This is a genomic window from Rhodocytophaga aerolata, from assembly GCF_030503435.1.
GTDB classification, from domain to species: Bacteria; Bacteroidota; Bacteroidia; order Cytophagales; family 172606-1; genus Rhodocytophaga; species Rhodocytophaga aerolata.
In genome coordinates, this window is sequence record NZ_JAUKPO010000005.1 from 1 (window position 1) to 57,671 (window position 57,671).

Consider the following 57,671-nt stretch of genomic DNA (forward strand, 5'->3'; position numbering starts at 1 on the left):
CTATTATGGCAGATGGAGAAGACAAGTAAAAGGCTGCAACTAATCAGAGCAGATAACGCTTATAGGGGAGATTTTACAGAAGCATCAGCTATTTAACGTGACTTATGGATTTAAGCAAGCAGTAATATCTGATTGTGTTCAATGAACACAGCTGGTTTATCTTCATAAAAGCAGTAGGCAATCAAAGCGGAGAGCATATGGGCCAGCGCATTGACAGGACTACGATGCCGCGTATGCTCCAAATCAAAAACAGAGGTTAGGATATCATTGACAGATTCAATTAAAGCTCTTTTACGCAGTTTCATATAGTCGCTCAGTTTGATAAGCTTGTTTTTCATTTTGGCTCGCACTTTGGTGACTAGTTGTAAGCCCTGCAGGTAAAACTCTTCAAAGAGTGTGCTCAAGTAGCCTTTATCGGCAAAGCATTGTCCCTGCAGGCCAGCTAACAGGTACTTTAATACATCTTTATTGTTGTCAGCTACATTACCTTGTGTAAAGAGAAAATTGATGATCTGTCCATAGTTGTTGATCACTAAATGCAACTTAAATCCATAAAACCAACCAGTGGAAGTCTTGCCACGTTTAGCAGAGTCTTGAAAGACTCTGTGAGAATGGATGCGTCTGTTGTCACAGACTACTATCTTTTTAGAGTCAATGAAATACTGATTGCTACGGCGGCTCAACATGGTTTGCATTTTGAGAAATACATACAAGCCCGGCAGCAGACGAGGAAGTAAGGCTACAAACCGCTCATAGCTAATGAGCTGAGGAAAATAGCTTCTCATATCGTTGGCCACTAAGTTCTGGTAGTAGTATTGGAAACATTTATAACCTGAACACTGATAGAAGACAAGGATTGTGAGCAGTTCACTATCATTAACAGTGGGGGTGTTAGTTACTTTGCTCTTAAATTGAGGCTGTGTTTGTTTCCAGGTTTGAAGGGCAATACAAAAATCATCGATGGCGATGAATAAGCTCATAAGCTTGTTTTCTTTATCTTGCAGTAGCATAAGGTGAAAAAATAAGAGTTAGATGTTTGGCCACACTAAGTTCTTATTTTCTCTCACTTTATGCTACTTAATCTTCTCTTTTATAGTTTATTAAATCCATAAGTCACGTTATTTACGGATGGGTAGTAGAAATTGCACAGAAACCTGAAAGCGCAAAAGGTTTTGTCCCACAAAAAGGTAGGTGGCAGGTAGAAAGAAGTTTTGCCTGGTTGAATTTCTTTAGAAGATTAAGCAAAGACTACGAGAGAACCACGGCTTCTGCTGTAGCTTTCATCCAATTGGCTTTTATTAGTATCATTTTGGCAAGAATGCCATACATAATTTTTAAACATGCTCTTAATGGGACAAATGGAGCAATACCAAGTGGTGTATTTATAGAAAAGGAAATAGCAGAACAATGGATTGCTGAAAATCAATTTACGGGGCTATTAACTAAGTATCCTGTGAATGAAGGTTTGTATGATTGGGCTGTTGCAAATGGATACTTCACACCCAAACGGGAAGATCATAAATCTTCTTATTTCAAACAGACTTTTACCTGTGCTAGTCTGGAGCATTATCATTATGAAAACGGCAAGCAAGATTAGGTCCTATTTCAAAAGTAATTTGCACATTAATAGCTTAGGTATACAAACTAACTCTTTTCACTTTTCAACTGATGCTACGCTTACTATTTGTTATACATCTTTGCTGCTTATATAATCAATCTTCCGCTGTCACTACCCCGGCAGACAGTGTATGGCGGGTAAAGAAAACACAGGATTTCCAGTTCAAAGGCGATGGCAGTGCCAGTAACTGGAACCAGGCCAGTTGGGTAAAGTTAACGCAGCGGAAAGGGAACGGTGTCGCCTATCAGACTCAGGTTAAGCTTCTGTATTCAGAGACCGGTATTTACTGCCTGTTTCAATGCGAAGACACGAAGATTACGGCTACCTTAAAGGAAGATTTTGCCGATTTGTATAAGGAAGATGTAATAGAAGTTTTTTTCTGGACAGACGAGAAAACCCCGCTTTACTTTGAATACGAACTCTCTCCGCTTAATTATGAACTACCCATTCTGGTACCCAACGCCGATGGAACCTTTTTCGGATGGCGGCCCTGGCACTACGAAGGCGACCGCAAAACCCGCCATGCCACCCACATCAGCCGGAAAACCTCAGGCGGAGAGGCTGTAACTGGCTGGACAGCGGAATTTTTTATTCCCTATGCTTTGCTGAAACCCCTACAGAATGTTCCTCCCAAACCTGGTAGTTACTGGCGGGCTAACTTTTACCGCATTGATTACGACAAGGAATATGCTACCTGGACATGGCAGCCAGTAAAGCAAAGTTTTCATGATTACAAACGCTACGGTACCCTGGTTTTTGAGTAGAGCTTGCTAAGCCAAGATTGCTAAAAATCAATCCAATTACAGCTAACTAACATCATTCCTGCTTCAGAGGAAGTGGCACATCTGTATTTTTAGGTAGTTTTCTTTTTCGTTTCAAAGACTTGTAATCAATCAGATAGAGTAATGAGGCACTGATAACCTGGTTTTTTGAAGCACTATAGGGAATACTATTCCTAGAATTCAAAATATTGCTTAAGCCATGCGAAATTCTGCCTTCCAGTTGCAGAATACCAAATTTAAATTGTCGATGAATCCCTATTCCGGCCAGAAAACCTAGATCAAACCGGTTGTCTGCATTTGTAAAGGTATAGCTTTTTGACTCTACTTTACTATCAACGGTTATAACCTCTTTGGCAGAAATACCATAGCCAAGATACGGTCCCAAATTTAAAAATATATTTGATTTCTCAGTACCCGCATAGAAATGACTCATAAATGGCAGCTCTATGTATTGAATTGTCCGGTTATAGGAATTCACACTGTCTTTTACCTCTTTAAACCCTTTCTGTGTGAAAGTTAATTCAAGTTGAACTCCTGCATGCTTCTCTTCAAAATGTTGAAAAACTACGCCTGCATTATAAAAAATCATTACCTGTTGCTGAAAAGAAGGGGTAAAAGCAACTTGCGTAAAATTCGGGCCTGCTTTAACGCCAATATAGGTTTGAGCTGTAGAAGAAAAGAAAGGATAGAGTAATAGACTGGCAAGAAATAGTAGCCTCATGAATATACTTTTAGAAAAGTAAAGATAAATATTTTTTTCTTTACCATTTGTCTGATGATTGCCTTAGTAGCCCATACGTTCATTTATTCAAGAACTATACTGATATATTTTACACCTTCAAAAGAACATAATGGACAGCAAAAATGTATTAGAAGATAGTTAACTAACCATATCAACTAATGCCTACACTTTTTAGTCCACTAACCATCAGAAGTATTCAGCTGAAAAACCGGATTGTTGTATCGCCTATGTGCCAGTATTCCAGCCAGGATGGCTTTTCTACTGACTGGCATCTGGTACACCTGGGAAGCCGCGCCGTAGGAGGTGCCGGTTTAATTATATTTGAAGCAACCGGGGTTTCCTCCGAAGGAAGAATATCGCCCGACGATCTGGGAATCTGGAAAGATGAACACATCGAAGGGCTAAAACGGATTACCAGCTTTATTGCGTCACAAGGTTCTATCGCCGGTATCCAGCTGGCGCATGCCGGCCGTAAAGCCTCTACGTATAGTCCCTGGAAAGGGCACACAGGAATTTCATTAGAGCAAGGGGGCTGGCAAACGGTAGCACCTAGCGCCATTCCTTTTTCTGAAAATTATCCGCAACCCATCGCTTTAACCGATGAAGGTATTCAAAAAGTGATTACCGATTTTAAAGCGGCCGCCGTTCGGGCACTGGAAGCAGGTTTTCAGGTGGTGGAAATACACGCTGCGCATGGCTATCTGTTGCATGAGTTTTACTCGCCGTTAAGCAACCAGCGGACCGATGCCTATGGCGGTTCTTTTGAAAACCGGATTCGCTTACTCCTCGAAGTAATTGTTGGTGTACAGGAAGTATGGCCGGAAACTTATCCCTTATTCGTACGCATTTCCGCCACCGACTGGACGGAAGGCGGCTGGACTAGCGATGATTCGGTTGCCCTGGCAGCTATATTGAAAACCAAAGGTGTTGACCTGATAGATTGCTCCACTGGAGGGAATGTGCCCCGTGCCAAAATTCCGGTAGGTCCTGGCTATCAGGTGGAGTTTGCTGAACAGATAAAAAGAGAAACCGGCATCTTAACCGGGGCTGTGGGGATGATTACTACGCCAGAGCAGGCACAAGGCATTATCGAAACCGAGCAGGCAGATGTTGTATTACTAGCCAGAGAATTTTTAAGAGATGCCTATTTTCCGCTAACTGCTGCCCAGGAACTAGGCTATGACGTTCCCTGGCCAATCCAATACCAGAGAGCCAAACCTGCCCTCAAAATACCTGTGTCTAAAGCAGACTAGGTATAAAGTATAGTTTCCCAAAATGGAGAACAAACAGAAGAACAAGGAATAGTGAATACAGAAACAAGAGATACCTTTTTCCTTCCATATTCACTATTCCTTGTTCTTTGTAAGTATTCAACAGATGCTTATACAACTTCTTTCCGGAGTGCCTTACGTACAGCGGGCGCTACCTGAGTGCCAAACAATTCGATGGATCGCAGCACCTGGGCATGCGGTATAGGGCCAACCGTCATCTGCGCCAGGAACCTGGTATGCCCAAACAACTCGTATTCATACAGAATTTTATCAATCACCTGCTGCGGACTACCTACCAGCAGCGAACCTGTTTGAGAACGCATGTACTCATATTGCTCCCGGTTCATGGCTGGCCAGCCACGCTCCTTCCCTATCCGCGACATAGTTTGTGCATACGAAGGATAAAACTGATCGGCAGCCTGTTGAGAAGTATCCGCAACAAATGTGTGTGAATTAATTCCAATGCCCAGTTTATCAGGTGCATGCCCGGCTTCTCTGGCTACCTGGCGGTAAAAGCCAACATGTGGGGCAAACCTGTCTGGAGTGCCGCCAATAATAGCCAGAGCCATTGGTAAACCCAGGTTTGCCGCTCTGGCAATAGACTGCGGTGTTCCGCCAATAGCAATCCAGATGGGTAACTTCTTTTGGTGTGGCCGTGGGTATACCCCTAAATTGGCAATAGATGGCCGGTGCTTGCCTTCCCAGGTTATTTTTTCTTCCTGGTTTAGCTTGATAAGCAGGTCCAGTTTCTCAGCAAACAGTTCGTCATACAGAGTAAGGTCGTAGCCAAACAAGGGGAAAGATTCAATAAAAGAACCCCGGCCTGCCATAATTTCGGCCCGTCCGGAAGAAAGCAGATCGACGGTGGCAAACGATTGAAATACGCGTACCGGATCATCCGAACTGAGCACCGTAACAGCACTGGATAACTTAATATTTTTTGTGCGCTGAGAGGCAGCCGCCAGTATAACTGCCGGAGCAGACACTGCATAATCCGGGCGGTGATGTTCCCCAACCGCAAATACATCGAGCCCTAACTGGTCGGCAAGCTCAATCTCTTCGATCAGGTTTATAATGCGTTCCTGAAAACTTAACACTTTCCCGGTATGCGGATCGGTGCCTACCTCGGCAAATGAATATATACCTAATTCCATGAGTCTATAATTTTGGTCATAACATGGAAAAAGACAATTTCATTCCACCACTTGCAGAAGGATCAGCTGGCAGCCGAATAAGCGTTTGCCAGAAAGACAGTTGCTTTTATAAACAAGCAGGAGCAGCAGGAGTAATGGGGCAAAGTCCTTTCACCAGTTACTGCTGACAGCAACCGGTTAGTAACGAATTCTTACGCTACAACTTATTCGCCTGCCGGAGCTACATCAAACTCATAGTTCCAGATAATGATGTAAGCATCTCCGGAAGTATCTTTCTGATGGGCTGGAGCGTAGTTTTTTGCGATGAATTTGCGTAGGCCAGTCAATGGTTTGCCTATCTGCATGTAATATGCAATTTCTTCAAGCTCTTGGGCTGAAGTAAAAAAATGCACATAGGTTTCATCCTGCACCGAGAACTCCACATGCCCTCCGACCAAACGTTGCCGGGTATTTGTCAGCAAGTTTGACTGTTTAATAGTAACCTTCTTATCCAATGTTTCGGGATAATTAATTGTTGGTTGATATTTCATAAACATGAAAACGTTAAACTATTCTGAATGTTACTATACGGAAAAAGTTGAATTAGGTAGACAGCCTATATAAATTTTTTTAATGGGCTGATCTATACTAAACAGAGGCTGATTGCTAGGGAGTTTTTAGCGGCTCATCTCTCAAATAAGCAATAAACGTAGTGCCTTTTCCCAGGTAACTTTCCAGCTCAGTTTTACCACCATTGGTCTCCATTATCCGCTTTGCCATACATAGGCTGATGTCTTGTATGATACTTTGTAGAAGGAGTAACTATTCTTCATACATTTTCCTATGCTCGGTCAGCGATTATTCCACGTTGCTTCCAGGTGTAGTGATTGCTGTTTGCGTTAAGCCAGTATACACATTCCTGCCGGGGGCAGATCCAGCCGGATAACGGAGCGGCCATCTTTCATATTAATAGGTACTGTTTGGCCAGACGGAGGATTCTTCAACTGCTCATCTGTCCAGTCGCTGCGGTAGAGATAGGTTAAAAAGGATACTCCGGCATGTAAGGAGGCATCAATGGTTACCTCAGCACCCCGGCTTTCAGTGCCGTTGGTGTTCAGTGCCACTATTACTTCCTGCTGGGCCAGAATCCGTGACCAGGCTGTTAATTCGCCTGCACCCGGAATGGCAAAAGGCCTATCCAGAAAAGAAGTTTCGCGCAGGTATTGCCGCCCCTTCCGCAAAGCCAGGCCTATTAGATTGTTCTGCCCCCGTACCCTGGCAACAGCCGCAATGCGCAAATACGTTGGATGCTCTGTGTCGAAAAAATGACAGCCAGCTGTAAAAAATGCACCAAAACTACCGCCAAACATAGATTCCCGGATAAAGCGGTCTTCAAAGCCTTCATCGATGCTTGTATCCAGGTTATCTTTTGTTCCATCAAAGGCTTGCTCTGTGCCATAATACAGGCAAGGCACTCCTAAGGTAGTAAGCTGAATGGCTACTGCATGAGCTGATTGCTCATAGCGGCTGGCAATGGTATTGTGCGCTGCAAACCGGTGTTTGTCCCGGCCAACCATATCATGGTCGTCGAGCACCGAAATATGGTAACGGCCGGTTTCGCGGTGTGTACCCAGAATATCGTGCCCCTGAAACTGAGTAAAAAATTCACTGGCTGGTGTTAATCCTTTGGCCATCCCAGTGAGCCTGGCGGCGGGAACGCCAATATCAAGTACAGCATCCAGGTTTCTGCCAAATATTTCCAGGTAATCTCTGGCCATGGTTTCTCCACCCGTTACTTCACCCAGCAGTAAGAAATTATTTTTCCCGATAGATTCACAATACTCATGAATGGCCCCGCAAAAGTTACGGGACGCTTCAAATGACACATGCTTGACTGTATCAATCCGGAACCCATCACAGTCACTGAGGGCAATCCAGTACTGGTATACCTTAATCAATGCCGACAAGGCCTCTCCTTTTTGCAAGTCTAGGTCTTTCAGATCAAAAAAATCTCCCCTTCTAAACTCAGTATCCGGGTGCAATGGATTTTCCCAGGGTTCGGGGTCCCACTTCCCGATTTGTCCTGCCCGGCTATACCAGGTGAGATTTTGAAACTCTTGTGGCCATACCCCATCCGATTCGCCACTAATTGTAGCTGTACTCTGCCCGTCGGCCGCCCGCCAGCTGTGAAAGGGATAGGGAGGTTGGTAGCGGTATGGCATGGTGGTATGGGCAGTACCCTGGTTATCATAAAACCAGTTATTTCCACTATGGTTATAAATTACATCTAACAATACATACATGCCCCGCTCGTGTGCAGCATCTACCAGATCACGCAAATCCTGGCGGGTGCCAAAACGGGGATCTACTTCCATAAAATGCTGTATGCCATAGCCATGGTAAGTGTCCAGATCTGGCCGTTGCCTGAAAACAGGGCCTATCCATAAGGCGGTAATCCCAAGGTTTTGCAGATATGCCAGCTTACTCTGGATACCTTTCAGTGTTCCTCCCTGAAAATCTTTGCCTGCCCGTTGCCAGGCGGCACGGTCGGTGGCGGTATGTAAGCCTGGTTGTGAGCGGTCAAAAAGAGATCTGCTTGTTTCTCTTGCATCACTGAAGCGGTCTGGTAAGAGGAAATACAAGAACTGGTCGCGCCAGTCGGCAGGGCTTGGTTCTACCTTTCCTCTAGGAGTTAAATTGGCTGCAGCTAAGGTGCTGGGGGCGGTAGGTTCTATGATGGTAGGCATCGGAAAAGTGGTTTAGCAGGTATTGAATTTAATTGATAGAAGGGCAAGCCAGGCAACAAAGTATCTATTCCAAAATACCAATTCTCTCTAAGGAAATAAATACCTGTGCCTAAGTATTTTTCTGTTTAACAAGCATTCCCGGTCATTAGAAAACACCCTAAATTTCAGGCATAATTTTCTGGCTTACCCCGGTTGGCCTGCTTATTTACAGGAAGTTACCCGATCATAGCAGCAACGAAATTTCTACGCAGCAAGCATTAATTCTTGCTTAGGTACATACCCTAGCCGCTTCTTGCCATGCAAAGTAAACCTGATAAAAATCATCCCATGCCATGACAAATCCCAGTGTTTTCCTGACTGGTTTACAGGAAATTAGTACCATAGGTTGAAGGCTTTCCTAAACTTCCAGGTCATGAAAACTATTGTATGTCCGACCGATTTTTCTACTTGTGCCACCAATGCATTAGCCTATGCCCATCAGGTGGCGATTCAGGCACAGGCAGAATTAATTTTGCTGCATACGCTTTTTTCACCCGATGCCATGCCTTATGCAGGCATAACACTTGAGTCAACATACGGGATGGCAGAAGTGGATTCTAACCAGAATCAGTTAGAGCAGCTGTGCCAACAACTTCGGGCAAGCAACCATACATCTGGCGTTCGTTACCAGACTATCTTAGGTACAAGGCCTGCACCAGATGAGATTGCCCATACAGCCGCCACCCATCATGCCGATTTAATTGTAATGGGTACAGAAGGGGCCTACGGGGTAAAAGAACTATTGCTGGGTTCAACGGCTGCTTCTGTTATTGACACAACAACGGTTCCTGTACTGATTGTACCCGACCAGGCAATCTTTCAGCCCATTAAAACAATTGTGTTTGCCGCAGACCTGACTGAAAAGCATCCCTGTGATGTAGCAGCCCTTACAGCTATTGCCCGGTTGTTTGATGCACATATTCTGTTTCTGCATGTGCTGAAAGAAAATAGCTCTGTAAAAAGTAATCTGGCCCACCTTCACTATGCAGATTTGTATTCGGGCATTGGATATAAACAAGTGTCTTTTCATATCCGGGAAGAGTCAGACATTGAAAGAGGTATTCTACAGTTCAGTCAGGAAAAACAAGCCGGTCTGATTGTGATGATCAATCATAAACGATCTTTACTTGAATCTATTTTTACTGGTAGCCAGACCAAAAAAATGGCCTATCATACCCCTATCCCCTTATTGGCTATTCATACGAACTAGCCATTTTATCTATCATGTAACCCTTAAACATTTACAGCCATGTCAGTCATTAAACGTAACCAACAGTATCCCAGCATCCGGTCTCTGGTGAATGATTTTCTGAGTGCAGACCGTTTTTTTGAAAAGAATCCTTTTTTCAACGAATCCTGGCAAGTACCTGCCGTAAACATTAAGGAGTCGGACACTGCTTTTGAACTCGAAGTTGCCGCCCCGGGTCTGGAAAAGAAAGACTTTAAGATAGAGCTAGACAATAATCTGCTTCGTATCTCGGCAGAAAGGAACGAAGAAAAAAATGAAACAAAAGCAGATTATACCCGCCGTGAGTTCAGCTACAGTTCCTTTGTGCGGTCGTTTGAACTGCCAATGTATGTAAATGCCGAAGGTATTGATGCCCAGTACAAAGAAGGCATTTTAAAACTGGTTTTACCCAAGAAGGAAGAATCTACCGCCAAAAAACGGAAAGAAATTCCTATTGCCTAGGTGGCTTCCCATTACACTCAACAGCCACCCTATGCGGCTGTTGAGTGTAATGAAGACTGAAGTAAAACCAGTGGAGAGAAATACCTATTGAAACGATCCTTCTTTTATCCCAGGTACTATATGGCAACGCTGCTATTTTTTCTGATTCTTTTGCTGCTGCTGGTAGCCTTGCTTCCCATCCGGGTAGAGATCAATACTGAAAAGCAGATGTACGGCCAGGTGGTGATCTGGGGCATATGCCGGATTTCAGGCGAAGCAACCGGAACTAGCTGGTATCTGCATATACAGCTGCCTTTTTTCCAAAGAAAGATCAACCTGCTGAAGGGAAATGTACTTTCTGCGAAAAAAAGCAGCCAGCCACACGTTCCAAAAAAATCTGTGTTATCCATGCCTTCACCCTTGCAGCTAGTAAAAGCTTTTCGCTTGCAAACCCTGGTGTGGAGCCTGGATACCGGCGATTACTTGCATAATGCCAGGCTATATCCCGTATTTGGATTACTCAGCCGGGGGCCGCTGCAGCTATCCATTAACTTCAGCGGACAAAATATACTTATTCTCAAAGCCTACACCAGCCTATACAAGCTGGCAGCGGCTTTTCTGAAGGCACATGCATTCCTTACGATTTATAAAAAAGAACATTAAACCATAATCACAATGAACTATAACTTTGACGAGTTACTGGAGAAAGTAACCCAATTCGTGAAAAACGAAACAAAAACCGAAACAGTGGTAGGCACTCAATTTACTTTAGGCGAATATACCTGTGTGCCGGTTATGCGTATAGGCGTTGGCCTGGGTGCCGGAGGCGGTACAGGCGAACAACCTAAAGCCGGAAAAGGGGAAGGCGGCGGAGCGGGGGTAGGCATGGGGATAGAGCCGATGGGTTTTCTGGTGAGCCGGGGCGACCAGATAAATTTTGTTTCCACCCAACATAGCAAAGGACTTGGAGCAGCTTTCGAAAAACTACCTGAGCTGGTTCAGGCATATATCCAGAAGCAGCATACAGCCAAAGCACAAGCTGTTGTATAAAACGGGTACCCCCGGAAACCCTGCCTCACCAGCGTTTCCGGGGTATGCCTCACTTCCGGTACCTGGCTTTTAAGATCAGTCCGGCAAACTTCTAGCAGTCCAACCCATGAAACGTCCGCCAGAACTTTATTTTTTATTCCTGCTGCATCTGCTGTTGAGCCTGAATGCCTTAGTTGGCGGCGGTTTGCTCATAGCAGAGCCTTCCGGTTCTTTGTTAGGGATGAGCCCTGACTGGCTCAGGCATACACCATTTACTACCTATCTGTTGCCTGGCCTTATTCTTTTTGTTATGGTGGGCTTGTTTCCCCTGCTTACGCTCTTTGGGTTATTGCTGAGAGCTAACTGGCCGTGGGTACAGGTAGCCAACATTTACTCGGACAAACACTGGGCATGGGCCTATTCACTTTTTAGTGGCATCATTCTCCTCACCTGGATTACCGTACAGCAACTGATTACCCAGTATTTCTGGCTACAACCTATACTCCTGATAATGGGCTTGCTTATTCTGGTTTTCACCCTGCTACCCAGAGTGCAACAATACTATTCCTTAAAAAACGAAGGCCATGTTTTCTGATCCGCTTAAACCTGCTTACTGGCTTACCATTTTCATTGCCGGAATAGCCACCGTGGCTTGTGCCGGGGGTATTTTCAGTAAAGATCTGTATCGGGATAGTGAGTTTATTAAAACAGCCTGGTTTGGAAATGATATTGTTACGCTGAGTATAGCTATACCTTTATTACTGGTAGCCCTGGCATTTGCCAGAAAAGGCTCCCAGCGGGCGCAACTGGTCTGGATGGGTTTGCTGGGATACATGGTGTATAACTATGCTTTTTATCTTTTCGGAGCTGCATTCAATGCCTTTTTCCTGTTGTATATTCTTTTATTTTCTATGTCGGTATATGCCCTGGCCATAGGCTTATTCAACCTGGATGTAGCTGGCATCAGCCAGCGTTTCAGTTCGAAAACACCGGTAAAAGCCCTGGGAATATACCTGCTGTTGGTTTCTTTGCCTTTAGGCATTTTTGAATTAAGTCAGTGCATGCGTTCCATTATTTCCGGAGAAACGCCACAGATACCCAGTTTAATCTTTGCCCTGGATTTATCGGTCGTAGTGCCAACCACCGCCTTGGCTGCTATTCTGCTCTGGCGGCATCAGGCCTGGGGCTATATTCTGGGAGCCATGATGCTTATTAAAGCGTTTACCTACGGTATGGTGCTTAGCTTTTCCACGGCCTTGCTGGCAGGTTTTCGTCTGTCTGGTACCTGGGACCCTTTAATGCCTTTTTATGTATTTGTTGCCCTGGGCGGCCTGGCAGGCAGCTATGTCTTGCTAAGTCATTTAAAACCGGTTTCCCACACATAAAATTATGATACGTGTTATTTTTGCATTTCTCCTTTCTGTTCATGGACTCATCCATGTATTGGGCTTCGTGAAAGAATTTGGCCTGGCCAGAGTAGATGGCCTTAGCGGACAAACAACCCTTGCCTTGTCGGATAACTGGCATAAACCTGTTGGTTTGCTGTGGCTAGCGGCTTGTGTATTGTTTATTGGAGCAGCTGTGGGGTATTTAGCTAAAAAGGAATGGTGGATGATGGTTGCTTTTGCAGCCGTTATACTTTCGCAGGCGCTGCTGATCCTGTACTGGCAGGATGCAAAATTCGGTACCCTTGCCAACGTGCTTATTCTGGCCGGAATACTTTTGTCGTATGCCCACTGGAATTTTCAGGCAAAGGTGAAGCAGGAGCTTGAGCTGTTTTTACCCAAACAAAGCCAGGAAACCACACTCGTCACAGCTGATATGTTAAGCGAACTTCCGCCGGTTGTACAAAAGTGGCTGATCCGCTCGAAGGTAGTTGGCAAAGAACTGACTCAACAGGTATACCTCAAACAGCTTGGGCAGATGCGTACCAAACCTGACGGGGCCTGGATGCCGGTACGTGCCGAGGAATTTTTCACAGTTCACAACCCGGGTTTTTTCTGGGTAGCCGATGTAACAGCCGCGCCTTACCTGCATCTCTATGGACGCGATAAATATGAAAATGGCCGGGGACATATGCTTATTAAACTACTCTCTTTTTTTCCGGTGGCCAACGCTACAGGCAACCAGATAGACCAGGGCACCTTGCTCCGCTACCTGGGTGAGATCGTCTGGTTTCCCTCTGCAGCCCTGAGTAAATATATTACCTGGCAGCAACTGGATGCCACCAGCGCCAAAGCTACCATGCAGTACGGCGGAGTCTCGGCCAGTGGTATTTTTACTTTCACCCCCGAAGGCGATATCTTACGGGTTGAAGCCGACCGCTACTACGACCGCAAAGAAGGGGCAACGCTTGAAAAATGGGTAGTAACCACAGAGGATGGTACGTATAAGGACTTTGAAGGAATACGTATCCCGGCAAAATCACAGGTAACCTGGAAGCTGAAAGAAGGAGATTTTACCTGGTTCAAGCTGGAAATTGAAGAAGTAGATTACAACCCAGATACCCGCCCCGAAGAGCTTGTGCTCACACACTAAAATCCTGATATAGATCATTCCAGGCTTTGATGATTGTCAGTGACTGTCGCAGGAAATAGAGCTAATTTGAATCATCGTTCATTCTTCCAGTAGTTGCTGAAGAATGCGTGACTACCATTTATCTATCACAACTTGCTAAACTTACCGCGCCATGAAAACGATTCTTGTTCCCACCGATTTTTCCAAACACGCAGCGAATGCCCTGGCGTATGCCGCTTCGTTAGCCGAGGGTTTGGAGGCAAAAATTTGGCTGCTCCACACCTACCATGTGCCTGCTGCCTACACGGAAATACCTGCTGCCGTGCAGATTGAACACGACATTGAAGTGGATGCAGAGAAGGAGCTTAAACAGCTGATTGCAAACCTGAAACGTACCAGAGGCAGTTTGTTCAACATAGAGTATATAAACAAAGAAGGCTTTTTAATTGATACGCTTCCGGAGCTGGTGAAAGAGAAAGCCGTAGACCTGATTGTGATGGGTACCCAGGGAGCCAGCGGCCTGGAGCAGGTGTTGTTAGGAAGCTATACTGCCGATGTAGTAGAGAAAGTAGACTGCCCAGTGCTGGTGATTCCTGCTTATGCTCCCTTCCACAAACCGGAAAAGATTATGTATGCCACCGACTTCCAGTTCAACGATTTTACTTGTATTAATCAGGTAGCCGATCTGGCAAAAGCTTTCGATGCAGAAATAGAAATTACGCATATCTCTATCCATGAGAAAAACAAAGAACAGGAAGAAGACCTCATGGACTGGTTTATGGAAATAGCCGAATCCAATATCGCCTATTCCAAACTTTCTTACCGGACCTTTACCGGAGAAAATGTACTGGAAAAACTGAATGCTACCGTTACTGAATCAGGTATCGAGTTGTTGTGTATGTCTACCGTACGGAGAACGTTCTTCGAAAAGATTTTTAACAGCAGCCTGACCAAGAAAATGGTCTACCAAACTCAAATTCCCTTGCTTGTTTTTCATATTCAGGAGCCTAACCGCTTATGAATGTACTCTCCCATCTACCTGCAAAAAAGGCTTACATGTTGTAAGCCTTTTTTGTATGCCTTATCTTTTCCATTTATATACCAGAGTTCAGTGCTGCATCTTCTTCGTACATTTGCCAGCTATCGTCTGCTACCATTTTCTGGCTGAGTTTTTCTTCTGCCGCCACCATGTTTTCAATGCCTCTGAATAAAGCATCCGGGTTATAGGAAATACTGTCTATCCCTTGCTCTATCAGGAAGGAAGCAAAAGCCGGAAAATCACTGGGCGCCTGGCCGCAAAGCCCGATTTTTGTCCCAGTCTCTTTAGCTGCCCGGATCACCCGGCGGATCATTTCTTTGCTTGCCTGGTCATTCTCATTAAAGAGCTCGCTGACAATAGAAGAATCGCGGTCGATGCCCAGGGTAAGCTGGGTAAGGTCGTTGGAACCAATAGAAAAGCCATCAAATACGTCGGCGAACTGTTTTGCCAGGATGACGTTGCTGGGTATTTCAGCCATTACATATACTTCTAATCCATTTTCTCCCCGTTTCAAGCCATACTCTTCCATAATCCGGAGCACTTTCCGGCCTTCTTCTACCGTGCGGCAGAAAGGAATCATCAGTCTTACGTTGGTAAATCCCATGTCGTCGCGTACCAGTTTCATAGCTTTGCATTCCAGGCCAAATCCTTCTTTGTAGCGTGGATTGTAATACCTGGAGGCACCCCGGAAGCCTAGCATCGGATTTTCTTCCAGGGGCTCAAACTCCCTGCCTCCAATCAGGTTGGCATACTCGTTGGTTTTAAAATCACTCATGCGAACAATTACTTCTTTGGGATAAAAAGCGGCAGCAATGGTGCCAACTGCCTGCGCCAGATTTTCTACAAAGTAATCTTCTTTATTGGCATGATGGTGGGTGATTTTTTCAATTTCTTCCCGGACAGCGGCATCTTTCAATTCAGCAAATTTCACCAGTGCCATAGGATGGATACGGATGCTATTGTTAATAATAAATTCCAGGCGCATGAGCCCAACGCCATTGTTAGGATAAAAGCTTAAACCAAAGGCCTTATCCGGATCTCCCAGAATAAACATGGCTTTGGTCTGTGGCATTTTCAGGTGAGAAAAATCTATTTCCTTTTCTTCCCATACCAGTTTTCCGGCATATACAAAGCCATTCTGCCCGTCGGCACAGGAAACGGTAATAACATCGCCATCTTTTATTACACTAGTGGCATTACCTGTGCCAACCACGGCAACGGCTCCCATTTCCCTGGCCACGATAGCTGCATGGCTGGTCCGGCCGCCTTTGTTGGTCACGATGGCAGAAACTTTCTTTAAAATGGGGTCCCAGTCCGGATTGGTGATGTCAGTTACCAGAATTTCGCCTTTTTGTAACAGATGGGCATCTTTTGGAGAGGAGAGCAACCTGGCTACTCCACTGGTAATTTTGTTGCCAATGCCTTTGCCGGAAGCAAGTATTTGCCCGTTTTGCTTCAGGGTAAATTCAGTGGTTTTCAGGTTTTTGGCTTGCTGGCTGTATACCGTTTCGGGGCGGGCTTGCACAATGCTTATTTCTCCGGTAAGCCCATCTTTTGCCCATTCAATATCCATTGGCCGGCCGTAGTGCTGTTCAATTAACAGCGTCCAGGTGGCCAGGCGGCTTATTTCTTCATCCGATAACACAAATTGTTCCCGCAGGTTTTCTGGCGTGTCAATGTTCACTACTGGTACAGCCACATCGGCATTTGAGTAAACCATGGTCTGGGCTTTGGTTCCCATCTTTTTGTTGATGATGGCATTTTTGCCCTGTTTTAAGGTAGGTTTAAATACATAAAACTCATCAGGATTTACGGCTCCCTGCACCACATTTTCGCCAAGTCCCCAGCTGCCCGTAATTAGCACTACGTCTTTAAAACCAGTTTCCGGGTCAAGGGTAAAACATACGCCTGCACTGCCAATATCAGACCGCACCATTTTTTGTACACCTACAGACAAATATACTTTCATGTGCTCGAAGCCGTGGTCGTAGCGGTATTTAATGGCCCGGTTTGTAAACAAAGAGGCATAACAACGTAGGCAAGCTTGCAGCAATTCTTCTTCACCGGAAATATTTAAATACGACTCGTGCTGTCCGGCAAAACTGGCACTGGGCAAATCTTCCGCTGTGGCACTGCTGCGGACTGCCACCTGTATGGGTGCATTATACTGGCTGCATAACGCCTGATAGGCTTCCCGGATAGCCTTGGCTAAAGATGGCGGCAAGGTCGCCTGCAAAATAAGCCTGCGGATTTGTTCACCAACCTCCGGCAAATTCGTAAAGGCCGTGGTATCGAGTGTAGACAGTATGGCAGCAATACGGTCTGTTAGGGCATTTTCTTTCAGAAAAGCCTGATATGCTTCGGCTGTTGTGGCAAAACCATTGGGAATATCAATATGCTGCGCTGAAAAGGTGCGGTACATTTCGCCTAGCGAAGCATTTTTACCACCTACCTGGGCTACATGGTGGATGGTAAGTTCTGAGAAAGGCAGGATGAGGGGTTTCATAGATATATAGTTACTTGGGTTGAAAACAAGCGCTTAATTGCGGCTTGTGTAAATGGTTGTAAAAGGATTTACCTGACTGGCAGGTTTAGAAAAAGCAGCTAAGAATGGGATACTGGCCTTCCATACGTACCTTTTTTTAACAGGTAGCTGTTGCTCTACATAACCGAATACCTCCCGGATATAGCGTTCTGTTACAGCCTCTGTCGGGAAATCATAAAAAGCAATTTTCCCGGCAGATTCCCTTACTCTCCGGATGAATTGTAGCATCGACAGGGCATCAGTATGGGAAGCCAGTGTTTGCCAGCTCTGGACATAGATGGCTTTTAAGGGATCGGGCAGTAACCGTAATATGCGTATGGCATCATCCGACGGCAGACAATCGCGCAAGGTATGCAGAATGGCACGAAAAATACGTTCAGATTTTTCAGGATCTTCCGGGCATTGTAACGCAGTTGCCATGGCTTGTACGTCTGATAGCCGGTGTAAAGCAAAGGAAGGCTGGTTCATTATTTGTTGGGTTTAGTGTTCGTGAGCGGCTCCTGACAAAGGCCAGTAACCCACTTCCAAGTACTTCATAAATAGGCATATAACCCATGCGTTGGATCATGCAGGAATATGATGTTTGTCATGCTAAATTGGCGGGAGATGCTTATTTTGTAAATACCTTTACTGCTTGCTATGCATACTGTAAATACTTGTTCTATGGAATCCGCCGCTTCTCTTATTACTTTCCTGCAACAGCCTGCTTCCTATGCACACTGCCCGGCAAGCATAGAAATTAAGCAAACGCATGGCTCTATCCTGGCCATTGCCCCACCGTACGTGTATAAAATTAAGAAACAAGTGAATCTGGGTTTTATGGACTTTACTTCATTAGCGGCCCGCAAAACTAATTGCGAACGGGAATTATACCTCAATAGCCGCCTCAGCCCCGACCTATATCTGGCTGTATTGCCCATTTGCCGCAATGATGGAAAACTTGCTTTTGGCCAGGATGGAGAAATTATAGAGTATGCCCTACAAATGCGCATGTTGCCCGAGGGGTATTTTCTGCATCAGCTGTTAGCCAAAGATCAGGTAAGCATTCAAACACTGGAGCCGGTGCTTCTGCTGCTTAAAGATTTTTATCAACAACAATCGCCTGATTCTTCCATTGCCAGGTATGGGGAAATACAACAAATCCAACGTAGTACCGATGAAAACTTTACTACCCTGCAGCACTTTGCCGGGGATAGGCTAAAGGGAGTAGCGCTAGCTGTACTCGAACAATATACGCATCTATTCTATGGCCTTCACCGGGATTTATTCAACAAACGGGTGCATGAAAACAAGATTAAAGATTGTCATGGCGACCTTCACCTGGAACATATCCATATTTACCAGAATATCATTCACATCTATGACTGTATCGAATTTAATGACCGGTTCCGCTACATAGACATCGCCGCAGATATCGCCTTTCTGGCTATGGACCTGGACTTTCACCAGCGGCCCAGCCTAGCGGCTTATGTGAGTAGCCGGATGGCCGCATTACTCCAAGACCAGGATATGCTGAAATTAATGGATTTTTATAAAGGCTACCGGGCTTGTGTGCGGGCAAAAGTAGAAGCCATTAAATCAGCCGAGCCGGAAGTAGCTGAAAAAGAAAAACAACAAAGCCGGGAAAAGGCTGCCAGGTATCTACAACTAGCAGTCGGCTATGCTGTCGTTGGCTCTAAACCGGTAGTACTGATTGTATGTGGAAGAATTGGCAGCGGCAAAAGTACACTAGCCCAGGCAATGGCAGACCTCCTGGGTTTTTCCTACGTGAGCAGCGATGTGGTCAGAAAGGAGAAAGCCGGCATCCCATTATTTGAGCGAACCCCGGCGGAAACCAAACAACATATGTATAGCTCTGCTACCACCGATGCAGTGTATAAGGCATTGCTGGATACGGCTCTATCTCAGGCCGCCATGGGATTAAGTGTGGTGGTAGATGCTACTTTTGGGCAGCCAACATACAGGCAGCAGTTTACAAATGCCCTGAAGCAAAAAGGTATTTCCTACTATTTTATAGAAGCACAAGCCGCAGATGCGGTTATTCAACAGAGACTCGCCGACCGGGAAAAAAGAAAGAATGTGGTTTCGGATGCCCGCCTGGAAGATTTCTCAACATTAGCCCGTACCTATCAGCCACTTGTGGAAATTCCAGCGGAACATCTGCTTCAGGTCAGCACAGAAGTTGATGTAGATACTGCCCTCTTAAAGGTTTGTATGGAGATCGTACATAAATCCATAGCTGGGTAGCATATACCTGGAGAATAATGGGGTATCACTTGTTTGCCGGGACTCTAATTTACCTGGCTATGTCCTCTACTCCTTTGCTTAATACGTATCCTACAAACCCTTCATCGTGGTTAAGAATACCCAGGCGGTTGTTGGTCATGTGTACATAGCTGTCGTAGATGGCCCACCGTTGCTGTTGCGCTGCAGAAAACAGTTGCTGGGCAAGAATGGGATATGTAGGTGGCGTTCGTAAATTTCCTTGCGCTTGTACTTGCCGGAGTTCCTGATCAATAGCCTGCATGTGTTGCAACCACTTGGTAAACCAGGCTTGTTCAAATTCTTCCCGGTTTTTCAGCGCAGCCCAGGTAGTCTGGAAAAGAGGTAACAGTACTGGTTTTTGCCTCTGGTACGTATGGTAAAAGGCTTGCAGGACCTCTGTCTGCCTGGTCTGTAGTTCTTGCGGTGAAGCAGGCTTTGGGTAAGAAACATAGGCCTTGGGTAGCCAGTTTTCAAAAACACTTGAAAAAAAGAAGCTTGCTTCTGACAGGTCCATTCCGGTAGCAGCAGCAAAACCCAGGTGCAGTTGAATAGCTACACCTAAAGCCCGGCTATAGTCCCAATTGCCCCTTGCCTGCAACATGCTTAGCACAGTCTCAGAAGATGCCTGAAACTGTTTCTCGGCAAGGAGTAAACCCTGTTCTCCGCCATACCGCTCGGTTTCCGGCTCGTATGTTACAAATTGTATGGAGTTATTTGGCCACCATTGCTGTGCGTCAGGCAGGCTGCTTACCCAGGCTGGCTCAGGCCGAGAAGAAGGATAGGTTTGAAAATAACTGGTGAAGTGCTTTACCAACGCAGGTTTCACATGGGTTTCCAGATCAGTGGCTTGTCCCTTTAACCGCAGGCGGATGTGTGGGCCCTTTTCCCAGTACCGGATAAAAAAGAACTGGCAGGCCAGGTGTTGTTCCCGCATGTTTTCTATAAAGGGAATCACCGCATTGCATAAGAACGTTTCCCAGGGTTCGGCATAGCACAGATAGGCTGCCAGCCAGGATGTTTGAGGGAACATACGCATTAAAGTTTAGTCAGTAGTCATACCATTGCACCACACATTCAGTAACAAAAGGCTGGTTAGTAATCTGGGTTACCTGGTGACTGGCGGGTAGCATTTCTTCTATCTTGAGGGATTCTGGTACCTTGCCCAGCAACTTTTCAAACAGGTGGACTAAAAGCGGATCAGTGAAATTTATATACTGAGGTTTGTAATCGTCCCGGCCCAACTTTTTGCCCGGCTCCGGTTCCTTTTCAGAAGTATTCCGGGTAGAAGAAATTTTAACATACACTTCATCTGGTATTTCCTGGGCTCTTCGCCATGTTTGTATGGCGGCATAATATTGCCAGTCAGACATCCCAGGCTGCCGGAAGGGGAGCCATTCTTTGGATACAATCCATGCTTTTCGCTGCAAAATAATGCTTTCTGCATACACGATCCTGGGCAGCACCTGTATCTTCTTCTCCCCGGCATGGGTCTCCGTTACCTGCGTTTTTTCAGTTACCTTGTTTATGGCTGCAAGCAATGGATATACAGAGAGATACTGCGCTTTGGTAAATTTATCTAATAGCTGGAAAAGTGGAGAGCGGCCACCTTGTCCCTGAAAGCCCAAATCAAATACATACGCCCGTTTGCCGGTTGGCCGGTGTAGAAGCTTTAATTCGTTGGCCTCTTCATCCAGACATACATCAAATTCGGTAACTGGCAACTGTTTTTCTATAGGCAGGGACGTATGGCCTCCGGGTGTCCGGATCTCGTAGGGCATCAGCGGGGGATGCAGGTTAGCATTGAAATAGGAAGCATCGCCATTCTCAATGAACAGTTCATCCTTTCCTTGTAATTGCCTGTTCCACTCCCGTGTTGCAGCGGTAACTTCTTGCGGAAATACATGCAGAAAGCGGCTTATCATCTTGCCATAGCCTGAGAAACAAGCATTTAATACTCCTTTCAGTTGCCACTCTCCCGCTTCGTCTTTTTCCTGGTACCATTGAACAAATGCTCCGTAGGAATTGCTTTCTTTCTTTGTATTCCTTTGGAATAACGGCTGCTCATTTAGTTGCTGAAGTAGGCCTAACGAAACCTCTAGCTGATCTTTTTGGGTCATGGCCTGATTGCGGAAAGCTGCACCCATATGTTGCATCCATTGTTTCAGTTGCGCTTGTCTGGGTATATCTTCTTTGTCCGTTGAAGCCGTAGGCGGATTAGCTTTTTCTGGAATGGATGATTCTTCTGCCAGGTGGGTATTTTTTTGAGTTTCCTTGCGTTTTTGTAACTGATTTTGTGCTTCTGGCCGCTTAATGTCTCTGTAAAAATCTTCGTAGAAAGTAAGCAGGCTAATTCGGTTTCCAGCACCATACTTCTGTAGAAAATACTGCTTCATCTGCTCCCGTTCGTCAGTCATGCCCTGGAAAAGGCGGAGTTGCTGTAATAAGTCAGCTAATGCGCTTATAAATTTTTTCACTGTGCCAGCCTTATATTCTATAGTCAGTTCTCTGGTAGCATCTTCATAAAAAAGTTGCTCTGCTTTAAAGTGAAAAAAGGTGGATGATTTGTGTTCAAAAGCTATTTCCTCTGAGGACGTTTGAGCTACAGGTTCTCTTTCGGCAACCAGTAGGGACGGTTGTTTTTCCAGAGCAGGCAGTTTATTTAGTTTCTCCGCTTCCTGCCGCTTCAGGTATAATGCCTGTTGCAACTCTTCCAGCGTTTTACGTTCCATTTCGGGCAATCCGGCGGCTTCATGCAATTTCATACATATACCTCTAAACTGCTTAAAAGCCTCACTCAGCAGGTGTTGCCGTTTATCCGCCGCCGCAAATGCATACTCACCGGCAAGCCTGCGGACCTCCTGTAAGGCATACAATAATTCATCTATATAAGCTACTTTCTGTTGTTGCAGATAAGATAATTCAGCTATCAGTTTCGTATCCCAGTCAGGATCAGTGCCGGATACACCTAAGTCAAATTCTACAAATCCATAGCCTATTAGCTGCCGGATATATTGCTCAATGGCCTTCTCTGAGGCATCCACATAGTCACATACTTGCTCTACCAGGGCTGAAAACCGGATTCCGGCCGGCTGTTGCTGCATCAGTTCCAATACTAGTCCCAATACGGCATTATTTGGTATCCGCTGAAAAGCTTCTACATTCTGGTGATTGGTGAGATACACCAACTGACCGGCTTCCCTGGCAATAGTAGGATTAGGACGCAGCCTCAGGTGAACGTATATTTCCCGGCTAGCAGCAAACAGGTCTTTCAAATACCGGAACAGTTGATTATTTACCCGGATATGCCCCACTACCTGACCTGATCTGCCCTCGGAATACCCTACCTGTATAGCCCGGCTTGCAGACTGGCTGAGTGTACTGACGGCCAAACTAGTAAACGTGCTAAAAGGAGAAGTTTTGGTGTACATCCGGGTCAGGTACTTCAACAGACTTTGTTCGGTTTGAAATTCTTTTTTCTTAAACTCCCCGGGATTTTTCTGTACATACTGCGTTAAGGCTTGTAATAATGGCTGGCTGGAAAGCACTAAGCCTTTCTGCAAATTTTCGTCAGTAGCTAGTTGCTGCAAATGCAGCCGGATGGTTGTACATACCTGCTGGTAAACAGATCCGGCGTTTTCTTCTGCTTGTTGAATACCGGCTACCAAAGCTAGATAACTGTCGAGAGTAGCAGCCAGGGAAGCAGGTAAATGCTGCCTTGCTTGCCAGATGGCGGCTGGTTTCAGGGGTCTGTTGTTAAAAATATCCCGCCGTACATTTTGTATATGGTTCTGTGCTTTGGAGTCTGCCAGCGTTTTGTTATAGGTAAGCAAAGTATCGCAGAGTGCCTGTTTGGCCAATTCTTTTTGTTCCTGCAAAGCCTGTAGTTTTTCCAGGCAACCCAGTAATTGACTTGTATTTACCTGGGTTAAGTTCTTTAGGGACCCTCCGCCAATACGGGTTAGTATATATGGAAAAACCTGCATATAAAAAAGATGGTTAAATGATCTGTTGAGCTCGCCATTTCTGCTGCCTTTGTCAGGTACTGGCATGATCTAGCAAGGCCCGGAACTGGTTGAATATGCGTTCGATTAAGCGTAAATCCCTGGTGATAATTTCTGCGCTTCCCTGCATCTGCTGACGGAACGGAAGGTTTTTGCGGTAATTGGTCCTTAAGCCCTCTGGCAAAGCAATCCGGATGGTGTAGCGGTTATCTTGCGGAACCGGAGAAATAGCCTCTACCCTGCCATGTACCCTGCCGAACTCATGCGAAGGATAATTATCAAATTCGATAGTTACCCGTTGCCCCACTTCTACTTTTCCTGAGCCACTAATAGGCAGGTGTACCTGGGCATACAATTCATTGACAGGCGGCACAATGGTCAACACTTCTTCGCCAGCTTTCACAAACTGGTTGTCGCTCCAGTAGCTGGTAAATGCAACTTCGCCTTCCAAAGGTGCCTTCAACACAAATTTTTGTTCCCAAGCTTCCAGTTGACTTTGCAGCTGCTTTAGGGCTGATTCTACATTATTCCGCAATTTTTCTTCGCCGGAGATCTGGCTGGCATGGTATTCTGTAACCTGGGAATGTAACTGGGAGATCAGGATCTGGTTGTTAATAATTCCGGATTGTGCCGATTCGAAAGCCCGCTTTGCCTGTAGAAACGTATTTTTTGTCCGGTCGAAATCAGCTTCGGCGAGTACCTTTTCCTTCAATAACTGGGCATCAATTGTATACCGTTTTTGTGCCAGTTGCAACTCTTCCGCTAGTAATTGCTGCTGAAGTTCCAGTTGCCTGTTGAGCTGCTCATGCTGTGCTATCCGCTGCCGGGTAAACTGAATCTGCTTCCGGTACAATGATAAGGCCTGATTACGTGTATACTCCTGCAAACTGGTGAGCAACGACAGATAAAACCCCTGTAACTCGCCCAGATTCACATTTTCCCGGAGCGCAAGCTCGGTTATGGGTTGCAGATCAGCTTGGGAGAGACAAGGCAGCATTACTTTTATCTGTTCGGCCACATACCAGACGTCCGTCGTAGCAGCCGGATTTTCAATCACTGCCAGATATTCTCCCTTGCCGGTAAACTGGCCATTTTTAACATACAACTGAATGCGTCCTTCCGAACGGGCGACCATGTTCACCGGAGGAATTTTAGTAGTAATTAGTACGCTGGAAGTGAGTACATCCGGGTATTTAACCAGCCAGCTGCCAATCAGGAGCAGGCAGATAATGCCCAGTATCAGGCTAATGCCCCACCGGACCATCCAGTGTGGGACTTGCCCCAGCAATTCCTGTACTTCTTCTGTGCGAAGTTCTATGTGCTTGTCCGGTGGCTCAGCTACTTTGGGCAAGGAATATTCTATCACAGGCATGGGATGGAATGTTTACGAATTGAAAATATCTTTACTGATAGAGAAATACTATTTACATGTGGTGGAAAAGGTGACTAACTCTATCTACACTTCTCCGGAAACTTTGACCCGGTAGCCACTCAGTTCTGATACTCATTCGTGAGTGCTTCAATCAGGGATACTTATTGGCTGATGGTTTGTAAAAGTCTTGTACAACAACTGTGGTTTTTTCGTGTTCACACTCCAATTTGCCATTAGGTGATTGCCAGTGCTGACCTGGAAATTACAGGGAGCGGATGCCGGTCTGGCTCAAGCAAAATTCCGGAACGGATTGCATGGCGGATCTGCGATAGAATCAGTTGCCATACTTCCGGTATCTGCTTATCCGCTAAGCCATCCAGGTGCATCAAAACAAGCTCAATTCCCTGAGATACTTTTATTTCCTCTATAAAGGCAGCCAATACGGTATAAGTAAAATCAGACAAGGCTTGCTCTCTGGTAAAATCCAGAGAAGGCATCAGCAACAGATACTGTGTAGTTGCTTCATAAGCGTCATCCTTGAGCCAGGTAGCGGGGTGTTGCCAACTACCTGGTAACTTTACTGACGTTAGCTGCATATCCGGGTCCAGCATCAGTCTGGTATTCGCCAATGCTGCATCTGGTAAAGCTTCTAGAAGGATAGCTCTTTGAGCTTTTAGCTGGCTTTTGTAATACCACAGCACATCACTGGAAATGTTAGTATTCCTCTCTAGTTTCTTTTCTTCCAACTGCCATACTTCACGCAAAATATTCTGCTCAACTGGAAGCAACTGGGTTATTTGGGTGTTTATCCATTCCGTGAAATGTAACACAACCGGCGTTGAAGAAATAGCTGACTGTTGCTTGAAGTACACTTCTTTCTCCGCTGGGCAAAAATTTGTTAGCAGAAATAAGGTCCGCGGGAAATGTTTGTTAAGTATTCTTTCCTGGATATCGCCTACCGACATAGAAAGTGTAGCATAGCCTGATTTATGGGTGTATGTATGCACAGGAAGTGATGGCAGCAAAATGGAAGGGACGTTTTGTGGTTCCAGCAGCCGTAAAAAGAAATAGCCTATTCCTGCATTACCCAAAAACAAACTGGTATCTTCCCCGGCATATCTGGTTCCTGAACAATACATGCCTTTGTCTTTCTTCCATTGCAATATCTGCTCTGCTATTTTCAAGGCCATCTCCAGATATGCAGGCTCATACGTTACTTCATAGGCCTTCAGAAAAAGTTCTGCATTTCCGGCACTGCCATGACAAAGCGTAGGAGAACACAGCTGATGTGCCTGTATATCTGTTAGCCTGGTATGTTCCAGAGCAAGTCTGGCCTCTTCCAGATACAAGTATTTCCCCAATACCTCATAGGCCCGTAACCGGACAAGCCCTATGCCGGCCGCCCCATGGCACCAGGCGTTCATACTGGCTCCTTGTGTGAAATAGCTTCTCTCTCCTTTTTCATAGGCTTTGCGCATGGCTGGCTCTTCCTGGGCAAAAGATAAAATCTTCCGCAGATCACACCAGTTATGCAGTTGTGTGTGATAATACTGCGACTCATAGGCAAAAGCCTGTTCGGCCAGCCAGTAAAATGCAGGATTTGTAAAATAATTTCCCAGCTCCAACCATACGAACCCTACTCCAGAAGCGCCATGTGAGAGGCCACATAAGCCATGAATATTAACTGGAGAACGGTCCCAATACAGGCCTTGCTTACCCAGGTAGCAATGGTCCAGTAAAAGTCCGGCATATTGGTTAATGTGTTCCAGCAACCACTTCTCTCCTGAAGCAGCATGCAGATGTACGAGGCAAAGCAATGTGCCGGCTGTGCCATTAATGTACTCTTTCAAAGCCGGCGGTGGATCTTGTAGCCACTTCCTGGTAAGTTCTAAGGCCTTTTGTAGATATAGCTTTTGGCCAGTTAGCTCATACACCTGAAGGTAGGTAAAGGGAACGGACATACGCCCGGTAAGAAACGCATTAGTTCCCCCTGCACTGGCCGTACTATACCTTTCTGCCCATTGCATACCTTCTAGTACAGCCTGCAGGTATCTTTCTTCAGCGGTTTGTTTATACAGCTGAATGAAGAACAGCACCAAGCCGCAAACTCCCTGATAAATGTTTTCCGATTTATTCCAGTTCATCTCTTCTCCTTGCACCTCCACACTTCGCCAGAGGATCCCTGGTGGCTCTATCTCTGCTTTGGAGAGCAAATCGTCACCAATCCGGATGGCTTCTTTCAATAGCAACTGTCGCAAGGATGAGTTCATGAGTTAATAAATATGGGTAATAGATAATAAGTATTGATAAAGTTGTACCTAGCCTTTAGGTGCCTAACTCGAGTTGGTTTTTTACCAGTTGAAAGTAAGCCCCCCGTTGCGAGGCCAGTTCTGAATGGGTGCCCTGTTCAATAATCTGTCCTTTATCCAACACAATAATCTGGTCGGCATGTACGACGGTACTCAGGCGGTGAGCCACCACTACCACGGTTTTTCCTTCCAGAAATCCTTTCAGGTTTTCCATAATCCGGCGTTCATTGTTGGCATCCAGGGCATTGGTAGCTTCATCGAAAAACAGGTAATCCGGATTTTTGTAAACGGCCCTGGCAATGAGGATGCGCTGCCTTTGTCCCTGGCTCAGTGCTAGTCCTTCCTGCCCAATCTTAGTAGTATAATTCAAGGCCAGAGATTCAATATACTCCTGCATATTAGCTACTTTCACTGCATATACTAGCCGTTCCCGGTCTATGTATTCATCGCCAACAGCTATATTGCGGGCAATGGTATCGGAGAAAATATAGCCATCCTGCATAACCGCTCCGCAGCGTTCCCGCCAGTGGCGGTTGCTGAAATGAGAGAAGCCCATTCCTCCCAGGCGGATCTCCCCTTGAGTAGGCTCGTAAAATTTCAACAAAAGCTTCAGGAGGGTAGTTTTTCCGCTTCCACTGGCTCCAACAATAGCGGTAACTTTGCCTTGTGGAATCGTTAATGAAATGGCATGCAGTACACTGCCCGTATGGGCGCCTTCATATCGGAAACTCACATTTTTTAAGGCCAGTGACCCATCTTCCGGAAATAGAATTACTTTTTGTTCGTTACTGGCTTCTTCATTCTTTTTCTGATGTATTTCGCCCAGGCGTTCCAGGCTGATGCGGGCATCCTGAAAGTTGCGGATAAATCCGATCATTTCGTTGATGGGTGCATTTAACTGGCCAATAATTGATTGTACGGCCAGCATCATGCCCAGAGTAATTTCTCCTTCCATAACGCCTTTGGCCGCCATGTAGGTAATAAAAATATTTTTGGCTTCATTAATAAAAACCGAGCCGCTTTGCTGATACTGGTTAAGGGTCAGCGTACGGATATTCACCTTGAACAATTTAGCCTGTATCCGTTCCCATTCCCAGCGTTTCTGCCGTTCGCAATTTTGAAGCTTTATTTCCTGCATGCCGGTAATCAGTTGAATCAGATTGCTCTGGTTGGCTGCCATCTGGTCGAAAATCTTAAAGTCCAGTGCCCGGCGCCTTTTCATAAACAGCAGAATCCAGGCCGCATACAGGAGACTTCCCAACAGGAATACACCAAAGATAGACAGATCATAATACACCAGTACTAATCCGAAAATGAGCAAGTTTACCAGAGAGAACACTACAGTCAGCGTGGAGGAAGTAAGGAAGGTTTCGATGCGTCTGTGGTCGCCAATCCGCTGCAGCAGGTCGCCGGTCATTTTGGTATCGAAAAAGCCCAGCGGCAACTTCATCAGCTTGATTAAAAAATCAGATAAGATGGAAATATTAATCCGCGTGCCTATATGCAGCAGAATCCAGCTCCGGATCATTTCCACGGCTGTACGGCTAAAAAAAAGTAGTAACTGGCCTGCCAGAATCAGGTTTACAAAAGAGATATTCTGCTGATGGATGCCAACATCTACGATGGACTGGGTTAGCAGTGGAAAAAGCAGTTGCAGGAAACTACCAGCCAGCATGCCCATAAAAAGCTGAACCATAAACCGACGGTAAGGCTTCAAATAGCCTACTATAAAGGTAAAGCTTTGGGGCCGGCTAGCCTCTTCATCGTCTGTGGAATAAAAAGCAGGCGTTGTTTCCAGCAGCAGAACAATGCCTGCTTGTGTATCTTTAGACTGCCCATGCAACCATCCTTCCAGAAATTCCTGGCGGCTATAGCGGATCAGTCCGTGGCCCGGATCGGCTACCTGTACTTCGTTGTTAGCAAACCCATATACTACGACAAAATGCCGCTGGCGCCAGTGAGCAATAAAAGGAAGGGGTGCTTCCTGTTTCAGCTTCTCAAAGGGTATTTTGGCCATTAGTGTCCGGAAGCCGATTGCTTCGGCAGCGTCACTAAGCCCCAGTAGCGATACACCTTCTCTGGTAATATAGCTTTTTTGCCGCAGTGTTTGCAGCGAGTAAGTTTTGCCATAATAGTTGGCCACCATCCGCAAACAGGTGGGCCCGCAATCCATAGCATCCAGCTGCTGGTAAAATGGGAAGCGTTTCATTAGCTAAGTAACTCTTGGTGGTTTTACAGGGTGCAAGAAAAAATAGTGCCGCTGGAAGCAGATTAACAGTTTACTGGATAGTTAACCCGTCAAAGTCAAAAGGGCAACTGATAGCCGACGGACAGGCATCCAGGAATGATCCGCAATTATTCAATGTCCGGATGGGACATAAGGCAAGTGTCTGGATGGGATAACAGGCAATCAGGGCTGAACGGCACCCATCAATATAGGAAGCCGGAAGTAATCCTCCATGAATGGTTGTATCTCCTTTTTCCTCGAAAGAGGTGACAAAACTCTGTATATTGAGTTCAGCAAGTTTTAATTTTTTGTGTTTCATGGCTGTATATGGGCAACAAAGATATAAAATACAGATAGAGGAAGCTGGCATTACCTGAACATGCAGGCAACACCAGCTGGTTACCAGTCTGGAAAATAGGGAGGGGTTTGTGAGACTGGGATTACTACTTACCGCTAGGAGATCAGTATACGATAGGTGGCTGATAAATAGTATCTAGGGCTCCGCAATGATGGGTACATACGCATTGCGTTTTTGCAAAAATATCCGGATTGACCAGTATAGGGTTTATGTCTGGGGTTGGTCCCCCATAAAGATATAACCCACCATTTATTTCGGCTGTCTGATTCTGCTCTCTGGCAAAGTCAGTAACAAAGCTCTGTACGTTGAGCTCCTCTAATGTTAATTTTTGATTTTTCATGGCTGTTAGCTATTTTGTATGTTCGTTCCCCTTAAAGAATTAAGGAAAATTAGCCAGGTGTACTACCCTCCAACTTGGTAGGCGAACAGTAATACACCTTGCCTGTTAGTGCTCCTTAATAATGAACTCCAAAGTCCTGCACACTGGTAAAATCGAAGTTATCGGTTGGACAACCGGCCCAGGACTGTGTTTTGATAATAACGTCAGGGATTTCGTAATAGCAGACGACTGTATTTTTAAGACAATACACCGCATTCGTTGCTCCCCCGTGTACTTCCTGGGTTTGATCTTGTGTTTTCGCAAAGTCAGTGACAAAACTTTGAACTTTCAGCTCATCGAGTTTTAATTTTTGATTTTTCATGATTCGTTTGTTTAAAAGAAAAGTTGAACATACCATAAATTCCATTTCGTGCACGGTATATAGTTGAATTACAGGTATCTAAGAAATGGCAGGTTTCACCTATTTGTTAAGGTGATTGGTGTTAAGGAATTTGCCTAGCCATAGTAAAAGGGAATAGAAACAGGTTATTGTTTACCCTTTTTCAGGAGTAGATTCCAAAAAAAGGGAAAAGTCAACCAGGGAAAATCCTAAAATTTTTAAAATAAAATAATCTCTCATACCTGTTGACCTTTGGAAACTTCACCTATGTATGCAGATAAAAAGCCTGGGCAAAAGGAAAATCTGCTATAGTAAACGTATGTAACGGATGGTAAGAAAGCTAATTTGTAAATTTTCTAGTAATTACAAGAAATTCAGTATTGATTTACGTGTATAAACCGCTTACCTTTATACAGTTAACGTAGGTTACATGCGAACTGTACCGGATACTTTTCGCAGACACCACCAGATTGTTTTTGCGCATTCTTTCTGTTAGTATATATCAGTAACAAACCACCTAAATACCTTTTTATGAATACTACAGTTGCTACTCCTACTACTACTCATGACCATCATACGCCAGGCAAAGACCCCATTATTGAGGAAGGTCCCTTATGTGTGGGATATAAAATTGAGTACACCAGTGAATTCCGCAATGTCAGTGGAGAATCCGTTTTTTATGCAAATGGCAAAGAGCCGTATTTAATTAGCCCAGTAATCAGGCCCAGGCTACGTATTCCGCATATTAAAGTAAGAGGTTGTTTTTCAGCCTATCCGTTGGGGTTAGATATTAATCAGCACACGGGTGAAATAAATATTAATGCCAGTAATAGTGGTGTGCGGTATACAGTCGAATTTGCCCCCCATGGCAAAAATTGTGTTGCCCGCACACATCTGGTTATTGGGGGTATTGCGTATGAAGGAGGTATTTTTTCCCTTTCCAATCCGCAGGAATATATTTGCCGTCCCTTGTTTTATGGAGACAGAACCAATAGTGAGGAAGTGCCTTCCAGGAAAATCCCTTCCGGCCGATTCGGCTTTATTCCTGATAATCAAAAACCCACTGGCGACTTAACCGGGCTCCTTATTGACCCACAAACTGGAGAGATTAATATAGGCGAAACGGTAAAAAACGGTGGTTTGGGCTTCCGGCGCGGAAACGGCCTACCTGAGAATGGCTCCTGCAAAGAATTCAGTGTATATTACCAACTAGACCTGGGTGACTCCAATAAGAATACGCTGCAAAAAACATCTGTCCATGTTCATTTTTTCGACACTACAGATCAGATTCCGGAAGATTTACTGAAACGGCTGAAATTTCAGCAATTTTTTATTCGCCGGAATACAGCTGCTTTACCCCTGCTTTTGGGAATGTCCCTGTCTAGCTGGGCTGATTCTCCCTGGACAGCTCTTGGTGCCCTGGTTTTAACTTTATCTACCATGCTGTGGGCTAATGTGAGTGGAAAGACGACGTCCAGCCGTCCACCAGAGATTATTATTACCACCTAAACTAGTTGTAGCCGGAGATAAGCTCAAGTTTATCTCCGGCTAATGCTACCTGTTTTCATCTCATCATGGTTCATTATTGCAGCAAACATAATCCTCCTTCGCAGGGATTCTTCCCTCATTGAATATTTACTATTCAGATTTACGCTCTCCAAACCAGCTAAACGTTCCATCATATGGTACAGGTAAAAAAAATAGGTTTAGTCCTCATTACATTATGTCTGGTATCTTCACAAGCTTTTTCTCAAGCGAAAGGCAGTTCTTCCGCTCAAGCGGATAAATTATATATAGAAGGCGAACAATTATATGATAATTATCAGGATAGTTTAGCTCTAGTTAAATTTTCTGAAGCCAGAAAAGTGTACCTGGAAAACCAACTGATTTCTCCAAAGTTAGCGGATGCCTGTTATCTCATGGGCGTCATTTACCAGACAACTCAACAATTTACAGAGGCTATCAGTGCCTATAAAGAATCTATTGAGTACAATCAGCAACTAAACCCAGGCACCGATTCACTTTTTTTTGAGACATATGTGCTAATTGGAACCTGCTTTAACATACTAAATCACTATGATTCTGCGTATGGATATTACAAAAAAGCAGAAACCCTTCTAGTCCGCTACCCTCAACTACCCCGCGACCATAAAATGCGTTTCTACAGTGATATGGGAAGTTTATACCATCTAGTTGGAAATTATGTTCAGTCTATTAATTACTTTGAGAAAGCACTCTCCATCTTAAATCAACCTTTACAAGCTTCCGATCAACCAGATCCCGATAGTACCGTACGGTATGTGAGGTATACCAATAATATTGCTAGTTCATTAAATAAATTAGGCAGGCATCCGGAAGCCATCCATACATTAAAAAATCTGATCAAGTATAATATTCAGGTAAATGACCTTTTTCAGCATATAGCTTCTTTATATCTATACCTGGAAAAACCAGATAGCGCTAAACTATATCTGGATAAAATTAATCTGGCTGCTGTATCTCCCAGTGCTACCATCAATTATCATAATAGCATGGGTACCGTATTTACACTAACTCAACATGCTAAAGAAGCAATAACTGCTTTTGAAAAAGCCAGGCAGCTTAGTTTAGCTAACTTTGGCAAAAAAATTGACAGGCTGGCACTTGCCTATATGGGTAAAGCAAAAGCGTATGAATTGCAGAAAAAATACCCTGAAGCTCTAGCCCAGTATCAGCTAGCCATTCAATCGCTGCATTTTGATTTTAACTCTGCAGATATTTATCAGAATCCAACAGATGTAAGCCATGCCGCTTCTCCCCTGCTATTGTTTAAAACTCTTCAGCAGAAGGCCCATGCATTCCGGCAATATTTTACAGAAACTAAGAAAATAACTAACCTGGATGCTTCCCTGCAAACCTATCAATTAGCCTTTGAGCTGGCTAACCGCATCCGCAAAAGTTATGACTCGGATGAAGCCAAGCTGTTTTTTACTAATACGGTAGCACCTGTGTATGAAGAGGCCGTCAGCACAGCCTATCAGCTTTATACGCAAACCGGAAAAAAATCCTACCTGGAGTCGGCTTTCGCCTTGGCTGAACAAAGCAAAGCTGCTGTACTGGCCGAGAGTTTACGCGAACTGGAGATTAAACAAGTGCCAGGTATACCGGAAGCATTGCTCCGCAAAGAAAAAGAACTGAAGCTCAATATTAGTGCATTAAACATCCGGATGGTAGAAACAACCGACAGTGCAAGTAAAGAACAGTACCGTAACCGTTTGCGGGACAATGAGATTGAACTGGCCAAAACCCTTAAAGAATTTGAGAGCAACAAACAATACTATCAACTGAAATACGACACCAGCTCGGTACATATAAGCCAGCTGCAAACTATGCTGGACAGTGAAACAGCCTTAGTTGAGTACTTTGTGGGCAAACAACACGTATACGTTTTTGTAGTTACCCAGGAAAATTTTCATGTAAAACAAATTCCTTTAGCCACCACTTTTAAGCAAGACTGGCAGGCACTGTACCAGAATTTGTATGAGGCAAAGGCAGGTTCCCGCTATAAAGGCGATGCCCCGGCCCACCGTTTATTTACCCAGGTATTTCTGCCCATCAAAGAATTAGTAGCCGGAAACGAACGGCTAATTCTTATACCCGACAAAGAACTTTCCTACCTACCTTTTGAAGCATTAGCCATGGATGAAAAAGCTAGCCAGTATCTCATTCATGACTATTCTATCAGCTATGCGTATTCCGGTAAACTGTTACAGAATGCTTCTCAACAAGCTTCTCCTCCGGCAGAGCTTTCTATTTTGTCTATGGCACCTTTTGTAATGGAAAATACGTATGGGCAAAGTTTGCTGCGGGGCGATGTGTTAGATCCGCTGTATGCCTCGCGTAAGGAAGTACAGCAAGTGGGTGGGCAGGTGTATCTGGAAAAAGCGGCTACCAAAGAAGAATTTCTGCGGCAAGCAGCCAAGTATGATATTATTCACCTGGCAACCCATGCCAAAGCCGACAACCAGGACCCCCTCCATTCATTTATTGCCTTTTATCCGCATACCGATTCTTTGTCCAGCTACCGGCTGTATGCACAGGAATTATACAACCTGCATCTGAATAAGCTTAAACTCATTGTACTTAGTGCCTGCGAAACAAACTCTGGAAAGTTGATCCAGGGCGAAGGTGTCATGAGCCTGGCTAGGGCATTTGCCTACGCCGGTTGCCCCAGCATCGTTACTACGTTATGGAAAGCTGAAGACAAAACCACCGCCGATATTAGTGTACGAATGCACCAGTACTTGAAAGAAGGTAAACCTAAAGATGAAGCCTTATGCCTGGCCAAACTGGATTATATCAACGGGCAGACACATGCCAGCAGGCGTTCACCAGTATACTGGGCTAATTTTATATTCATTGGCGATCACACAGCACTATACAAAGATACCTCTTATCCCTGGTGGCTGCTCAGCAGCCTGATAGCTGGTATGCTGGCCGTGGCCCTATGGGTCTACGTCAAATACCGCACTCCCCGAAAAGCTTTACAATGAAGAATGGTGAATGACTACTGATTACAACAGGGTAGTCATTATTCATTCGTCCATACTCAATAATATTATTTGCTCCGCTAGCCAGTTGACATTTAAGGCTTTTGGTCATATATTGATGGATGACAGCAGGAAATACCTGCACTTGGGCATGGAAACCACATTCCGCATGATTAACAAACCACCGCTTTCCAAAGCGACTAAAAAATTCCTGACGGAAGATGAGCTTTTAGCAGCGTTAAAAGATCATAATGAGCAGGCGGTAAGTCATTTGTATCAGACCTACTGGCCTATGATCCTGCAAATGGTAAAAACCAATAATGGAAGCTCTGCTGAAGCACAAGATTTGTATCAGGAAAGCATACTGGATTTTCTGGAGAAAGTCTGGAATGAGAAATTTGTGCTTACCTGTAAAATAGGCACCTTTATCTATTCCATCTGCCGGAACAAATGGCTATATATTCTGAAGGGAAAACACCGGTTCGTGGATATTCATGAGCATATCCAGCTGGGCGATATGCCCCAAGAAGAGGCAGACGAGATACCCCTGCCAGACGGAGACCAGATTTTACAAGCTATTGCCGCCCTGGGAGAGCCCTGCCGGAGTTTGCTAATTGGCTTTTACTATGAAAAAGCCAGTATGGAACAACTGGCAGCCAGGTTCAATTACCGGAGTATGCAAGTGGCCAAACAGCAAAAATACCGGTGCAAAGACCGGTTAAAAAATAGTTTGCTCGGCTGGTTTAACACGCATACCACATAGAATAACCGTTGTAGAAAAGCAGGCTGCAGTTTTTGTTATATCAAATTCTGGAAAATGGTTTTATACCCTAGCGCTTCATCCAATATCATTACCTGGCATTAATTAATACGACCCATGTTTGACGACGCAAATAAGAATGAATTGATCGAGAGGTACCTGCTAGGTGAACTTAGCGGCGAGTTGCTCCAGACTTTTAACGAAAAAATGGCTACCGATGAAGCATTCCAGAAAGAAGTAGCGTTAGAAAAAGCCATTGTACGGGGCTTAAAAACGGCCGGCAGAAAGGAATGGGCTTTAAAACTAAAAAGCCTTCATCAGGAAATGGACCTGGATGAAACAGATAACTCCGGACATGCTGGAAATTTAACCGATGAAGAATACAACCGCCGGCTGGGTAGGCCTGAGACACCGGTAGAAAGAACCTATACCGCTGAACCTGCCGGTAAAATGGTTCCCTTACACAAAAGCCGGAATCTGTGGTTAGTGGCCGCCAGTATTGTCCTACTAGCCGTTTGCACCTTTGCCATTGTTTCTAACCTGTCCAAAGATACCGATACTCTTTACCAGGCCTACTACCAGACCTATGCAGAATACCCGGTGCTTAGAGGATCAACTGACCTGACCGCCTTGGAAAAAGAAGCCTTCACGGCGTACAACCAACAGAATTACCCTAGAAGTATTGAATTGTTTAAGCAAGTACTGGCAGCCAAGAAAAGCGAAACAGCTTTATTTTATCTGGGACAGGCGTATATGGAGGTGCAAGGCTACGATAAGGCTATTTCAACATTTGAGCAATACCTGCGGGAATACCAGGAACTGGCAATACCAGCTAAATGGTATCTGGGCTTAAGTTACTTGAAAGCAGATAAACCGGAAGAAGCAACTATCCATCTGAAAGATGTAGCCGCTACGCCCGATACAGATCCTGAGGCTAGAGAGTATGCGGCCAAAGCCCAGGAGCTTTTAGATGAATTAAACTAAGTAAAGGAACATGTAGGCTCATTTACCCCATTCAAGGATAAAAAGCATAGGCAGCAACCCTATGCTTTTTTTATGGGCAAACATGGCTTGTAGGGGTAAAAGTAAAAAATTTAGAAATTAATTTCATTTTCCCTGTTGACCTTCCCTTATACTGGTAATCAATCTGCAGAAACAGCCAAACAAGCCAATAAAATTCTGACTTTCAGATAGATAATAAATTAAATTACTAGTTCTCAGTAAAGCTATCTCAAAAAACAACGCTCCTTACTAGCCAATAGCTAGAGGTACTGTAAGCTGACTTACTTCCCTGGTTGTATCGCCACAAAATTTACTTTGACTTTTTACTGCTATACATACTCCCCTACACAAGTTGCCTGAACAGTCAATAAACTGGCTGAAGCACTGGTAGATTCAACATATTCCGAGCTCGAATAAGCGGCTGCCGAAAAGCTTCAATAGAGTAGGCAACAATCAACAACCAATTGAATACCCTCTTTTCTGGAATTACAGATCACAAAGTAAACAACACGTCAAAACTCTAACATCATGATCACCTTTAACAAAATTTCAGCTGCTCTGGCAGTTGTGGTACTTTTCATGTTCATTTTTGTATCCTGCTCTGAAAAAGACAGAGATCAGCAGGTGGCCCCCAAAGCCGATGCAACAGCCAATGACAAAATTCCCGCTGAGGTAATTGACCAGTTCATCAAACTGGGTTTTGATGTAAGCGACATCAAAATGATTGAGGCAACCGACCCCCTAACCGGAAAAGCAACTGGCAAGAAAAACTACTTACTGGAAGGCGACATTGTGATTACCCCCGAAAACTTAAAAGCCATGACCGGCAGCGACATTCATTCACATGGGGCAGTAAATGAGCAGTACCGCACCGCTAACCTGGTAAGTGGCTCTCCTTACCGTATTATCAAGGTACTCGGCTATAACTATGGTACTAATGCCCTGGATGCCAAGATGACTACAGCCCTTAAATATGCCATCGATAATTATAATGCTTTGTATGGCTCTACATTCGGCCTCCGGTTCAGCCTTACCTTTGGCAGCAACACTGCTACCAGCGATATAGTGGTATATAAAGTAACCGGAAGTGCTGGCGGACAAGCTGGTTTCCCGGCAGGTGGCAATCCATACAAATGGGTGCAGATATTCTCCGGCACCAGCGCCTATTCTACCGATGTAGTAGAGCATGTAATTACACACGAAATCGGCCACTGCCTGGGCTTACGCCATAGCGACTGGTTCAACCGTTCTTTATCCTGCGGCTCTGGCGGCAATGAAGGTACAGCCGGTGTAGGCGCCATTCACATCCCTGGTACACCTGCCGGCCATGATCCTTATTCTGTGATGAGAGCTTGCTTTAACTCCAGCGAAACTGGCGAGTTCGGAACATATGATAAAGTAGCCCTCCGGTATTTGTATTAATAAGTTAGTTGACCAAAGGCCGGAATAAACCGGCCTTTGGTTTACCATCCAACAGGCTAAAATCCGCAACCGATGATCGTACGTTTACTCTTTACAAAACTGATTGCCAGCTATAGGTACCTCATCCTTATTTTTATTTGCTTTCTTGGTAGCTATACCCTTACTTTTGCCCAGCATAGTACTCTGGAAGGAATCCTGCAACAAATCATCGAAAAGCCAATTTCTGAAAATAATGCTAGAATTCAATCTTCTGCTTCACAAGCATATCTGGTGCAGGTGAAACCCGGCACCACAAGCGGAAATCTGCAGAGAGAAGGTATTCATATTTTACGAAAACTGAACCAGACTTTATTTATCATCCAGGCAGCCCAGCGGCCAAAACCTGATTCTGTGTTTGCCAGAACATGGCCTGTGAACCACCTCTGGAAACTGTCGGATGAACTGCTGCTGAAGGGAAATCCAAATCAACCAACTACGTATACCATTAAAGTAACCGGACCCTCAGCCAGGAAAACCATCGCTGCGTTGCCCCAGGTAAAAATAACTTCTGTAACAAACGATGTTCTTACCATTTTCACTTCGCTGGAAACAATCAAAAAAAATATCCTTCCAATTAATGAAGTAACCTATGTAGGTGTAGAATCTGCTACGCCACGGGTAGAAAGCCCAGTACTGGATATGAATCTGCATCCCAACGGAGTAAACCGCATTCACCATACATTTCCTACCCTTACCGGGCAAGGAATAACCATATCTATTCAGGAACAGCTTTATCAGACTGATGATATAGATTTGAAAGGCCGCCATATTCCCTCCGCTATCAGTGCGACAGAAGTCAGCAGGCATGCTACCGAAATGGCTACCATTGCCGCCGGTGCCGGCAACTCATTTATCACTGGAAAAGGGGTAGCCTCCGGTGCCCGGATTACCTCCTCTGCATTCGACGATTTGCTACCAGATGCTGATGAATCGTATGCAGCGCTTAACGCCTGGGTGCAAAACCACTCGTACGGCACTACTATTGAAAATTTTTATGGCATACGGGCAGAAGCTTTCGATGCCAGTGCCAACCGTAACCCTGCCCTGCTTCATGTATTTTCCTCCGGAAACGAAGGCTTTGCTGTCTCTTCCAACGGGCCTTATCAGGGTGTCAAAGGATTTGCCAACCTGACTGGCAACTTCAAAATGTCGAAGAACACCTTGAGTGTAGGAGCCGTTGACACAGTTGGCAGGCCCATGCCCTTTTCTTCGCGCGGCCCGGCTCATGATGGCCGCATTAAACCGGAAGTAGTTGCCTATAGTACCGCCGGTTCCTCAAACGCAGCAGCCTTGGTTACTGGCACGGTAGCCTTGCTTCAACAAGCCTATGTGCAACAAACAGGTAAGTTTCCTGCTTCAGCCTTACTCAAAGCGTTGCTCATCAATAGTGCCATGGATGCCGGCCAGGCAGGGATCGATCACGTTACTGGCTATGGCCATGTAGATGCCTACCGGACCTTGCTTACCCTGAAAAGCAAGCATTTTTTTACCGGAAAAGTTAATCAGGGGGAAAAGAAAAAATTCACCTTACAGATTCCTGCCAATGCATGCCAGCTGAAAATTACCCTGGTATGGAACGATCTGGCTGCTTCGCCTAATGCCAACGTGGCTTTGGTAAACGATCTGGATTTACAGGTAACCGATCATAAAGGAAAACAATGGCTACCCTGGATTCTGGATACTACAGCCGACTCAGCCAGCCTGCATAAACCAGCCATCCGGGCTGCTGATCACCTGAACAATGTGGAACAAATTTCAGTGGATTCTCTGGCAGCAGGTACCTATACCCTATCCGTAAACGGCTATGATGTAAGCAATGGCCCGCAGGAATTTTCTATAGCTTATCAGTGGGATACCCGGCAAACCTTTGAATGGACCTCCCCTACCGGTAGTGACAATATGCCTTATAATGGAGAAACGGATAGTTATTTCACCTGGAAAAGTACTTTAGCCGATACCATAGGCCGCTTAGAATACACCACCGATGCGGGTAAGACCTGGCAGATCATTGCAGAAGACGTAAATCTAACAAAAGGAAACTACCGCTGGCAAGTACCTCAGGTAGTATCCCTTGCCCAGGCCAGAATGGTGGTGGGAACTACCACTTATCCGTCCGACAACTTTACTATTTCTTTTCCATTGCCTTTAACGGTTGCCTACAACTGTGCGGATTCTCTCCTCATCCAATGGCCTGCGGTGAAAGAAAATACCCACTATGCTCTGTCTATAGTTGATGAAAATGCAGTGAACCAATTTTTTGTTTTGCCAGATACGCAGGTTGTACTAAACAAGCATATATATCCAGCCGGGCTTTTCAGTGTTCAGCCAATTATCGGAGAGGGAATCAAGGGTATACAAACGCAAGGCCTTGCGTTAGCTAATCTGGCATCGTCGTGTTTCTTGCTTTCTTTCCATGTAGAAACGGCGAATGAAGGTGTTAAACTTATTACGCAGCTGGGCACCACCTTTGGGGTACAACGTATTATTTTTGAACGGGAGAAAAATGGCCTATTCGAGCAGATTGGATCAATGGAAGCCCAGAGTACCCAGGTAAACTTGATTGACAATCATCCAGACCAGGGCTTGAACACCTACCGGAGCAGAATCTTTCTGGCAAACGGGCACGAAATTATCTCTGATACAGAGAAAACGTATTTTCTTACTGAACCTCCCTTTATTGTTTTTCCTAACCCGGCTCAAACTATGGGCAAACTTCAGGTATTTTCCAAAGAGTTTACAGAGCAGTCCATATCTTTCCGCTTGTACCGGGCAGACGGCATACGTGTGCTGGCTACCGAACTGCTGACTAACCGCGAAACCTTTTCTTTACCTGCCCTGGAACCCGGCCTGTACGTATACACCATTGGGGTGGATCAACGCCAGTTTACAGGTAAGCTCCTCATTAACTAAGCCACAGGCCTAGCACTTGGTCATCGGATTGGGATAGGCACCGGCATTATCTTCTTCGTTGCCATCTATACACATAAAATCTTTCTCGACTAGTATGCGTATAGTCCGGCCTTTCCCAGTATCTACCTCTCCATCAAATCCTACTTTTTCTGTCTGCGTCCAATTCAGGGCAAGCGCCTGAGGTACATAGATGGTAGTGGTATTTGATATAAACCGAATGGCTAACGTCTCTCCGTCATAGGTCTCCAGGGAAAAGCGGAGCTGATCTGCCGGTTCAGGCCCGAATTCGGCCGTTTCGGTTACCTTGCCTACTTGTTCAAACTGGCTTACTTCCGGCTTTTTTAACCGGAACCGGATACTGTTTCCTAAAATTCTGACTTTCATAACGGCTGACTAAAAACAAATTTGTTAAGCAACGGATGGATAAAATTACATTTTCTTTTCTCCAGTTGCCTACTGCTACAGGTAAAATGTTTGCCTCAAACGCAAATTTACCGGTTGCCCGCTTGTCTTTTTGCCTATTTGTTACAACCAGCTGTGCTAAAGGATAGGCAACCATTCTCCCAGAAGGTGTATTAACCTTTTCCAAAATGATTTTACGTATGAGAAACTATACCCTGATTGAACCGGAGATTTATTCAACCCTTAACTGGAATCTGGACCTGATCGTAAAATGTTTAGAAGTAATCCGATCTCAAATGCCTCAGATTATCTCAGAGGATTCAGCTAGTATAGAATATGACTTGCTGGTAGTACACAATCCTCATGGACCCGCTTACCCCGGCATCGGCATGTATTGCCCCGAAAAAGCAACGTTTACCCGGGAACGGTATGAGTCGTTTGAAATCAACACGAAAATTAATGATTGGGTGCAACAGACCGGAATCACTACCATTCTTGCCAAAGCCTGTGAGATAGAGTATATAGACTGGCAACAACTAACCCGTCTACAAACGTATCCCACTTGTGTACAAGCTGACTGAAACGGCCAGTGGTAGCAGGTAGAACTATTTCTATGGCACAGGTTACCCTGTCTCGCCTATGGATAGATTTCCTTTCACCTGTGATCCACTAATTCTTCCTTTCAAGGCCTCCTCTGTTAGCTTAATGCATGGTCTGCTTTTTCTGATTGTTTACTAGAACAGCGGTAACTTTTCCGGTAACCTAGCCGTTTGGTTTAGCAGAATAATTACATTGCTGCAAACTCGTATTGTCACCACTTTTATGCAGAATCACCGATCTATCGAAAGTATGTATTCCGCTTTTATTGACCAGGTTGAAGAATATGCCATTTTTTCAATGGATTCACAAGGCATTGTTACTTCCTGGAATGCAGGAGCTGAACGCATTAAAGGCTACAAAGAGGAAGAAGTGATAGGAAAGCATTTTCGCATGCTCTTTCCTGAAAACTACCAGAAAGAGGGCAAGCCCGAAAAGGAGCTGGAAGAAGCCCGTCAGAAAGGTATATATAAAAACGAAGATTGGCGGCGTAAGAAAGATGGCAGCTTATTCTGGGCCAAAGTAGCGCTCACCAAGATTGTAGATGAAGAAGGAAAGTCAATCGGGTTTACCAAAGTAACCGGCGACCGTACGCGGCACCGGCAGTACGAAGAAGACCGCAAGCAGTATCAGCTAATTCTTCAATCATTACCCCATATGATTTTTTCAGCTACACCGGAAGGAGAAATCAACTGGGTAAATGAATGGTTTTCGCACTACACTGGCATGCAGCTGGAAGATGGCAAACTAGGTTGGAATTGGGTAAACCTTACGCATCCGGATGATGTAGCCCCCATTCTGCAGGCATGGACCTATGCCTTGTCTACAGGAAATACCTATCGGGTAGAACAGCGGGTACGGAAGGCTGACGGCCAGTACAGCACACAATTGGTGGTGGCCAAGCCTATTAGAAACTCACACGGAAAAATTGTGCAATGGGTTGGCAGCAGTGTAGATATTGAGCTACAAAAGCAGCTGGAGGCCTCTCACCTGGCCAACCAGTTACTGGAAGAAAAAGTTAAAGAGCGGGCAATGGAAATTGTAGCCAAAAATGAAGAACTGCTACGCACCAATCAAACCCTGGATAACATTGTGCACATTGCTGCCCACGATTTACGAGCTCCCATTACCAACCTGAACACCTTACTGGATTTATTATTGAAAGACGGAGATGGAGGGAAAAAACAGCAGCTATTGCCCTTGATAAGCAGCTCCGTTGAAAGACTTTCCAGAACGGTAAATGGTCTGATTGAGATTATCCAGGCACAGCACTCGGGTAAGCGAATAGCCCAAGTCATTGACCTGCATGAAATAGTTGACCGCCTGATGCAAGAGTATTCGGAGATGCTGCAAGCAAGCAAGGGTAGCATACACCCGGATTTTACTTCATTGCCTGCTATCCGGCATAACGAAGCCTACCTGGAAAGCATCCTTCGTAACCTGATAAGCAATGCCCTTAAATACCGCCATAAAGACCGTTCGCCTGAGCTACACCTTACTTCCCAAAAAGTGGGTGAATTTGCACTGCTAACAGTAAAAGATAATGGAATTGGAATGGATCTGATGCGGGTAAAAGATAAGTTATTTCTCCCATTTAACCGGTTCTCGCAGCAAGCCGAAGGATCAGGGGTAGGGCTACATCTGGTGAAAAATATGGTGGAACGGAATGGTGGCTATATCACGGTAGAAAGTCAACCAGACCAGGGCAGTACTTTCCGTATATTTCTCAGAGAATACGAGTAAGCCGGCGTGTTCTTGAACTGGCAAGATACGCCCGGAAGGCCTTGCTTACCTATATTCAAGCTAACCATCTTTCAAAAGAAAAAGCATAGGGAAATTCCTATGCTTTTTGCTTGGTAAAGGTATATTAAGTCAATTATGTTCGTCTGTCAATTTATTCACTCTCCATCGGATGCTGTTTCAGCAGTTCGTCTGGTGAGTAGAACCCGGTTTTTGCTTTGGTTGCTGCACGTACAGCTTTCACTTTTTCGGGAGAAATAGCCGGAGCTTTGTTTCCAAAAGAATTCCGAACGAAGGTTAATACGGCGGCAACTTCTTCGTCTTTTAGCATGCCTCCAAAAGGTGTCATGGGTACCTGTCCGGCATATTTTTGTCCTTTCACCTCAATAGGCCCATGTAAGCCGTTCAGTACAAGTTTAATCAGGCGTTCTTCATTGCCTGTTACCCATTTGGTGCCAGCAATAGGCGGAAAGCCGGAAGCAGAAAGCCCGGTACCATCTGGCTGATGGCAGGTCATACAGAATCCTTCCTTTGCATAAATAGCCTTGCCTTTAACAAACAGTTCACGTTCTTTGCCTTTCAAATCCGTAGCAATGGCCTCCTCCTTTTTTTCTACCACCGACTTGCCATTCAAATGGGCTACAGCGGTTTCATGGGCAGGAAGCATCCAGTCGTCCAGGGGCTTTTTGGCAGCTTCTGCCAGAATAGGCAAGCCTTTTTCTTTCGGCAACCAGGAGGCAGCTACAATGGATTCCAGCCGCACGCGGCCATGTTCGTCTCTGGCAGCTTGCATGAGCAGGTCGGCCTGGTCGGGCACCTGGTGGCCGGTATAGCGTACCACACGCACAGCGGCTGCCCGCGTTTTATAATCTTTCGCTTTTAGCAACTGTTTCAGCAGGCTTTGGTCTACTTTGTTCAATCCCCAGCTTACCCATAAAGCTTCCAGCAAATGATGTTCGTACCTGGGATCATTTTTATCCAGTTTGGCTACCCATGTTTTCATCTGCGGCAGTACTTCGGCAGCATTGCGGCCCCGTAATTCGCGGCGGGTACGGTAGCGGGTGCGGAACTCAGGAAGTTTCAGGTTTTCTAGCAGCTCGGGAATGCTGGCACCTGCTACTTTTGCCGGTGTAACCAAGGGGCGGGAAGGATAGGTAACACGGTATATCCGCCCGTGTACATGGTCGCGTAGCGGATCGCGGGCATTGTGCTGCATGTGTCCGATCAGAATATTATGCCAGTCGATTACATAGAGAGAACCATCCGGGGCAAATTCCATATCTACCGGGCGGAAGTTGCGGTCATCTGATTGAATCAGGTCCTGGCGGTGTGAAGTCTTATAGCCGGTGCCATCTTCTTCCACTTTATGTTGTTTCATCCCTAAAAAGCCAATGGTATTATTTATCAGCATATCGCCCTGTACGCTGTCGGGAAAATGGCGGCTGTACACAAACTCCAGACCTGACGTTGGGCGGACCCGGTGCTTTTCTTCAATGAGTTGTTTGGATTTATGCGTGGCTACGCCATACCTGGGCTTTACCGAACCTGGCATCATCCAGCGTACATCGGGACTGGAGGTTTCGGCAAAGAAATTCTGTCCCCAGTCGTCAAAAGCAATACCCCAAGGGTTAGGAATAGATAATTGTGCAGTACGTTCCAGGTGGCGGCGCTGTGGATTAAAACGGTAAAAACCCCCATTGGTGGCCCGTACGGTACCATAGGGCGTTTCCACATTGGTATGTAGAAAAACACCTTCTCCCATATAAATAGCTCCGGAGGGATCGGCAGCATACGCACTATGGGCGTGGTGGGTATCGTGGTCATCAAAGCCGCTTAACAAAATTTCCCTAGTATCTGCCTTGTCATCGCCGTTGGTATCGGTGAACAACATCAAGTTGGTACCCTGTGAAATATAGACTCCTTCCGGAGCCAGTTCAAAACCTACAGGCAGGTGCAACCCATCGGCAAATACAGTTTGCTTATCAGCTTTGCCATCGTTATTGGTATCTTCGTAAATCAGTAATTTATCGTTTGGCCGCTGATCTCCTGGTTTATAGTGCGGATAACTCGGCATGGTGGCTACCCAAAGCCGGCCTTTGTTGTCGAAAGACAATTGCACTGGATTAGCCAGATCCGGAAATTCCTTTTCAGAGGCAAACATTTCTATTTTATACCCTGGGGCTACTTTAATGGTATTTAAAGCTTCCTGCCCATACAAGTATTGCATAGATCCGTTTTTCTCCGGATTATAATTGGTTTCTACCGGTGGAAGTTTAGACGTTTGCGCATCGGCAGCGGCCACATCCATCTTCTTCCCTTGTACTGACTGCCAGATGGCCTCATCCCGGATGGCTGTCATCTCCCGGATTTTGGTGAGTTCTGCCGGATAGTTATCTGGTCCGAAAGGATTGTAGCGGCGGCCAAACACGTGCACACCATTGGGAATTTTAAAGTCATTGTGCCACATCCAGTTTTTCTCCAGCACCGCTGCCCGTACCATTTCCCGGTTTGCTTCAGCTTTAGGGGCGGTTTTCCCAAAAATTCCATCTGCCAGCAGGGGTGCAAACTTAGCATAGCCTGCATCTGTCAGTTGAAAACCATCAATAGTTAATGGTTTATCGGTATTGGCAAACCAATCTTTGGTAGGGGTGTATACATCCAGGTAAAGAACTTTATTTTTCGCAGCCACTTCTTTCATGGCCTCTGCATACATGGCCAGATTCGCGTTCTCTTTTTTACCATCCGGAAGATCCATTTTTTTAGAAAGATCTTCAAAGGCAATAGGCGAAACAATCGCTAACTGTGGAACTGACTGGCCGTTGTATTTCTGGCTTAACGTATGTTTGATGAAGGCATCCAGTTCGGCTTTGTAATTCTCCAGTCCGGCTTTGCCCTCAAACGATTCACTGTATCCGAAAAAGGCAATAATCACATCCGCTTTCAGACGGGTAAGCCACTGGTCCTCACTTTCGAAATGGCCCTGGCTGTCGGAATAATTAGCCAGTTCTGTCTGGAATTTTTCAGCTCCTGGAAATGCCCAGGGTGACACCCGGCCTGCATGTGGCCTGAATCCGGGCGTATTGCCGCCATCGCACATGTTGCGGATATAGAGCAAACTGTCGGGGTAACGCAGGTGCATTTCTGTTTCAAAATGCCCGTAGTTCAGCATTCTGGAGCCCAGGTTATTGCCGATCAGTACGATGTGCGAGCCTTTTTTTATTTTTAATGCAGGCGAATTCGTCTGAATAAATTGAAAGGCAAATAAGGTAGTCAGCACGACTGCTAACAAAGCCATTCCAACTTTGACATTGGTTGTAAAATTCATTCTTCTTCAAGGTTTAGGTAAGTATACCATTAGTCAATAGTCATTGGTCAGGATTACATGCCCCGGTACGGAACATTAATGGCAACTTTGCCTTTCCAGGTATCTGGCACTGGTTTATCGAGTGTCCAGTGAATTGCATTAATTACCAGGCGCTGAAAAGATTCTTCTTTAAAATCTTCCGGATGGCCCATGGTAGTGGCAAACACTTTTGCTCCCCATTGTGTCTTCCAGGTCCAGGCTACCGGGTTATCGGCAAATCCCTCTTTGTTTGGATTAACTGCTTTCCCCATCAGCAACGAAGTAGCTCCTTTAGCCGGATAATCTGGTACCACTTTATAGAGCCACGAACGCACATGAAAATTTTGACTGACACCTTTTAGAATGGGATGTTTGGCAGCTTCCGGTATAACCGTTACGTCGGTGCTGCAATCGTGTCCGCAATGGGTATGTTCGGCTTTACCGCCCCAGCCGGGAGGCGAGCCCAGGGCAAACTCTCCAAACGCATTCCATTTTTCCAGGGGATGCCCTTTGGGGTAGTTGAATGAATGGGTGGAAGTCCGGAAGCCCATCAGCGGTTTACCAGATTTTAAATAATCGTCGATGTATTTTACCTGGTCGGCTGGTAAGCGGCGCCAGCGCAGATAAAACACCGCCATATCAGCGTCTTTCAGTGCTTCCAGGCCGGGTATATTTTCTTCTGCATTCTGGTCGGGAGAAGATTTAAGTACTTTCACCCGCATTCCATAATTCTGTTCCAGTTCTTTGGCTAGCAGCGGCATGGTGGCTTCACTGCTATACTCATGGTCACCGGTGACAAATACAATAAGTGGTTTTTTAGACTTGCTTTGAGAAAGGGCGGGATTTGCTGTTGCAATGATTGTAAGAAACAGGCAAAACTGAATCAGGCCGGACATTTTTTTCTTCATTGGTTAATCATTTAAAGGTGCTTCTGACGTGCCAGGTGCAAATACTTCTGCACCATTGGTTTATTCAGGCATATGCACCATTCGGGGTTTAACAGAGATTATTATAACTCTCAAAATACGTAGTTATCGTCAATAAAAGAAGAAATCATCTTAGAATACTAAGATAATTTCTTCCTTAAGTGATATACGAATGACAAATGACTATTCTCGAATGATTACTGACTTAATAGCCGGGATTTTGAATCAGATTCTTATTGTTCCGGATCTCGGCAGTCGGGATAGGGAATACTAATTCTCTTTCTTTTAACACTGGTCCATACGAGAACTGATGGCCAACAAAATCATCGAACCCTCTGGTTGTTACATTAAACGCTTTTCTTAGACGCTTCATGTCGTACCAGGTTTTGTTTTCGAAGCTCAGTTCATGCCAGCGTTCCCGCCAGATGGCTTCCCGGAATTGCTGCTGGGTCAGATTAGCTAATTCAGGCAGATTAGCCCTCCGTCTGATCTTATTTACGACTTCATAGGCCTCGGCTGTTGGTCCGGAAGCTTCATTGGAGGATTCGGCAAAGTTCAATAAAACTTCGGCATATCGGATCAGGGGCCAGTTAAGTCCGCTGCTGGTGGTAGACAGGTGAGCTTCTGTATCGAAATGCTTAAAGAGGTAATAGCCTCCTAAATCTACGGTTTTAGACCGGTCGCTGCTGAGGGTGTAGGTCTTGTAATAAAACTGTTTCTCTTCTGTCCGCTTGTCGCCCGGTTCGTACGATTCTACAAACTCTTTGTTGGCAAAGATGGCCCCGGTTTCGTCGGAATAGGCAGAAATACCCTGGTTATACGGAATAATAGATACCTGTAACCCATTGGAGTTGACAATAGTCGCTGAGAATTGCACCATAAAAATATATTCGCCTCTGTTTTTGGTGGCTACCTTATGCAGATCGTCATAGGAAGCAAATAAGCTAAACTGATTCGATTGAATAACCTCCCCAGCTTTGGCAGCGGCTTTCTGATAATATTCAGCCCCTTTTTGTAAAGGATACCCCGCCATCGTTAAGTATACATCGGCTAACAAGGACTTTATAGCCCCCAAGGTTACTCTTCCGGTTGCATCGGTATAGGGCAAGCCGGAAGTTTCCGCAACGGTAAGGTCTTCTACAATCTGGGTATACACTTGCTCCTCCGTGGCAGGCGTTGGATAAAGTGTTGGCGAATTCAGTTCAACTGGCTCTGTGATTAACGGAATTTTGCCAAATATACGCACTAGGTTAAAGTAATAATATGCCCGTAAAAATCTGGCTTCGCCGAGGTGCATGTTCTTTTTGGCCTCATCCATGGTGATGCCAGGAATTTTGGCAATAGCCAGGTTGGCATTGGCAATGCCCCGGTAATGGCTGGTCCAATAGGTGCCCCCATAGGTATTATCGGAGTTATTTACCAGATTCCGGACAAATATACTGTTTACCGCTTGACCTAGTTCGGTATTGGCCAGGCCAGTAGCAAACTCCAGCATCATCCAGGGAGCGCCGTTAAACCCTCCCCCGGTCACATCCCGCAAACTGGCATAGATAGAATTTACTGAACTCTCGGCATGCTCTGGTTTCGTAAAATAGTTATCTACTGTAAAATTAGACTTGTCTGGTTCTTCCAGAAAATCTTTACAAGCAGACGTACTAAACAGAAGGGCTCCGCAAATGACTAGTTGACTAATGGTTTTTATAGGAAGGTTCATAGACTTTTCGTTGAGAGGTTAAACAATTACAATCCAATATTGAGGCCCACCATAAATACTCTGGGTTTGGGGTAATCATATAAGGCTACACCCTGATCGAAAGTACTTCCGGAAGTAGATACTTCCGGATCGTAACCGGCATACTTGGTCCGCAGGAAGAAATTCTGGGTAGAGGCGAACACCCGTAATCTGTTCAGGTGAATTTTTTCTACCAGTTCCGGAGCAAAAGTATAGGCTAGCAGCAAGTTTCTTCCTCTGACAAAAGAAGCATCCTGCACCCGGTAGGTATCGTTGTTGGTGTTGTACCCGGCAGATACTGGCCGTAATTCAGCAAGTGGTGTATCCTGATTTTCTGGTGTCCAGCCATTGAGTACCGTCTTGAAGCTGTTGGCAATACCTACCCGGTCTTCGGCAGAGTGTTTGCTTCTAAAGAGCACATCGTTGCCGTACATAAATTGCAGGTCAATAGTCAGGTCGAAGTTTTTGTAGCGGAACGTGTTCAGTAACGTGCCAAAGCCATCCGGAATCCCTTTTCCGATAATTACCCGGTCGTTGTCATTAATTACCCCATCGTTGTTGGTATCCTGGTATTTAATGTCGCCGGGCTTCTTCAGGTATTTTGACGCTTCGTCTGCTTCGGAAGTTTTCCAGGTACCCAGGTGAACATATCCGAAGAAAGAGCCTACCGGTTCACCTTCCCGGATTACGGTAGAGCCTTCAAAAATGTCGGCCCCTCCGGTTAAGGCAATTACTTTGTTTTTGTTGGCTGAAATATTAAAGGTGGTATTCCATGAGAAATTTGTGGCATTAATATTTACCGTATTCAAGCCAAACTCTATGCCTTTATTTTCCATGCTGCCAATGTTGCGGCTAACCGTTGTGTAGCCACTGCTGGAGGGTACCGGTGCACTAAGCAGCATATCGGTAGTGAGTTTGCGGTACAAATCTACTTCTACTGAAATCCGGTTGCGGAATAAGCCCAGTTCCACGCCAGCATCTATCTGATGCGTTTTTTCCCAGCGCAGATCCGGATTTGCCAGCCTGTTTACCCCTATACCAATGGCTCTCCCTTCGTTGAACACAACCTGGTAGTTTCCCATACCGGCAAGGGCCTGATACGCTGTAATTTCAGAGTTACCGGTTACCCCATAGCTGGTACGCAGCTTTAAGTTAGAAATGAGCGGAATATCCTTCATAAATCCTTCATCGGATACACGCCAGGCCAGAGCGGCAGAGGGGAAGAAGGCATAGCGGTTAGAGGAACCAAACTTAGAGGAACCATCTATACGGCCGGTAAAGGTAACCAGGTATTTATCTTTCAAGCCATAGTTAATTCTGCCGAAATACGAGTTTAAGCCATAGGCACTGGTTGAAGAACTGGGGGCAATTACGTTAGAGCCAGCTCCTAAATTATTGAATGTATAATAATCATCCTGGAACCGCTGCGACTGGGCTGTGTTGGAGAACCTATCCACATGTTGCCAGGAAAGACCAAGCAATCCATTAAAGGAATGTATATCAGCAAACCGCTTGTTGTAGGTCAGGTAATTTTCGAACTGCCAGGAATTATGCCGTTCGTTGGTGATAGAAGCATCGCCACCCTGGTTGCGGGAGATATAGTTCAGGTTGCGTCCACCATAATAGTCTATCCGCTGGTTTATAATATTGGTACCTACCGTTGACCGTAACTCTAACCCTTCCGCTAGTTTGATGTTTGCATAGATATTACCCAGCATGGTCTGTGTTTTTACATAAAACAGCCGTTCATTTAAGATATGCAGCGGATTGCCGCCACCCTCCATACCAGGATAATCTTCATTGCCTCCCCAGCGGCCATCGGGGTATTTTACCGGAATGATGGGCAAAGCTTCCAGCACCTGCCGCATGGCAATAATACCGCCAGCACCCAGCGGATCTATCTGGTTCTCACTCTGGTCATTATAGCTAATGGTACCACCCACGCGTAACCAGTCTTTGATCTGGGTATCCATCACAAAACGGCCGGAAAAACGCTTCAGCCAGGATTTTTTCACTAACCCATTTTCATCTCTGTATCCTAAATAGGCCCCATAACTGTCTTTTCCATTGCCACCAGTAAAAGATAGTTGATGGTTCTGGGTTAATGCTCTCTGGAAGGCTTCATCCTGCCAGTCGGTATCGTAGAGGGGATTGCCATTAGAATCAAACAGCAGTGGGTTGGTCCGTTTGGTTTTAGGGTCTGTATATTTGCCGCCGGCCCAGCCAACCGGATCATATTTTTGTGCATTGGCATAGGCAAGTTCTTCTACCAGTAAAAACTCTCTGGAGTTCAGTAACGGTATTTTGCGGGGAAGCACACCTACACTAAAATCGGTATCATAGGTAACTCTGCCGCCTCCCTGGCTACCCCGTTTAGTGGTTACGAGAATAACCCCATTGGCCCCTCTGGCCCCATAAATAGCGGTAGCCGAAGCATCTTTTAATACTTCAATAGAAGCAATATCATTAGGGTTAATATAGTCAATAGGGGTACTGCCGTTGGTAAGGTTGGTTACGTTCAGAATAACCCCATCAATGACATACAGCGGGTTATTGGTTACACTCACTGAGGTATTTCCGCGGATACGGATATTGGCCCGGCCACCCGGACGGCCAGAGTTGACAGATACGTTTACCCCGGTTATTCTGCCTGCTAAACCCTGGTTTAGCGAAGCTGCCGGGCGTTCCTGCAGGGCTTCGGCCTTAATGGTACCTACCGAGCCAGTTAAGTCTGATTTCCTCTGCGTACCATAGCCGACCACCACTACTTCTTCCAGGGCTTTCACATCAGGAGCTAATGAAATATCAATCACCGTACGGTTGTTAATAGGGATTTCCTGGGTGGTATATCCAATATAAGAAGCCACCAGTGTGCCATTTCCATCCGGTGCGTTCAGGCTGTATCTGCCATCTACATCGGAAGTAGTTCCTACGGTACTTCCTTTTACTAATACAGTTACCCCTGGCAGTGCCTGCGAATTTTCATCGGTTATCCGGCCGGTTATGGTTATTGCCATAACAGCAGATGGCAGGGCTTCATGATTGATCTGATGAAACATCAACTCCCTTGCCGCTGAAGGCTTATCTTCTTGTTTTACAATAACATATACATTTTTAGATTTTCTAAATTCCAGGTTGTGCGGCTTGAGTAAGGCTTCCAGGGTTTCGTCTAACGTTGGCTGCAGGTGTATACTTTTGGTAAGCTTGTTCTGCACCAGTTCACTCTTATAAACAATGGACACTTTATACGCCACTTCAAGGCTAATGAGTGCTTCCTCCAGGGATACCGTTTGTGAAGGTAGCTTTGGTTGATGGGATACTTTGGGCTGGTCGTGGATCAGGGAGGCTACCGTCTGGGAAGTTGCCGTTAGTGGCAGTCCTGGCAGCAAAAGCAGTAAGCAGTAACTGGTTAGCTTTCTCATACGCATGGAAGATTTAGGTTTATTTTTGCAAAAACCATCCCCTGGGTGAGGTTTGCTCACCAAAAAAGACAGGATACTGTTTTTGTTTTTTTACTTAGATGTTCGTTCTAAAAATAAAAGCTGATTATTCTGTTGTATAATCTGGTAGTTAAAAGACTCCGACAAGGCAAACAACAAACTTTCTATGTTATCACTCGGTACGGAACCGGAAATTTGCTGCTCCAGTAAACTTTCATTGGGTATTTTCACCGTCAACCCATAGGTTTCTTCAAGTAAGGTTTTAATTTCAGCCAGAGGCGTATTTTTAAAAATCAGTTTATGTTGTGTCCACGAAAGGTACTGGTTGGGGTCTACCCTTTTTTTAGTGTAACCGGAAGCAGTTTTAGTTAAGGTTACCGCTTCACTGGGTGCCATCATTACCTGCTTTTCTTCTCCGGTATGCGTAAGCAGTAGTTTCACTTTACCATCTTTCAATACCACCTGTGCACCACTTGTCCGGTCTTTTACATTAAACTGGGTGCCCAGCACTTCCACTACCATTTTTGAGGGGGTGGTTACCTGGAATTTCTGATTGTTCTGGGTATGTATTACCGAAAAATAGGCTTCCCCTTCTATCCAGACTTCTCTTGGTTGCCGGGTACTCCACTCAGAAGCATACCGGATGGTAGAGTTGCTATTCAAAATCACGATGGAATGGTCTGGCAGCACAATCTTTTTCGTTTTGCCAAATGCGGTATGGTACTCCAGCATGGGCGCAGGTTTCAGCCACAAATACATCAAAAAGCTACTAACCAGTAATCCTAGAAAAACGGCAGCAATCTTGGTGTACAGCGGTAAGACCTTTGCAGGTTTTTGTAAAGGTATTTCCGGCGCATAGGTAGTTTCCTGCTTTCGGCTGCTGTCAATCCGTTGCCACAAGGTATCCAGGCGGCTTTCTTCTACCGGTGGAATCTCTTTGGAAACAATGGATTGCAATACTTCACGGGCTTGTACCACAACCTGTTTTTTTTCAGGGTATGTCCGCAAGAAATTCTCCCAGAATTGCTGATTTTCCTCTTCAGGAGCCAGCACCCACTGCTGAAATTGCTCGTCGGCCAGAAACTCTTCTACTGAATAATCCAAATACTCCATGAAAGATCACAATTTTTTCCCGTTTATATACATAGCACCACAAGTGCGGTTAGGTACTCACGTATTTTGAATTTTTTTTTGGATTTTTTCAGGCGGGCTAATTTCAAACGGCTGACCTGGCAGGGGCCGCTTTTTATTCGTACCAAAAGAAGGTATCAGATCAGAGGAAAAAGTAAAAGCCAACCAGCAAGGAGACAAACTCTTTGCGTAAGGATTTCATGGAGCGGAACATCAGGTTTTTAACAGATTGGTAATTAATTGCCAGCATACTTGCAATCTCTTCGTAGCTTAGACGGGCGTAAAACCGCAGAAAAATTATTTCCCGCTGATTGTGGCTTAATTTATCTATTCCTTGTTTTAACTTTTCCTCCTGTTCGGAAGTTAACTGTGCTGAGATAAGTAGGCTTTCGTGAGAGAACTCTACTTGACTGGTATAGTCATCGGATAGAGAATAAGCAGCGTCCTGGTTTTTTTTGTTCTTTGATAACACCCGCAGGATTTTGCGCTTCAGGGCTTTTAACAAATACAGCTTAATAGAATCTGTTTCACTGAGGAACTCTTTTCTCCGCCACAAGTCCATAAAAAGATCATGGATACAATCTTCTACCAGGTCTCTGTCTTTTACCAGTTTTATACCATATGCATAAAGGAGTTTGGCATGTTGCTTATAGAGGAGAGCAAACGCTTCTTCACTGCCATTTTTAAATTGTGCCCAGACCACATCGTCTTTCATTGCAGTAATTAATTAGGTAGTTTAACAGGTAGCTGATTTTGGTAGTGTAAATTGCAATAGCAGATTAATAATTTTTTTCTTAAATATATCTAATAATTACTTGTTAAAGTAACAATATAGAGAAAAAAGCAACAGTTTGATCTATTCTGAAGGAAAGAATTTGTTTACTTTCTATTTTATAGAAAGCATCTGCCCTTGCAAACGTTTGCAGAATTTAGGAAGGAAGAAAAGTATATAAGCGGAAAGAAGTCAAGTATACTATAGGTTAGTGTATAGTATACTTGACTCCTTGTCTTTAGCAAAAAACAATATTTTATAATTTATATTTTTGGCTCATTTGCTTGATAAATTTCAGACCGTTTTCTGCCATTTCCCAGGGTTTTGAATATTCCCTCCATACGTTAATAGAATTGGCAAAATCCGGGTCGCTGCGGGTGAATGCTTCTATGGTTAGCCAACCACTATAGTTCACCTCTGCCAACGTAGCAAATACTTCATCAAACTGGATGTGGCCATCGCCAGGCGTGCCGCGGTCGTTTTCACTGATGTGTACATGCGCAAGTACCGGAGCTACGGTTTCAATGGCTGTTTTAAACTTTTTTTCTTCCATATTCGCATGGTGCGTATCAAACATAGCTCTTACATTCGAGTGATCTACCCTATTTATGAGCTTCACTAGTTGCTCCATGGTGTTGCACAAGTAGCACTCAAAGCGGTTTAAGGCTTCAGGAGCTAACATCAGCTTAGCCTGGGCGGCATATTCTCCGGCAGCCCGCAGCACTTCTGCACTCCGCTGATACTCCTGCTCCTCTGGCGCTTTCCGCGAAAAGGTGGCAAAAGCCGAATGAAAGGGTCCACACATTACCTGGGCGCCTAAGGCATGGGCCCGGTCTATGTAGTTGCGGAGACTATCTAAGGCTTTAGCCCGGACAGCCGCTGAGTCGCTTGCCGGATTTTCATCCGGACCCATTACAATTACGCAGGTAGATTGCAACCCCAAATCAGACAGGTGCTTATTAAACCGTTTATACACGTCCAGTCCCTGATGATCCAGGGCAAATTCTACACCGTCGTAACCGATGTTTTTCAATTTTTCCGTAATGGGAAGCAATGTGTCTGGTAATCCGGCAGACCAGGCTAATACATTAAATCCTACTTTTATCATATGTTCAATAGATTATAGATGATGGAGTTGTTTGAAAACTGCTTAAGAGCATGTTTAAAATTTATCAAATAAGAACTAACATTATGACTTACAGCATGACATCTTACTTTCTTTGTCATTGCTACAAAGAAAGGGGCAAAGCACATGCTTTGAGCCAGCCTTGTGCCATGCAAAGAAAAATCTAGAAAAAACAACGCTTCCCCGCTCTAAACCCACGCATGGCCCGCAGTTTTTTCAGGCCTGCGCTCACGGAATAGTGTTCTATTTTGCTTTTCATTCTATTATTGCTTGTATTGTGAATAAAATTTTAAACACGCTCTAAAGATGAAAAAATAATAGTAATAATGGTATTATAGAATAAAGTTTTTGCACTTTTTACTACAAAGGACTGGCAAATAGGGTTAGTACTCATGTATTACTAAAATTAATTAAACTATAGCTCCGCACAGGTAATACCTCAATGTTCCTCATTCCCGTATATCTCTTGGTAAGTATCCAACCTTAATAAAGAATGAAGAAAGTATTTTTAGTTGTTGCACTTGTTTTTACCGCTTTGCTTACTCAGGCTCAGGCACAGCCTGTACAACCGTTAGGATTAACACTCGAAGAAGTGGCTTATCCCTATCCTGTAAAATATATTCAATTGACTTTACAAGGAGAAAGCCTGAAAATGGCCTATATGGATGTGAAGCCACAAAATTCTAATGGAAAAGTAGTAATGCTGCTGCATGGCAAAAATTTTAATGGGGCTTATTGGGAAAAAACAGCCACAGATTTGAGTAAGCATGGCTACCGGGTAATTATTCCTGATCAGATAGGGTTTGGTAAATCTTCTAAACCAGCCCATCTGCAATATAGTTTTCCGTTGTTGGCACAAAATACCAAAGTGCTGCTAGATTCACTAGCTATCCGGAAAGCAGCCGTTTTAGGTCACTCGATGGGCGGGATGCTGGCTGTCAGGTTTACATTGATGTATCCGCAGCTAGTAGAAAAACTAATTCTGGAAAACCCTATTGGCCTGGAAGACTGGCGGCAAAAAGTGCCTTACCAGGGAGTAGATGCCTGGTACAAGTCTGAGCTGAAAAGCAACTATGAGCAGATAAAAAAATACCAGCTCGAAAATTACTACGATGGAAAATGGAAACCAGACTACGACCGCTGGGTAAACCTGCAAGCCGGATGGACCTTGAGTCCAGACTACCCCAGAATTGCCTGGAACTCGGCTCTTACCTATGACATGATTTTTGCCGAACCTGTAGTTTATGAGTTTGAGCAGCTTAAGGCACCTACCCTATTAATCATTGGACAGCGGGACAGAACGGCCTTAGGAAAAAATCTGGTAGACGAACAAACACGCAAAACCATGGGTAACTATCCGGAATTAGGAAAAAGTGCTGCCAAACGAATTCCGCAATCTGCTTTAGTGGAGCTTAACA

General features: G+C 45.0%; 46 protein-coding genes (1 of these 46 running past the window's edge). 22 read left to right on the forward strand and 24 right to left on the reverse strand.

The features are described 5' to 3' along the window. Positions 1–110: 110 nt before the first annotated feature. A complete protein-coding gene (locus tag Q0590_RS10595; RefSeq protein ID WP_436714345.1) occupies positions 111–1,010 on the reverse strand; it encodes an IS982 family transposase in 900 nt (299 codons plus the stop codon). 131 nt (positions 1,011–1,141) lie between these two features. On the opposite strand from Q0590_RS10595, the gene Q0590_RS10600 reads away from it, so the two are divergent. Together Q0590_RS10600 and Q0590_RS10605 are read left to right on the forward strand one after the other, a co-directional pair. Then, the gene (locus Q0590_RS10600; RefSeq protein WP_302037826.1) at positions 1,142–1,597 is read left to right on the forward strand and encodes a DUF7710 domain-containing protein; all 456 of its coding nucleotides are present in this window, start codon (positions 1,142–1,144) and stop codon (positions 1,595–1,597) included. 71 nt (positions 1,598–1,668) lie between these two features. Continuing rightward, complete coding sequence (locus tag Q0590_RS10605; protein WP_302037508.1) at positions 1,669–2,382, forward strand: carbohydrate-binding family 9-like protein; 714 nt, start codon at positions 1,669–1,671, stop codon at positions 2,380–2,382. Positions 2,383–2,434: 52 nt separating this feature from the next. Here the strand turns inward: Q0590_RS10605 and Q0590_RS10610 are convergent, their stop codons facing one another. After that, positions 2,435–3,121, reverse strand: coding sequence for a porin family protein (locus Q0590_RS10610; RefSeq protein WP_302037509.1), 687 nt, complete (start codon positions 3,119–3,121; stop codon positions 2,435–2,437). Positions 3,122–3,300: 179 nt separating this feature from the next. Between Q0590_RS10610 and namA the strand changes: the two genes are divergently transcribed. Continuing rightward, positions 3,301–4,395 carry an NADPH dehydrogenase NamA gene (gene namA, locus Q0590_RS10615; RefSeq protein WP_302037510.1) on the forward strand — a complete coding sequence of 365 codons (1,095 nt, stop codon included), beginning with the start codon at positions 3,301–3,303 and terminating at the stop codon, positions 4,393–4,395. 128 nt (positions 4,396–4,523) lie between these two features. On the opposite strand, the gene Q0590_RS10620 is transcribed toward namA, so the two are convergent. Further along, positions 4,524–5,567: an LLM class flavin-dependent oxidoreductase gene (locus tag Q0590_RS10620; RefSeq protein ID WP_302037511.1), complete on the reverse strand. Its 1,044-nt coding sequence runs from the start codon at positions 5,565–5,567 to the stop codon at positions 4,524–4,526. A gap of 23 nt (positions 5,568–5,590) precedes the next feature. Between Q0590_RS10620 and Q0590_RS10625 the strand changes: the two genes are divergently transcribed. After that, positions 5,591–5,734 (forward strand): hypothetical protein, encoded by a 144-nt coding sequence (locus Q0590_RS10625; protein ID WP_302037512.1) that lies wholly within the window; start codon positions 5,591–5,593, stop codon positions 5,732–5,734. 36 nt (positions 5,735–5,770) lie between these two features. On the opposite strand, the gene Q0590_RS10630 is transcribed toward Q0590_RS10625, so the two are convergent. From Q0590_RS10630 to Q0590_RS10640, 3 genes are all read right to left on the reverse strand, one after another. Beyond that, on the reverse strand, positions 5,771–6,097 hold the full coding sequence (locus tag Q0590_RS10630) for a hypothetical protein (RefSeq protein ID WP_302037513.1): 327 nt from the start codon (positions 6,095–6,097) through the stop codon (positions 5,771–5,773). Between the two features lie 115 nt (positions 6,098–6,212). Beyond that, the gene (locus tag Q0590_RS10635; protein ID WP_302037514.1) at positions 6,213–6,326 is read right to left on the reverse strand and encodes a sensor histidine kinase; all 114 of its coding nucleotides are present in this window, start codon (positions 6,324–6,326) and stop codon (positions 6,213–6,215) included. Between the two features lie 119 nt (positions 6,327–6,445). Continuing rightward, positions 6,446–8,293, reverse strand: coding sequence for an alpha-amylase family glycosyl hydrolase (locus tag Q0590_RS10640; RefSeq protein WP_302037515.1), 1,848 nt, complete (start codon positions 8,291–8,293; stop codon positions 6,446–6,448). Positions 8,294–8,705: 412 nt separating this feature from the next. Here Q0590_RS10640 and Q0590_RS10645 point away from each other — a divergent pair, with 412 nt between their 5' ends. The 8 genes from Q0590_RS10645 to Q0590_RS10680 all read left to right on the forward strand — a co-directional run bounded on the left by Q0590_RS10645 (position 8,706) and on the right by Q0590_RS10680 (position 14,568). Continuing rightward, positions 8,706–9,542, forward strand: a complete 837-nt coding sequence (locus Q0590_RS10645) for a universal stress protein (RefSeq protein ID WP_302037516.1) — start codon at positions 8,706–8,708, stop codon at positions 9,540–9,542. A 39-nt stretch (positions 9,543–9,581) separates the two neighbouring features. Next, positions 9,582–10,022 (forward strand): Hsp20/alpha crystallin family protein, encoded by a 441-nt coding sequence (locus Q0590_RS10650; protein ID WP_302037517.1) that lies wholly within the window; start codon positions 9,582–9,584, stop codon positions 10,020–10,022. Between the two features lie 120 nt (positions 10,023–10,142). Beyond that, positions 10,143–10,664 carry a hypothetical protein gene (locus Q0590_RS10655; protein ID WP_302037518.1) on the forward strand — a complete coding sequence of 174 codons (522 nt, stop codon included), beginning with the start codon at positions 10,143–10,145 and terminating at the stop codon, positions 10,662–10,664. A gap of 12 nt (positions 10,665–10,676) precedes the next feature. Then, positions 10,677–11,051 carry a GerW family sporulation protein gene (locus Q0590_RS10660; RefSeq protein ID WP_302037519.1) on the forward strand — a complete coding sequence of 125 codons (375 nt, stop codon included), beginning with the start codon at positions 10,677–10,679 and terminating at the stop codon, positions 11,049–11,051. A 106-nt stretch (positions 11,052–11,157) separates the two neighbouring features. Further along, positions 11,158–11,625, forward strand: a complete 468-nt coding sequence (locus Q0590_RS10665; protein ID WP_302037520.1) for a hypothetical protein — start codon at positions 11,158–11,160, stop codon at positions 11,623–11,625. Then, positions 11,615–12,415: a hypothetical protein gene (locus Q0590_RS10670; RefSeq protein WP_302037521.1), complete on the forward strand. Its 801-nt coding sequence runs from the start codon at positions 11,615–11,617 to the stop codon at positions 12,413–12,415. The genes Q0590_RS10665 and Q0590_RS10670 overlap by 11 nt, the downstream gene beginning before the upstream one ends. Before the next feature lie 4 nt (positions 12,416–12,419). Continuing rightward, complete coding sequence (locus Q0590_RS10675) at positions 12,420–13,568, forward strand: DUF6544 family protein (protein ID WP_302037522.1); 1,149 nt, start codon at positions 12,420–12,422, stop codon at positions 13,566–13,568. Positions 13,569–13,719: 151 nt separating this feature from the next. Next, complete coding sequence (locus Q0590_RS10680) at positions 13,720–14,568, forward strand: universal stress protein (protein WP_302037523.1); 849 nt, start codon at positions 13,720–13,722, stop codon at positions 14,566–14,568. 73 nt (positions 14,569–14,641) lie between these two features. Here the strand turns inward: Q0590_RS10680 and ppsA are convergent, their stop codons facing one another. Further along, complete coding sequence (ppsA, locus tag Q0590_RS10685; protein ID WP_302037524.1) at positions 14,642–17,092, reverse strand: phosphoenolpyruvate synthase; 2,451 nt, start codon at positions 17,090–17,092, stop codon at positions 14,642–14,644. Between the two features lie 33 nt (positions 17,093–17,125). Further along, entirely contained in the window at positions 17,126–17,599 is a 474-nt protein-coding gene (locus Q0590_RS10690) for a DUF2267 domain-containing protein (protein ID WP_302037525.1), read from the reverse strand. A gap of 195 nt (positions 17,600–17,794) precedes the next feature. Between Q0590_RS10690 and Q0590_RS10695 the strand changes: the two genes are divergently transcribed. After that, entirely contained in the window at positions 17,795–19,378 is a 1,584-nt protein-coding gene (locus Q0590_RS10695) for a bifunctional aminoglycoside phosphotransferase/ATP-binding protein (RefSeq protein ID WP_302037526.1), read from the forward strand. A 49-nt stretch (positions 19,379–19,427) separates the two neighbouring features. Here the strand turns inward: Q0590_RS10695 and Q0590_RS10700 are convergent, their stop codons facing one another. From Q0590_RS10700 to Q0590_RS10735, 8 genes are all read right to left on the reverse strand, one after another. Further along, complete coding sequence (locus Q0590_RS10700) at positions 19,428–20,426, reverse strand: thiopeptide-type bacteriocin biosynthesis protein (RefSeq protein ID WP_302037527.1); 999 nt, start codon at positions 20,424–20,426, stop codon at positions 19,428–19,430. 16 nt (positions 20,427–20,442) lie between these two features. Next, the gene (locus Q0590_RS10705; RefSeq protein WP_302037528.1) at positions 20,443–23,379 is read right to left on the reverse strand and encodes a lantibiotic dehydratase; all 2,937 of its coding nucleotides are present in this window, start codon (positions 23,377–23,379) and stop codon (positions 20,443–20,445) included. 52 nt (positions 23,380–23,431) lie between these two features. Further along, positions 23,432–24,769: an HlyD family secretion protein gene (locus Q0590_RS10710; protein ID WP_302037529.1), complete on the reverse strand. Its 1,338-nt coding sequence runs from the start codon at positions 24,767–24,769 to the stop codon at positions 23,432–23,434. Between the two features lie 233 nt (positions 24,770–25,002). Next, positions 25,003–27,039, reverse strand: a complete 2,037-nt coding sequence (locus tag Q0590_RS10715) for a lanthionine synthetase LanC family protein (protein ID WP_302037530.1) — start codon at positions 27,037–27,039, stop codon at positions 25,003–25,005. Positions 27,040–27,094: 55 nt separating this feature from the next. Next, entirely contained in the window at positions 27,095–29,287 is a 2,193-nt protein-coding gene (locus Q0590_RS10720) for a peptidase domain-containing ABC transporter (RefSeq protein WP_302037531.1), read from the reverse strand. Positions 29,288–29,357: 70 nt separating this feature from the next. Beyond that, positions 29,358–29,624 carry a pinensin family lanthipeptide gene (locus Q0590_RS10725; RefSeq protein WP_302037532.1) on the reverse strand — a complete coding sequence of 89 codons (267 nt, stop codon included), beginning with the start codon at positions 29,622–29,624 and terminating at the stop codon, positions 29,358–29,360. Positions 29,625–29,766: 142 nt separating this feature from the next. Beyond that, a complete protein-coding gene (locus Q0590_RS10730) occupies positions 29,767–30,003 on the reverse strand; it encodes a pinensin family lanthipeptide (protein ID WP_302037533.1) in 237 nt (78 codons plus the stop codon). Between the two features lie 115 nt (positions 30,004–30,118). Further along, positions 30,119–30,364 carry a pinensin family lanthipeptide gene (locus Q0590_RS10735; protein ID WP_302037534.1) on the reverse strand — a complete coding sequence of 82 codons (246 nt, stop codon included), beginning with the start codon at positions 30,362–30,364 and terminating at the stop codon, positions 30,119–30,121. A gap of 549 nt (positions 30,365–30,913) precedes the next feature. Between Q0590_RS10735 and Q0590_RS10740 the strand changes: the two genes are divergently transcribed. From Q0590_RS10740 to Q0590_RS10765, 6 genes are all read left to right on the forward strand, one after another. Continuing rightward, positions 30,914–31,891 carry a hypothetical protein gene (locus Q0590_RS10740; RefSeq protein WP_302037535.1) on the forward strand — a complete coding sequence of 326 codons (978 nt, stop codon included), beginning with the start codon at positions 30,914–30,916 and terminating at the stop codon, positions 31,889–31,891. Positions 31,892–32,064: 173 nt separating this feature from the next. Beyond that, a complete protein-coding gene (locus tag Q0590_RS10745) occupies positions 32,065–34,914 on the forward strand; it encodes a CHAT domain-containing protein (RefSeq protein WP_302037536.1) in 2,850 nt (949 codons plus the stop codon). A gap of 10 nt (positions 34,915–34,924) precedes the next feature. Then, positions 34,925–35,674, forward strand: coding sequence for an RNA polymerase sigma factor (locus tag Q0590_RS10750; RefSeq protein WP_302037537.1), 750 nt, complete (start codon positions 34,925–34,927; stop codon positions 35,672–35,674). A 114-nt stretch (positions 35,675–35,788) separates the two neighbouring features. Further along, the gene (locus Q0590_RS10755) at positions 35,789–36,655 is read left to right on the forward strand and encodes a tetratricopeptide repeat protein (protein ID WP_302037538.1); all 867 of its coding nucleotides are present in this window, start codon (positions 35,789–35,791) and stop codon (positions 36,653–36,655) included. A 546-nt stretch (positions 36,656–37,201) separates the two neighbouring features. Continuing rightward, entirely contained in the window at positions 37,202–38,095 is an 894-nt protein-coding gene (locus Q0590_RS10760) for a M57 family metalloprotease (RefSeq protein WP_302037539.1), read from the forward strand. A 72-nt stretch (positions 38,096–38,167) separates the two neighbouring features. Beyond that, positions 38,168–41,044, forward strand: a complete 2,877-nt coding sequence (locus Q0590_RS10765) for a S8 family serine peptidase (RefSeq protein WP_302037540.1) — start codon at positions 38,168–38,170, stop codon at positions 41,042–41,044. Positions 41,045–41,053: 9 nt separating this feature from the next. Here Q0590_RS10765 and Q0590_RS10770 read toward each other — a convergent pair whose 3' ends face one another. Then, a complete protein-coding gene (locus tag Q0590_RS10770; RefSeq protein ID WP_302037541.1) occupies positions 41,054–41,428 on the reverse strand; it encodes a DUF7009 family protein in 375 nt (124 codons plus the stop codon). A 206-nt stretch (positions 41,429–41,634) separates the two neighbouring features. Here Q0590_RS10770 and Q0590_RS10775 point away from each other — a divergent pair, with 206 nt between their 5' ends. Then, on the forward strand, positions 41,635–42,027 hold the full coding sequence (locus Q0590_RS10775) for a hypothetical protein (protein ID WP_302037542.1): 393 nt from the start codon (positions 41,635–41,637) through the stop codon (positions 42,025–42,027). 241 nt (positions 42,028–42,268) lie between these two features. Further along, entirely contained in the window at positions 42,269–43,786 is a 1,518-nt protein-coding gene (locus tag Q0590_RS10780) for a sensor histidine kinase (RefSeq protein WP_302037543.1), read from the forward strand. Positions 43,787–43,937: 151 nt separating this feature from the next. Here the strand turns inward: Q0590_RS10780 and Q0590_RS10785 are convergent, their stop codons facing one another. From Q0590_RS10785 to Q0590_RS10815, 7 genes are all read right to left on the reverse strand, one after another. Next, complete coding sequence (locus tag Q0590_RS10785; protein WP_302037544.1) at positions 43,938–47,108, reverse strand: PVC-type heme-binding CxxCH protein; 3,171 nt, start codon at positions 47,106–47,108, stop codon at positions 43,938–43,940. 53 nt (positions 47,109–47,161) lie between these two features. Further along, a complete protein-coding gene (locus tag Q0590_RS10790; RefSeq protein WP_302037545.1) occupies positions 47,162–48,034 on the reverse strand; it encodes a ThuA domain-containing protein in 873 nt (290 codons plus the stop codon). A gap of 223 nt (positions 48,035–48,257) precedes the next feature. After that, a complete protein-coding gene (locus Q0590_RS10795; protein ID WP_302037546.1) occupies positions 48,258–49,766 on the reverse strand; it encodes a RagB/SusD family nutrient uptake outer membrane protein in 1,509 nt (502 codons plus the stop codon). A 26-nt stretch (positions 49,767–49,792) separates the two neighbouring features. Further along, positions 49,793–53,206 (reverse strand): TonB-dependent receptor, encoded by a 3,414-nt coding sequence (locus Q0590_RS10800; protein WP_302037547.1) that lies wholly within the window; start codon positions 53,204–53,206, stop codon positions 49,793–49,795. A 90-nt stretch (positions 53,207–53,296) separates the two neighbouring features. After that, on the reverse strand, positions 53,297–54,337 hold the full coding sequence (locus Q0590_RS10805) for a FecR family protein (RefSeq protein WP_302037548.1): 1,041 nt from the start codon (positions 54,335–54,337) through the stop codon (positions 53,297–53,299). 160 nt (positions 54,338–54,497) lie between these two features. Further along, positions 54,498–55,070, reverse strand: a complete 573-nt coding sequence (locus Q0590_RS10810) for an RNA polymerase sigma factor (RefSeq protein ID WP_302037549.1) — start codon at positions 55,068–55,070, stop codon at positions 54,498–54,500. A 313-nt stretch (positions 55,071–55,383) separates the two neighbouring features. Further along, the gene (locus Q0590_RS10815) at positions 55,384–56,235 is read right to left on the reverse strand and encodes a sugar phosphate isomerase/epimerase family protein (RefSeq protein WP_302037550.1); all 852 of its coding nucleotides are present in this window, start codon (positions 56,233–56,235) and stop codon (positions 55,384–55,386) included. Positions 56,236–56,746: 511 nt separating this feature from the next. Here Q0590_RS10815 and Q0590_RS10820 point away from each other — a divergent pair. Continuing rightward, a protein-coding gene (locus Q0590_RS10820; RefSeq protein WP_302037551.1) for an alpha/beta fold hydrolase crosses the window boundary here: on the forward strand, positions 56,747–57,671 show its 5' portion. Its footprint extends 74 nt past the window's final position; only the first 925 of its 999 coding nucleotides appear in the window; the start codon lies at positions 56,747–56,749; its stop codon lies off the right edge, out of view.

Excerpts from the sequence above, each read along its gene's own strand:
- Q0590_RS10720 (WP_302037531.1), bottom strand. The coding sequence starts at position 29,287 with ATGAAACGCTTCCCATTTTACCAGCAGCTGGATGCTATGGATTGCGGG.
- Q0590_RS10730 (WP_302037533.1), bottom strand. The coding sequence starts at position 30,003 with ATGAAAAATCAAAAATTAACATTAGAGGAGCTCAACGTACAGAGCTTT.
- Q0590_RS10710 (WP_302037529.1), bottom strand. The coding sequence starts at position 24,769 with ATGCCTGTGATAGAATATTCCTTGCCCAAAGTAGCTGAGCCACCGGAC.
- Q0590_RS10630 (WP_302037513.1), bottom strand. The coding sequence starts at position 6,097 with ATGAAATATCAACCAACAATTAATTATCCCGAAACATTGGATAAGAAG.
- Q0590_RS10745 (WP_302037536.1), top strand. The coding sequence starts at position 32,065 with ATGGTACAGGTAAAAAAAATAGGTTTAGTCCTCATTACATTATGTCTG.
- Q0590_RS10595 (WP_436714345.1), bottom strand. The coding sequence starts at position 1,010 with ATGCTACTGCAAGATAAAGAAAACAAGCTTATGAGCTTATTCATCGCC.
- Q0590_RS10780 (WP_302037543.1), top strand. The coding sequence starts at position 42,269 with ATGCAGAATCACCGATCTATCGAAAGTATGTATTCCGCTTTTATTGAC.
- Q0590_RS10775 (WP_302037542.1), top strand. The coding sequence starts at position 41,635 with ATGATTTTACGTATGAGAAACTATACCCTGATTGAACCGGAGATTTAT.
- Q0590_RS10790 (WP_302037545.1), bottom strand. The coding sequence starts at position 48,034 with ATGAAGAAAAAAATGTCCGGCCTGATTCAGTTTTGCCTGTTTCTTACA.
- Q0590_RS10605 (WP_302037508.1), top strand. The coding sequence starts at position 1,669 with ATGCTACGCTTACTATTTGTTATACATCTTTGCTGCTTATATAATCAA.
- Q0590_RS10645 (WP_302037516.1), top strand. The coding sequence starts at position 8,706 with ATGAAAACTATTGTATGTCCGACCGATTTTTCTACTTGTGCCACCAAT.
- Q0590_RS10725 (WP_302037532.1), bottom strand. The coding sequence starts at position 29,624 with ATGAAACACAAAAAATTAAAACTTGCTGAACTCAATATACAGAGTTTT.
- Q0590_RS10770 (WP_302037541.1), bottom strand. The coding sequence starts at position 41,428 with ATGAAAGTCAGAATTTTAGGAAACAGTATCCGGTTCCGGTTAAAAAAG.
- Q0590_RS10740 (WP_302037535.1), top strand. The coding sequence starts at position 30,914 with ATGAATACTACAGTTGCTACTCCTACTACTACTCATGACCATCATACG.
- Q0590_RS10665 (WP_302037520.1), top strand. The coding sequence starts at position 11,158 with ATGAAACGTCCGCCAGAACTTTATTTTTTATTCCTGCTGCATCTGCTG.
- ppsA (WP_302037524.1), bottom strand. The coding sequence starts at position 17,092 with ATGAAACCCCTCATCCTGCCTTTCTCAGAACTTACCATCCACCATGTA.
- Q0590_RS10680 (WP_302037523.1), top strand. The coding sequence starts at position 13,720 with ATGAAAACGATTCTTGTTCCCACCGATTTTTCCAAACACGCAGCGAAT.
- Q0590_RS10635 (WP_302037514.1), bottom strand. The coding sequence starts at position 6,326 with ATGGCAAAGCGGATAATGGAGACCAATGGTGGTAAAACTGAGCTGGAA.
- Q0590_RS10640 (WP_302037515.1), bottom strand. The coding sequence starts at position 8,293 with ATGCCTACCATCATAGAACCTACCGCCCCCAGCACCTTAGCTGCAGCC.
- Q0590_RS10660 (WP_302037519.1), top strand. The coding sequence starts at position 10,677 with ATGAACTATAACTTTGACGAGTTACTGGAGAAAGTAACCCAATTCGTG.
- Q0590_RS10750 (WP_302037537.1), top strand. The coding sequence starts at position 34,925 with ATGACTACTGATTACAACAGGGTAGTCATTATTCATTCGTCCATACTC.
- Q0590_RS10805 (WP_302037548.1), bottom strand. The coding sequence starts at position 54,337 with ATGGAGTATTTGGATTATTCAGTAGAAGAGTTTCTGGCCGACGAGCAA.
- Q0590_RS10610 (WP_302037509.1), bottom strand. The coding sequence starts at position 3,121 with ATGAGGCTACTATTTCTTGCCAGTCTATTACTCTATCCTTTCTTTTCT.
- Q0590_RS10670 (WP_302037521.1), top strand. The coding sequence starts at position 11,615 with ATGTTTTCTGATCCGCTTAAACCTGCTTACTGGCTTACCATTTTCATT.
- Q0590_RS10735 (WP_302037534.1), bottom strand. The coding sequence starts at position 30,364 with ATGAAAAATCAAAAATTAAAACTCGATGAGCTGAAAGTTCAAAGTTTT.
- Q0590_RS10765 (WP_302037540.1), top strand. The coding sequence starts at position 38,168 with ATGATCGTACGTTTACTCTTTACAAAACTGATTGCCAGCTATAGGTAC.
- Q0590_RS10675 (WP_302037522.1), top strand. The coding sequence starts at position 12,420 with ATGATACGTGTTATTTTTGCATTTCTCCTTTCTGTTCATGGACTCATC.
- Q0590_RS10620 (WP_302037511.1), bottom strand. The coding sequence starts at position 5,567 with ATGGAATTAGGTATATATTCATTTGCCGAGGTAGGCACCGATCCGCAT.
- Q0590_RS10650 (WP_302037517.1), top strand. The coding sequence starts at position 9,582 with ATGTCAGTCATTAAACGTAACCAACAGTATCCCAGCATCCGGTCTCTG.
- Q0590_RS10655 (WP_302037518.1), top strand. The coding sequence starts at position 10,143 with ATGGCAACGCTGCTATTTTTTCTGATTCTTTTGCTGCTGCTGGTAGCC.
- Q0590_RS10755 (WP_302037538.1), top strand. The coding sequence starts at position 35,789 with ATGTTTGACGACGCAAATAAGAATGAATTGATCGAGAGGTACCTGCTA.
- Q0590_RS10795 (WP_302037546.1), bottom strand. The coding sequence starts at position 49,766 with ATGAACCTTCCTATAAAAACCATTAGTCAACTAGTCATTTGCGGAGCC.
- Q0590_RS10690 (WP_302037525.1), bottom strand. The coding sequence starts at position 17,599 with ATGAACCAGCCTTCCTTTGCTTTACACCGGCTATCAGACGTACAAGCC.
- Q0590_RS10625 (WP_302037512.1), top strand. The coding sequence starts at position 5,591 with ATGGAAAAAGACAATTTCATTCCACCACTTGCAGAAGGATCAGCTGGC.
- Q0590_RS10800 (WP_302037547.1), bottom strand. The coding sequence starts at position 53,206 with ATGAGAAAGCTAACCAGTTACTGCTTACTGCTTTTGCTGCCAGGACTG.
- Q0590_RS10700 (WP_302037527.1), bottom strand. The coding sequence starts at position 20,426 with ATGTTCCCTCAAACATCCTGGCTGGCAGCCTATCTGTGCTATGCCGAA.
- Q0590_RS10715 (WP_302037530.1), bottom strand. The coding sequence starts at position 27,039 with ATGAACTCATCCTTGCGACAGTTGCTATTGAAAGAAGCCATCCGGATT.
- Q0590_RS10815 (WP_302037550.1), bottom strand. The coding sequence starts at position 56,235 with ATGATAAAAGTAGGATTTAATGTATTAGCCTGGTCTGCCGGATTACCA.
- namA (WP_302037510.1), top strand. The coding sequence starts at position 3,301 with ATGCCTACACTTTTTAGTCCACTAACCATCAGAAGTATTCAGCTGAAA.
- Q0590_RS10760 (WP_302037539.1), top strand. The coding sequence starts at position 37,202 with ATGATCACCTTTAACAAAATTTCAGCTGCTCTGGCAGTTGTGGTACTT.
- Q0590_RS10705 (WP_302037528.1), bottom strand. The coding sequence starts at position 23,379 with ATGCAGGTTTTTCCATATATACTAACCCGTATTGGCGGAGGGTCCCTA.
- Q0590_RS10810 (WP_302037549.1), bottom strand. The coding sequence starts at position 55,070 with ATGAAAGACGATGTGGTCTGGGCACAATTTAAAAATGGCAGTGAAGAA.
- Q0590_RS10785 (WP_302037544.1), bottom strand. The coding sequence starts at position 47,108 with ATGAATTTTACAACCAATGTCAAAGTTGGAATGGCTTTGTTAGCAGTC.
- Q0590_RS10695 (WP_302037526.1), top strand. The coding sequence starts at position 17,795 with ATGGAATCCGCCGCTTCTCTTATTACTTTCCTGCAACAGCCTGCTTCC.